General features: G+C 37.2%; 49 protein-coding genes (2 of these 49 only partly in view). 29 read left to right on the top strand and 20 right to left on the bottom strand.

From position 1 onward, the window contains the following. The 11 genes from C1634_RS01580 to C1634_RS01530 all read left to right on the top strand — a co-directional run. Nucleotides 1-782 carry the end of a SusC/RagA family TonB-linked outer membrane protein gene (locus C1634_RS01580; protein ID WP_103231117.1) on the top strand. Its footprint begins 2,182 nt before the window's first position, so the window shows 782 of its 2,964 coding nt (coding positions 2,183-2,964); its start codon lies off the left edge, out of view; its stop codon occupies nt 780-782. A gap of 10 nt (nt 783-792) precedes the next feature. Beyond that, entirely contained in the window at nt 793-2,415 is a 1,623-nt protein-coding gene (locus C1634_RS01575; protein ID WP_103231116.1) for a SusD/RagB family nutrient-binding outer membrane lipoprotein, read from the top strand. 167 nt (nt 2,416-2,582) lie between these two features. After that, nucleotides 2,583-3,881, top strand: a complete 1,299-nt coding sequence (locus C1634_RS01570) for an MFS transporter (protein ID WP_103231115.1) — start codon at nt 2,583-2,585, stop codon at nt 3,879-3,881. Nucleotides 3,882-3,914: 33 nt separating this feature from the next. Then, nucleotides 3,915-4,886, top strand: a complete 972-nt coding sequence (locus C1634_RS01565) for a glycoside hydrolase family 130 protein (RefSeq protein WP_103231114.1) — start codon at nt 3,915-3,917, stop codon at nt 4,884-4,886. A 130-nt stretch (nt 4,887-5,016) separates the two neighbouring features. Then, nucleotides 5,017-7,248: a GH92 family glycosyl hydrolase gene (locus tag C1634_RS01560; RefSeq protein ID WP_109737809.1), complete on the top strand. Its 2,232-nt coding sequence runs from the start codon at nt 5,017-5,019 to the stop codon at nt 7,246-7,248. Between the two features lie 32 nt (nt 7,249-7,280). Then, nucleotides 7,281-8,708 carry a glycoside hydrolase family 125 protein gene (locus C1634_RS01555; RefSeq protein WP_103231112.1) on the top strand — a complete coding sequence of 476 codons (1,428 nt, stop codon included), beginning with the start codon at nt 7,281-7,283 and terminating at the stop codon, nt 8,706-8,708. A 110-nt stretch (nt 8,709-8,818) separates the two neighbouring features. After that, on the top strand, nt 8,819-10,972 hold the full coding sequence (locus C1634_RS01550; protein ID WP_103231111.1) for an endo-beta-N-acetylglucosaminidase H: 2,154 nt from the start codon (nt 8,819-8,821) through the stop codon (nt 10,970-10,972). A gap of 57 nt (nt 10,973-11,029) precedes the next feature. Continuing rightward, a complete protein-coding gene (locus C1634_RS01545; RefSeq protein WP_103231110.1) occupies nt 11,030-13,438 on the top strand; it encodes an endo-beta-N-acetylglucosaminidase H in 2,409 nt (802 codons plus the stop codon). A 132-nt stretch (nt 13,439-13,570) separates the two neighbouring features. Further along, a complete protein-coding gene (locus C1634_RS01540; protein WP_103231109.1) occupies nt 13,571-14,431 on the top strand; it encodes an ROK family protein in 861 nt (286 codons plus the stop codon). Between the two features lie 21 nt (nt 14,432-14,452). Next, on the top strand, nt 14,453-16,735 hold the full coding sequence (locus C1634_RS01535) for a GH92 family glycosyl hydrolase (RefSeq protein WP_103231108.1): 2,283 nt from the start codon (nt 14,453-14,455) through the stop codon (nt 16,733-16,735). A 24-nt stretch (nt 16,736-16,759) separates the two neighbouring features. Then, nucleotides 16,760-17,257 (top strand): cupin domain-containing protein, encoded by a 498-nt coding sequence (locus tag C1634_RS01530; protein WP_103231107.1) that lies wholly within the window; start codon nt 16,760-16,762, stop codon nt 17,255-17,257. Between the two features lie 264 nt (nt 17,258-17,521). Here C1634_RS01530 and C1634_RS01525 read toward each other — a convergent pair whose 3' ends face one another. The 5 genes from C1634_RS01525 to C1634_RS01505 all read right to left on the bottom strand — a co-directional run bounded on the left by C1634_RS01525 (nt 17,522) and on the right by C1634_RS01505 (nt 23,791). Further along, on the bottom strand, nt 17,522-20,227 hold the full coding sequence (locus C1634_RS01525) for a TonB-dependent receptor domain-containing protein (RefSeq protein ID WP_109737808.1): 2,706 nt from the start codon (nt 20,225-20,227) through the stop codon (nt 17,522-17,524). Between the two features lie 68 nt (nt 20,228-20,295). Then, entirely contained in the window at nt 20,296-20,631 is a 336-nt protein-coding gene (locus C1634_RS01520; protein WP_228409964.1) for a hypothetical protein, read from the bottom strand. Nucleotides 20,632-20,677: 46 nt separating this feature from the next. Then, the gene (locus C1634_RS01515) at nt 20,678-21,319 is read right to left on the bottom strand and encodes a hypothetical protein (protein ID WP_103231105.1); all 642 of its coding nucleotides are present in this window, start codon (nt 21,317-21,319) and stop codon (nt 20,678-20,680) included. Between the two features lie 72 nt (nt 21,320-21,391). After that, complete coding sequence (locus tag C1634_RS01510; protein WP_103231104.1) at nt 21,392-22,078, bottom strand: response regulator transcription factor; 687 nt, start codon at nt 22,076-22,078, stop codon at nt 21,392-21,394. 168 nt (nt 22,079-22,246) lie between these two features. After that, nucleotides 22,247-23,791, bottom strand: a complete 1,545-nt coding sequence (locus C1634_RS01505) for a sensor histidine kinase (protein WP_109737807.1) — start codon at nt 23,789-23,791, stop codon at nt 22,247-22,249. Nucleotides 23,792-23,992: 201 nt separating this feature from the next. Between C1634_RS01505 and C1634_RS01500 the strand changes: the two genes are divergently transcribed. Next, a complete protein-coding gene (locus C1634_RS01500) occupies nt 23,993-24,487 on the top strand; it encodes an SRPBCC family protein (RefSeq protein ID WP_103231103.1) in 495 nt (164 codons plus the stop codon). Nucleotides 24,488-24,564: 77 nt separating this feature from the next. Here the strand turns inward: C1634_RS01500 and C1634_RS01495 are convergent, their stop codons facing one another. From C1634_RS01495 to C1634_RS01480, 4 genes are all read right to left on the bottom strand, one after another. Continuing rightward, nucleotides 24,565-24,903, bottom strand: coding sequence for a hypothetical protein (locus C1634_RS01495; RefSeq protein WP_103231102.1), 339 nt, complete (start codon nt 24,901-24,903; stop codon nt 24,565-24,567). Between the two features lie 144 nt (nt 24,904-25,047). Next, nucleotides 25,048-27,090, bottom strand: a complete 2,043-nt coding sequence (locus C1634_RS01490) for a S9 family peptidase (protein WP_103231101.1) — start codon at nt 27,088-27,090, stop codon at nt 25,048-25,050. Nucleotides 27,091-27,260: 170 nt separating this feature from the next. After that, a complete protein-coding gene (locus C1634_RS01485) occupies nt 27,261-28,001 on the bottom strand; it encodes a uroporphyrinogen-III synthase (protein ID WP_109737905.1) in 741 nt (246 codons plus the stop codon). A gap of 12 nt (nt 28,002-28,013) precedes the next feature. After that, the gene (locus C1634_RS01480; RefSeq protein ID WP_103231099.1) at nt 28,014-28,682 is read right to left on the bottom strand and encodes a DUF4271 domain-containing protein; all 669 of its coding nucleotides are present in this window, start codon (nt 28,680-28,682) and stop codon (nt 28,014-28,016) included. 241 nt (nt 28,683-28,923) lie between these two features. Between C1634_RS01480 and C1634_RS01475 the strand changes: the two genes are divergently transcribed. The 4 genes from C1634_RS01475 (at nt 28,924) to C1634_RS01460 (ending at nt 32,322) form a co-directional block, all read left to right on the top strand. Continuing rightward, entirely contained in the window at nt 28,924-29,640 is a 717-nt protein-coding gene (locus C1634_RS01475; protein WP_103231098.1) for a polyprenol monophosphomannose synthase, read from the top strand. Next, nucleotides 29,637-30,005 carry a DUF4296 domain-containing protein gene (locus C1634_RS01470; protein ID WP_103231097.1) on the top strand — a complete coding sequence of 123 codons (369 nt, stop codon included), beginning with the start codon at nt 29,637-29,639 and terminating at the stop codon, nt 30,003-30,005. The genes C1634_RS01475 and C1634_RS01470 overlap by 4 nt, the downstream gene beginning before the upstream one ends. Nucleotides 30,006-30,072: 67 nt before the next feature. Next, the gene (tgt, locus tag C1634_RS01465; protein ID WP_103231096.1) at nt 30,073-31,203 is read left to right on the top strand and encodes a tRNA guanosine(34) transglycosylase Tgt; all 1,131 of its coding nucleotides are present in this window, start codon (nt 30,073-30,075) and stop codon (nt 31,201-31,203) included. A gap of 6 nt (nt 31,204-31,209) precedes the next feature. Further along, the gene (locus C1634_RS01460) at nt 31,210-32,322 is read left to right on the top strand and encodes an LptF/LptG family permease (RefSeq protein ID WP_109737806.1); all 1,113 of its coding nucleotides are present in this window, start codon (nt 31,210-31,212) and stop codon (nt 32,320-32,322) included. Here C1634_RS01460 and C1634_RS01455 read toward each other — a convergent pair whose 3' ends face one another. Further along, a complete protein-coding gene (locus C1634_RS01455; protein WP_103231094.1) occupies nt 32,323-33,036 on the bottom strand; it encodes a biotin--[acetyl-CoA-carboxylase] ligase in 714 nt (237 codons plus the stop codon). It lies immediately after the preceding gene. 87 nt (nt 33,037-33,123) lie between these two features. Between C1634_RS01455 and rsfS the strand changes: the two genes are divergently transcribed. The 9 genes from rsfS (at nt 33,124) to C1634_RS01410 (ending at nt 42,091) form a co-directional block, all read left to right on the top strand. Beyond that, on the top strand, nt 33,124-33,489 hold the full coding sequence (gene rsfS / locus C1634_RS01450; RefSeq protein ID WP_103231093.1) for a ribosome silencing factor: 366 nt from the start codon (nt 33,124-33,126) through the stop codon (nt 33,487-33,489). Between the two features lie 20 nt (nt 33,490-33,509). After that, a complete protein-coding gene (gene ftsH / locus C1634_RS01445; RefSeq protein WP_103231092.1) occupies nt 33,510-35,525 on the top strand; it encodes an ATP-dependent zinc metalloprotease FtsH in 2,016 nt (671 codons plus the stop codon). 137 nt (nt 35,526-35,662) lie between these two features. Then, nucleotides 35,663-36,244 carry an LUD domain-containing protein gene (locus tag C1634_RS01440; RefSeq protein WP_165835248.1) on the top strand — a complete coding sequence of 194 codons (582 nt, stop codon included), beginning with the start codon at nt 35,663-35,665 and terminating at the stop codon, nt 36,242-36,244. A 24-nt stretch (nt 36,245-36,268) separates the two neighbouring features. Continuing rightward, complete coding sequence (locus tag C1634_RS01435; protein ID WP_109737804.1) at nt 36,269-37,141, top strand: phosphatidate cytidylyltransferase; 873 nt, start codon at nt 36,269-36,271, stop codon at nt 37,139-37,141. 4 nt (nt 37,142-37,145) lie between these two features. Next, nucleotides 37,146-37,802: a phosphatidylserine decarboxylase family protein gene (locus C1634_RS01430; protein WP_103235567.1), complete on the top strand. Its 657-nt coding sequence runs from the start codon at nt 37,146-37,148 to the stop codon at nt 37,800-37,802. A gap of 439 nt (nt 37,803-38,241) precedes the next feature. Continuing rightward, nucleotides 38,242-39,234, top strand: a complete 993-nt coding sequence (locus tag C1634_RS01425; protein ID WP_109737803.1) for a helix-turn-helix transcriptional regulator — start codon at nt 38,242-38,244, stop codon at nt 39,232-39,234. 102 nt (nt 39,235-39,336) lie between these two features. Beyond that, on the top strand, nt 39,337-39,750 hold the full coding sequence (locus C1634_RS01420) for a transposase (RefSeq protein WP_109737802.1): 414 nt from the start codon (nt 39,337-39,339) through the stop codon (nt 39,748-39,750). A 1-nt stretch (nt 39,751) separates the two neighbouring features. Further along, nucleotides 39,752-40,072 carry a transposase gene (locus C1634_RS01415; RefSeq protein ID WP_103234063.1) on the top strand — a complete coding sequence of 107 codons (321 nt, stop codon included), beginning with the start codon at nt 39,752-39,754 and terminating at the stop codon, nt 40,070-40,072. Nucleotides 40,073-40,282: 210 nt separating this feature from the next. Next, on the top strand, nt 40,283-42,091 hold the full coding sequence (locus C1634_RS01410) for an autotransporter outer membrane beta-barrel domain-containing protein (RefSeq protein ID WP_165835247.1): 1,809 nt from the start codon (nt 40,283-40,285) through the stop codon (nt 42,089-42,091). Nucleotides 42,092-42,141: 50 nt separating this feature from the next. Here the strand turns inward: C1634_RS01410 and C1634_RS01405 are convergent, their stop codons facing one another. The 4 genes from C1634_RS01405 to C1634_RS01390 form a co-directional block, all read right to left on the bottom strand. Further along, on the bottom strand, nt 42,142-42,489 hold the full coding sequence (locus tag C1634_RS01405) for a DUF1801 domain-containing protein (RefSeq protein ID WP_103234065.1): 348 nt from the start codon (nt 42,487-42,489) through the stop codon (nt 42,142-42,144). A gap of 19 nt (nt 42,490-42,508) precedes the next feature. Beyond that, complete coding sequence (locus C1634_RS01400) at nt 42,509-44,347, bottom strand: ABC transporter ATP-binding protein (protein WP_103234066.1); 1,839 nt, start codon at nt 44,345-44,347, stop codon at nt 42,509-42,511. A 235-nt stretch (nt 44,348-44,582) separates the two neighbouring features. Further along, nucleotides 44,583-45,503 (bottom strand): M28 family peptidase, encoded by a 921-nt coding sequence (locus tag C1634_RS01395; protein WP_103234067.1) that lies wholly within the window; start codon nt 45,501-45,503, stop codon nt 44,583-44,585. Between the two features lie 171 nt (nt 45,504-45,674). Beyond that, nucleotides 45,675-46,064, bottom strand: a complete 390-nt coding sequence (locus tag C1634_RS01390; protein ID WP_103234068.1) for a DUF4293 domain-containing protein — start codon at nt 46,062-46,064, stop codon at nt 45,675-45,677. Between the two features lie 143 nt (nt 46,065-46,207). Here C1634_RS01390 and rho point away from each other — a divergent pair, with 143 nt between their 5' ends. Beyond that, nucleotides 46,208-48,037 carry a transcription termination factor Rho gene (rho, locus tag C1634_RS01385; protein ID WP_109737801.1) on the top strand — a complete coding sequence of 610 codons (1,830 nt, stop codon included), beginning with the start codon at nt 46,208-46,210 and terminating at the stop codon, nt 48,035-48,037. A gap of 195 nt (nt 48,038-48,232) precedes the next feature. Further along, nucleotides 48,233-48,829: a superoxide dismutase gene (locus tag C1634_RS01380; protein ID WP_103234070.1), complete on the top strand. Its 597-nt coding sequence runs from the start codon at nt 48,233-48,235 to the stop codon at nt 48,827-48,829. A gap of 72 nt (nt 48,830-48,901) precedes the next feature. Here C1634_RS01380 and C1634_RS01375 read toward each other — a convergent pair whose 3' ends face one another. Together C1634_RS01375 and C1634_RS01370 are read right to left on the bottom strand one after the other, a co-directional pair. After that, nucleotides 48,902-49,321, bottom strand: a complete 420-nt coding sequence (locus C1634_RS01375) for a DUF6146 family protein (RefSeq protein WP_103234071.1) — start codon at nt 49,319-49,321, stop codon at nt 48,902-48,904. 51 nt (nt 49,322-49,372) lie between these two features. Further along, nucleotides 49,373-50,563 (bottom strand): endonuclease/exonuclease/phosphatase family protein, encoded by a 1,191-nt coding sequence (locus C1634_RS01370; protein WP_109737800.1) that lies wholly within the window; start codon nt 50,561-50,563, stop codon nt 49,373-49,375. Nucleotides 50,564-50,814: 251 nt separating this feature from the next. Here C1634_RS01370 and C1634_RS01365 point away from each other — a divergent pair, with 251 nt between their 5' ends. Together C1634_RS01365 and C1634_RS01360 are read left to right on the top strand one after the other, a co-directional pair. After that, entirely contained in the window at nt 50,815-53,691 is a 2,877-nt protein-coding gene (locus C1634_RS01365) for a carboxypeptidase-like regulatory domain-containing protein (protein WP_103234716.1), read from the top strand. A gap of 26 nt (nt 53,692-53,717) precedes the next feature. Next, nucleotides 53,718-55,124: a DUF5689 domain-containing protein gene (locus C1634_RS01360; RefSeq protein WP_103234715.1), complete on the top strand. Its 1,407-nt coding sequence runs from the start codon at nt 53,718-53,720 to the stop codon at nt 55,122-55,124. Between the two features lie 81 nt (nt 55,125-55,205). On the opposite strand, the gene C1634_RS01355 is transcribed toward C1634_RS01360, so the two are convergent. From C1634_RS01355 to C1634_RS01340, 4 genes are all read right to left on the bottom strand, one after another. Continuing rightward, nucleotides 55,206-55,757 (bottom strand): inclusion body family protein, encoded by a 552-nt coding sequence (locus C1634_RS01355; protein WP_109737799.1) that lies wholly within the window; start codon nt 55,755-55,757, stop codon nt 55,206-55,208. Nucleotides 55,758-56,034: 277 nt separating this feature from the next. After that, nucleotides 56,035-56,505, bottom strand: coding sequence for a DUF6702 family protein (locus tag C1634_RS01350; RefSeq protein WP_228409918.1), 471 nt, complete (start codon nt 56,503-56,505; stop codon nt 56,035-56,037). 58 nt (nt 56,506-56,563) lie between these two features. Then, entirely contained in the window at nt 56,564-57,316 is a 753-nt protein-coding gene (locus C1634_RS01345; protein ID WP_103234712.1) for an LOG family protein, read from the bottom strand. A 9-nt stretch (nt 57,317-57,325) separates the two neighbouring features. Continuing rightward, nucleotides 57,326-57,671 carry the 3' portion of a nucleotidyltransferase family protein gene (locus C1634_RS01340; protein WP_109737798.1) on the bottom strand. The gene runs 368 nt beyond the window's last position, so 346 of the gene's 714 nt are visible here — the last part of the coding sequence; its start codon lies off the right edge, out of view; the stop codon is at nt 57,326-57,328.

Here is a 57,671-nt window from a genome sequence, read left to right as displayed (position 1 = left end):
CTTCAGCCAACAAAAATACAATTGTTGAATTATTTCCATCAAGCTTACCTATATCAGAAAACCAACTTTTCTCATTAACAGGTGGTGGAGATTTTACAAAACTGAGACTGGGAGGATCTTTTGGAGATCTTTATGGAGTTAAATTCAAAAGAGATGACCAGGGACGTGTTTTAGTAGATGAAAATGGAGTTCCATTAGGTACTACAGGTGATCCTCAATATTTGGGTAATCCAAACCCTAAGTTTATTATAGGTTTTAATAACTCTTTTAATATTGGAAAACTGGGAATATCTTTCCTTATCGATGGTAAATTCGGAGGTAAAGTATTGTCTCTTACCGAAAAAGCAAACGATTTATATGGAGTAAGCCAGGCGACTGCTGATGCAAGAGATGCTGGTGGAGTGTCTATTCCAAATGCGGTATATGCTCCGGGGACACCTCTGGCAGGACAGGCTTATAATGGAGTTACTGATGCAAAAGCATATTATAAAAGAACAGGTGGTGCCGGTGGTATCGGGACAGGAATTGATGAGGCTTATCTGTACAGTGCAACAACGGTACGTTTACGTCAGGCATCCATCTCCTATAGCTTTAATATCCAATCAAAATATATGAGAAATGCAACGGTAAGTTTAGTAGGAACTAATTTGTTTTTCTTCTATAAAAAAGCACCATTTGATCCGGAACAAGTATCCGGAAATACACCTGGTGGGGTTGGGGTAGATTCATTTGGACTGCCGGTTACCCGATCAATAGGACTCTCATTAAAGGCTAACTTCTAATTTTACGAAAATGAAATTCAATAATATTAAAACACTGGTATTCGGCGCAGTAGTCTTGATGACTGCTACCGGATGCGGTGATCTAGATCAGTATAATCAGGAAAAACTAGGAAATCCTGAAAACATGTATGCGGATTACAACGCGGTTGTTAACCCTTTAAAATCCCTGCAAAGAGGTCTTCAATCAGATTATCAGCTGTATCCCAATCTAAGTGCGGATATGTTTAGTGGGATGTTCAGCACCGCAAGCCAGTTTAATGGTGGGAAGAACAATACAACCTATTTTATGATGGATGGGTGGAACAATAGGATTATCGCAAGACAACAGGATATTTTCAATTATTCTATCATCATCGATAATGCCGCTAAAAACTTCTATCCGGGAATAGATTTTACAGGAACATTTGCCGTTAAAAAGATCTTAAAGGTAATCACAGCGGCAAGAGTATCAGACAATCACGGTCCGGTAGTATACAGTAAATATGAAACACCCAATGCCAACGGGGTAACCGATTTTGATTCTCAGCAAGAAGCATATCAAAACTTTATCAATGACCTTACTGTGGCTATTACAGATTTGCAAAAAATACAGAATATGCCTGCTACCGGAAATGAAGGTGATAAAGCAGCCTTAAAAAGAGCAGACCTGGTGTACGGTGGAAATATGGCACAATGGGCAAAACTGGCTAATTCATTAAAGTTGAGGTTAGCGATGAGAATGAGCTATGCCGATCCGGTAAAATCAAAACAATATGCAGAAGAGGCATTGGCTTCATCTGCAGGATTGATTACGGATAATGCAGATAACGCTTTGATAAGTGTAGGACAATCAGAATTGAGTTTTATCATTTACTCATGGGGAGACTGTTTGATAGGAGCACCTTTGATGGCTTACATGAACGGATATAATGACCCAAGACTTCCGGCATATGCTATTCCGGCAGCTGACCCAAGTCTTCAGGGAAAATATATAGGAATACGCCAAGGCATTGATTTGTTAAATGGTAAATCAACGTACGGTGGATTCTCTCAGCCACAGGCAAAATCTGCAGCGGGAGATTATTTCTCCGGTACTGATGGTAAAATGAAATTATTTACTGCAGCAGAAACCTGGTTCCTGAAAGCGGAAGCAGCTTTGAGGGGATATGCAGGAGCAGGAGATATTCAAACCAACTATACGACAGGAGTTCAGCAGTCTTTCGGAGAATGGGGGAAAAGTGCCAATGTTGCTACTTATCTTGCTGATACAACTTCTACAGAAGCTCCTTATGTGGATCCAAAAAATGCAGACAATAATGTAGCTTTAGGAAACCCTCAATTAAGTACGATCACTATTGCATGGAATAATGGTGATACCAACGAAAGAAAATTAGAAAGAATTATTACCCAAAAATGGCTTTCCCTGTATCCAAACGGACCGGAAGCGTGGGCTGAGCAGAGAAGAACAGGATATCCGGTTCTTTTCAAAGTAAGAAAAAATGATAGTGGCGGAGCAATCAGTACAGAAGGAATGATCAGAAGAATTCCTTTCACTGTTGATACCAAAACTTCATTATACAATTATCAGCAAGCCGCACAAATGCTTAACGGAGCGGATACCGGAGGCACAAAGCTGTGGTGGGATAAGAAATAATAAATAATCAGAATCACTCATTAATAAAGAGGCATCTCAAAATCAGATTTTTATTTGATATGTTCATGAAGGCAGGAGAGTAAAATCTCCAAAAAATTTATAGTTTCGTTTTTAGCCTGAATGATCTTTTGAGATGTTCTCTTTTATTTAGAATTTTATTTTCAAATATGGGAAAAAACAACTCCGGAACCCGTCGGATTCAGCCAATTCTCTGGATTTCCACATTATACTTTGCAATGGGTGTTCCCTTTGTAACCATTAATGCGGTTTCAGGAATTATGTATAAAGATATGGGAGTTTCGGATTCGAAGATCACATTCTGGACAGCCCTTATCCTGTTCTCCTGGACATTGAAGCCTCTTTGGAGTCCTTTTTTAGAAATCTATAAAACCAAAAAATTCTTTGTCGTTTTTACCCAGTTTGCCATAGGAATTCTGTTTGCTCTGATTGCACTAAGTCTGCCTTTGCATGACTTTTTCAAATACAGTATTGCTCTTTTTGCAGTCGTTGCATTTTGTGGGGCAACGCATGATGTAGTAGCAGACGGAACTTATATTGGTTTTCTTACCAATAAAGAACAGGCGAAATATATTGGCTGGCAAGGTGCTTTTTACAATCTGGCCAAGATTATCAGCAGTGGAGCATTGGTTTACTTTGCGGGATTTTTAGAAAAAACAAAAGGAGTTACCCATGCCTGGATGATTATCATGATCATCTATGCATTATTATTTTTTGTATTGGGTATTTATCATTATTTGATTCTGCCTAAAGAAAACAAAGAAGAACAGAAAAAAGAGAAAACAGCAGGAAATATTCGTAAAGAACTACTGGAAGTTATTACTTCTTTCTTTACCAAAAAGAATATTCTATGGTCTATACTTTTCATTATTCTGTATCGTTTTGCAGAAGGATTCGCAATCAAAATAGCGCCCTTGTTTTTTAAAGCGCCCAGAACTTCTGGAGGATTAGGACTTTCCACATCGGATATAGGACTTGTCTATGGAACGTATGGTTCTGCGGCATTTATCTTAGGCTCTGTGCTGGCAGGATATTTTATCTCAGCCCGTGGATTGAAAAAATCTTTGATATGGCTGTGCTGTGCATTCAATATTCCGTTTGTGGTCTATGCATTGTTGGCTCACTATCAACCAGATACTCTTTTACCGGTAGGAATTGCCGTGGTCGTAGAATATTTCGGCTATGGATTTGGTTTTGTAGGGTTAATGCTCTACATGATGCAGCAGATTGCTCCCGGAAAACACAAAACGGCCCATTACGCATTTGCCACAGGTATTATGAACCTTGGAGTGATGATTCCCGGAATGTTCAGTGGAATGATCAGTGACTGGATCGGATATAAGATGTTCTTTATCTGGGTCCTGGTTGCTACAATTCCGGCATTTTTGGTGACTTTATTCGTCCCTTTCCCTTATTCAGAAAATCAAAAAGAACAACAAATCAGTTAGTAATAATTTAAAATAAAAAGTAAAAAATACTTTATGACAGCTCAATCAGTAATGATCCCTTGGCAGGATCGCCCGGAAGGTTGCAATGATATCATGTGGAGGTTTTCCGAAAACCCGATCATTAACAGATACGCGATACCAACATCCAACAGTATATTCAACAGTGCGGTGATCCCTTTTGAAGATGGTTTTGCCGGAGTGTTCCGTTGTGATAATAAAGCCGTACAGATGAATATTTTTGCTGGATTCAGTAAAGATGGAATCAATTGGGACATCAATCATGACCCTATTGAAATGCAGGCAGGAAATACCGATATGATTGAATCCGATTACAAATATGATCCACGTGTTACTTTTATAGAAGACCGTTATTGGATCACTTGGTGCAACGGATACAATGGACCTACCATCGGAATTGGGTATACATTTGATTTTAAAGAATTTTTTCAGTGTGAAAATGCTTTTCTTCCCTTCAACAGAAACGGAGTTTTGTTCCCTGAAAAAATTAATGGTAAATATGCCATGTTGAGCCGTCCGAGTGATAACGGACATACGCCTTTCGGAGATATTTATATCAGCTACAGCCCTGATATGAAGTATTGGGGAGAACACCGCTGTGTGATGAAAGTAACGCCTTTTGAAGACAGTGCGTGGCAGTGTACAAAGATTGGAGGTGGGCCTGTTCCTATCAAAACAGAAGAAGGATGGCTGCTTTTCTATCATGGAGTGATCAATACCTGCAGAGGATTCAGATATTCAATGGGAGCAGCTTTGCTTGATCTTGAAGATCCTACCAAAGTATTGTACAGAACGAAGCCTTATCTGTTGGCTCCGGCCGAATCGTATGAACTGACAGGAGATGTACCCAATGTAGTCTTCCCTTGTGCAGCATTGACGGAAGGAGATAAAGTAACAGTATATTACGGTGCTGCTGATACCGTGGTTGCTATTGCCTTTGGATATATCTCAGAAATTATTGATTTTATGAAAAAGAATTCAATTTAATACAGTAATATAAAGTTTAGGAAAATAGGTCAACCATCTTAATTTTTTCCCGTTTTCTGGGAATTTTATAATGGTTTTCCTATTTTTAAACCAACTTTTAAACAAAAAAATCTCCGATACCTCTCTTATCATGAAAAAAGAACTGCTTATCTGCCTTTTTACAACCCTGATTTCTGTAGCCAATGCACAGCAAAATAAAAATGACGTCCTATCCTGGGTAGATCCTTTCATAGGCACAGGAGGGCATGGGCATACATTTCCGGGGGCAACTACGCCATTCGGGATGATACAGCTGAGTCCGGATCAGAATACTAAAAGTGGTGACTGGGACTGGTGTTCCGGATATCATTACAGCAGTAAGACGATTATGGGATTCAGTCATAATCACCTTAGCGGAACAGGTTGGGCAGATCTTGGAGATATTCTGGTAATGCCTACGGTGGGACAGGTAAAAATGGTTCCCGGATCAGAGGAAGCCCCTGAAACAGGTTACCGTTCAAAATTCAGTCATGATAAAGAAGTTGCGTCTCCCGGATATTATTCCGTAATGCTGGACAGCTATGGAATCAAAGCAGAGCTTACCACTTCTCCAAGAGTCGGATTTCATAAATATACTTTCCCAAAAAGTGAAGAGGCCAATATCATCATTGACCCAACTAATAAAATCTTCGGAAATATCTACCACACTTTGGTGAGTGTAGAAGGCAATAATAAAATCAAAGGGTACTGCTACAGCAATGGCTGGGGAGGTAAACGGTTTGCTTACTTCGTGATGGAGTTTTCCAAACCGTTTAAGTCTTACGGCGTTTATGCTGACGGGAAAATTAAAAATGATGAAAAAATTGCTCTTGCTAAGGATGCAAAAGCCTTTGTAAGATTCTCAACAGAAGACCAGGAAAGTATTGAAGTAAAAGTATCTTTATCTCCGGTGAGCACAGAAAATGCACAGGAAAATTTTGATACGGAAGCAAAAAATATAGATTTTGCAAAAGCGAAAGAAACAGCACAAAAGACATGGAGAGATCTGATCGGCAGATTCCAGGTGACAGGAGGAACCGACAGTCAGAGAAAAATTTTCTACACAGGAGTTTATCATACTTTCATTGCGCCTAACCTTTATATGGACGTCAATGGAGATTATGTTGCCGCTCAGGAAAACATGAATACTAAATGGTTCACCAACTACAGTACTTATTCTTACTGGGACGGTTTCAGAGCGACTCACCCGCTGTTAACCATAATGGATCAGAAACATACTAAAGAATTTGCCAACTCTCTGATCAGCAGATATACGGATCGTAAAGACCACATGCCAATCTGGGAATTGTGTGGATATGATAATTTCTGTATGCTTGGATATCACAGTGCTTCGGTAATCTGGGATGCCATTTCCAAAGGAGTTCCGGGTATTGATGGAGAAAAAGCATTTGCTGCAATGAAGGATGCTTCTTTAACAGATAAAATGAGCAGCAGCGATGGAGGCGGAGGTCTTAATGATTATATCAAATTAGGCTACACCCCATCAGAAAACGGAGCTTCAGTTTCTGCAACACTGGAATATTCATATGATGACTGGTGTATTCAGCAGCTTGCAGAAAAATTAGGAAAAAAAGAAGAAGCAGAAGTATATAAAAAACGTTCTATGAACTTCCTGAATACCTTCAACAAAGAAAATAACCATTTCTGGCCAAGACAGAAAGACGGAAAATTCTTAGCAGACTTCACCCTTAACGACTGGAAGAAATTGCAGCCACACTGGGTTTCAGGAAATATCTGGGCCTATGATTTCTTTGTGCCACATCAGATCGACGAAATGATGAATCTATACGGTGGGAAAAAAGGATTTGAAGAAAAACTGGATAAAACCTTTACAGAGGCTCTGCATATGGAAGGGGAACAGCACGTAGACATCTCAGGATTTATCGGATCTTTAGGATTTGGAGATGAACCTGGACATCATGTTCCCTACCTGTACAATTATGCAGGAAGCCCATACAAGACTCAAAAAATGGTAAAATATATCCGCGACAATATGTACGCAGCCAAACCTGACGGAATCGTTAATAACGAAGACTGCGGGCAAATGTCAGCATGGTATATTTTCTCTTCATTAGGATTCTATCCTGTGACACCGGGGAAACCAGTTTATGCCATCGGAGCTCCACAATTCCCGAAAGCTTCTTTGCAACTGGAAAACGGAAAAACCTTTACGGTGATCGCAGATAAAATATCCGATAAGAATATCTACGTACAGAAAATGTTCCTGAACGGAAAAGAATACAAAAGCTGGGAACTGAACCACAGCGATATCATGAACGGTGGCGAGCTGAGATTCGTAATGGGAAGCAAACCGGTAAAATAAGACTCATAAAAATAAACGAAACAAAAGTATCAATGGAAAGGAGAAATTTTATTAAAACAAGTGCACTGGCAGGAGCCGGATTGCTGTTTACTCAGAATGTTTTTGCTAAAAATTTAGTGCTGGACGATTTTCCTGTTGTCCGTGTTCCTAAAGATAAAAGACATTTTACCAGCGAATCCGTAGAAAGTGCTATTGCAGCGTTTAAAAAGAAAGTAAAAAACAAAGAGCTAAGCTGGCTCTTTGAAAACTGCTTCCCGAATACATTAGATACTACTGTTTACTATACAGAAACCGGCGGAACACCGGATACATATGTGATCACTGGGGATATTGATGCGATGTGGCTTCGTGACAGTTCCGCACAGGTTTTTCCTTATCTGCAGTTCTCGAAAAAAGATGAAAAACTGCATAAGCTGATCTCAGGAGTGATCCATAAACAGACCACTTTCATTCTAAAAGATCCATATGCTAACGCTTTCTACAACGATGATCAGAAGATCAGTAAATGGAAAGAATACGATCATACCGATATGAAACCGGGAACCCATGAAAGAAAATGGGAAATTGACTCTCTTTGCTATCCTATCCGTCTGGCATACCACTTCTGGAAAACAACAGGAGATACAAAACCTTTCGATGCCAACTGGTTGAAAGGGATTAAACTTACCCTGCAGACTTTTACAGAACAGCAGAGAAAACATGATCTTGGACCTTACAAATTTGAGCGTACAACGGCCTGGGCTACAGATGGTGTTCCTATGGGAGGATATGGTTATCCGACAAAACCGGTGGGATTGATCAGCTCTATGTTCCGCCCAAGTGATGATGCTACCATCTATGGATTCCTGATCCCTTCCAACTTATTTGCGGTAGTAAGCTTACGTCAGGCTGCAGAAATGGTTTCACAAATTAAAAATGAAAAAACATTGGCTCAACAACTGAACAGCCTTGCTGATGAGGTAGAAGCAGCCATCAAAAAATACGGAATTTACAATCATCCTGAATTTGGAAAAATATACGCTTTTGAAGTAAATGGCTTTGGAAGTTATAACCTGATGGATGATGCAAACTGTCCTAGTTTACTGGGATTACCTTATCTGGATGCGGTGAAAGCAGATGACCCTGTTTACTTGAATACAAGAAAATTTGTGTGGTCAGAAAACAACCCGTTCTTCTTCAAAGGTAAGCTGGCAGAGGGGATAGGTGGTCCACATATCGGACTGGACATGATCTGGCCAATGAGTATCATTATGAAGGCTCTCACTACAAAAGACAAAAGTGAGATCAAATGGAGCATAGATACCTTACAGAAAACGCACGGCGGGACAGGCTTTATGCATGAATCCTTCCATAAAGACAATGACAAGAAATTCACCAGAGAATGGTTTGCATGGTCGAATACCTTATTTGGCGAATTGTTATGGAAAACCTTTAACGAAAACCCTGAGCTACTGACATAGCCCTCCCTTTTATATGGTTTATTCATCTGAGGTGCTTTCTCTAAAAAGAAAGTATCAGGGGAATGCTATATCAAAATCAAACACCAAAAACACCTTAAAAAAATTATACAATGAAAAAAAAATCCATCTTTACCGCGCTGATGGCAGTGATGCTTCAGTCAGGTTCTCTGATTAATGCACAACAGCTTAATCCTACAGGAATATGCTATGTGGAAGTGAACAACAACAACCTCCTGAATGCAGGAGCGTACAAACTGCAGACATCGAACAGCTACCTGTTCAGTGTGGTGAATATTTTTGCGGCTAATATTAATTATGATACCAGCCGTGGAAGAGCGTATCTGTATTCCAATAACAACGTTACCAAGGTTCTTACCAATGCAGATACCTACATAAAGCCGCTTCAGCAAAAGGGAATGAAAGTAGTACTGACTATTTTGGGAAATCACCAGGGAGCAGGAATCTGTAACTTTCCTACCCGTGAAGCCGCAAAAGACTTTGCATTACAGCTTGCCAATACAGTGAATACCTATGGTCTTGATGGAATTGATTTTGATGATGAATATTCAGAATATGGAAAGAACGGAACGGGACAGCCTAATGACAGCTCATTTGTCATGCTTGTTCAGGAGCTAAGAGCATTATTACCGAATAAAATTATTTCATTCTATTATTACGGAGATGCCGCTTCAAGACTTTCCTGGAACGGAGCCAGAGTAGGAGATAATGTTAACTACAGCTGGAATGCGATGTACGGAACATTCTCTGCTCCAAATGTTCCCCCTCTTACCAAAGCACAAATCTCTCCGGCAGCCGTATGGATGGGAAATACTTCCAATTCTACAACGACCAGTCTGGCTACTCAGACTAAAAATGGAGGCTATGGCGTGTTCATGTGGTATGATTTGCATGGAACTAATGAAACGTCACAACTTTCTGCAGGAACTCAGACATTGTACGGAGAGCAGACTGTTTTAAGCGGAACTCTACAATCGTGGACACAAGGGACCAATTGTGATGCTCCTATCGGATTATACACTAGCAATCTTACAGGAACAAGTGCAAAACTGAACTGGTCAGCAGTAGGAACCAATACTTATGATATTGATTATAAACCAGCTTCTTCAACAACATGGACGAATGCCGTGTCAGCAACGGGTTCTACTTCTGTTACAGTTTCCGGCTTAACAGCCAATACCGAATACGACTGGAGAATCAGAACCAATTGCAGCGTGAAAAGTGCCTATATGTTTGCCCCAAGATTTAAAAGCACTTCAGGAACAACACCTACAGGATCTTACGCATTATCTCTGGATGGAACCAGTGAATCTGGAGCTGCCGGAAATCTTACACTGAGCGGATCTGCATTGTCTTTTGAAGGATGGATCAAACCTTCGTCATTCAAATCAGCGTCTCCTTATATTTCTTCTATCATGGGAACAGAAGTAAGCGACAGCAATTCTGCATTCTTACGATTGGGAGATGCCGGCCTGGCGAATAATAAATTACAGTTTGTAGTAAGTATTAATAATGTACAGCAAAAACTGGCTTCTGCAACTGCCTTGAATGCCAATACATGGTATCATGTAGCAGCTACCTATGATGGAGCCAATATGAAATTGTACATCAACGGAGCTCTGGATGCAACTAAAGCGCAGACCGGAAGTGTGAATTCAACAGGCGCATTCAATGTAGGATATTTATATAACACGTCAAGAAACTTCAATGGGAAAGTAGATGAGGTAAGAGTTTGGAAACGGGCTTTGAGTCAGACGGAAATCAGTCAGAATATGTGTAATGTATCCGTTCCGGCTACTTCGCTGACTGCTTATTGGAAGTTTAATGAAGGAAGTGGTTCTTCTGTTCAGGATACCTCAGGAAACGGAGTGACTTTAACGTTAACGGGTGTTGATGCTTCCAATTGGGGAACAGATGTACCATGTACAACAGGAAGTTCAGCATCGGCAAGAACCGGGGGAAGTCAAAAAGCTATAGGCGGAGGACAGGTAAGTATTAAAAATCAAATAAAATTATACCCTAATCCGGCAAGCAAATCTTCATCATTGACCGTTTCTGTTCCGGATGAATACAGCAAAGGGAAATTAACGGTTTATGATTTTAATGGAAGAATTATAGACACAAAATCACTGAATTCCGGAGATAATCAATATGAATTGACCAAACTTTCAGCAGGAAATTATATCGTGCAGTTTGAATCTCATGATGGAAGCCTAAAACAATCCGAAAAACTAATTGTAAAATAATAACCTCAGTCATTGGGCTTCGGCCCAATGATTTTTCTACTACAAAATTGATATACTATGAGAAAAAAATCCTTTTTTATTCCCCTTATGGCCCTGATGCTTCAGACGGCTCCGTTGCTTAAAGCACAGCAGCTAAACCCTTTGGGAGTCTGCTATGTGGAAGTGAACAACAACAATATGCTGAATGCAGGTTCTTATACATTACAGAACACCAACAGACAGCTTTTTGATGTTGCCATTATTTTTGCAGCGAATATCAACTATGATGTTTCCAAAAACCGTGCTTATATTTCAAATAATAACAACGTTACCAAAGTCCTGAATGATGTCAATACCTATGTAAAACCTTTACAGCAAAAAGGAATTAAAGTATTGCTGGATCTTTTAGGAAATCACCAGGGAGCCGGAATTTCTAATTTTCCAAACCGTGAAGCGGCAAAAGATTTTGCTCTGCAGGTGGCTCATACCGTTTATACCTATGGTTTGGATGGAGTAGACCTGGATGATGAATATGCAGGATACGGAAATAATGGAACCGGGCAGCCTAATAACAGCTCTTTTGTCATGCTTTTACAGGAATTGAAAGCAGCAATGCCAGATAAACTGATTACATTCTATTATTATGGTCCGGCTACGACAAGACAAACGTATAATGGAGACTTAGCAGGAAATTATATCAACTATACCTGGAATGCCATGTATAGTACCTACAACGCCCCTGTGGTTCCTCCTCTTGATAAAAGCAAAATTTCCGCTGCTGCAACCTGGATTCTTAATTCTAATTCAGGATCTACATCTGCTACAACACTTGCTAGTTTAGCAACCAGCACAAAAAATGATCAATATGGAGTGTTTATGTGGTATGATTTGGGGGGAACCGATGTTGCCAATTATCTGAGTACAGGTTCCAATATTCTTTACAACGAAAATACACTCTTAAGCGGACAATTATATTCATGGTCTCAGGGACAAAGCTGTGATCCGCCATTGGGACTGGATATTTCCAATGTAACAGGAACTTCAGCGAAACTAAACTGGACGTCGAACGCTTCCCAGTCTTATAATATTGATTACAAACCTGCGAATTCAACAGTATGGACGAACGCAGCCAATAATTATTCAGGAAATAATATTGTCATCAACAACCTTACCCTGAATACAGACTATGATTGGAGAATACAGTCTAACTGCTCTCCTACATTAACAAGTACTTATATTTTTGCACCAAGGTTTAACTCCGGAAGTGGCTGCACTACGCCATCAGGATTAACTTCCGGAAGTTTCCTTGGGAATACTGCTCAGTTATCATGGGATGCAGGAAATGCAACTTCATATACCCTGCAATATAAAACGACAGCAGCGACGACATGGTCTGAAATTCCGAATATTACAACCAACTCTTATTCATTGCAAAACCTTACGCCTAATACAGGCTATGTGTGGAAAGTACAGGCTTCATGTGCAGGAGGAACTACAAGTACCTATTCAGGAGAAGGGGCATTCAACAGCGGTTTTGCTCCAGTTACAAGTCCGGGTGCAAGATCTCTTTCTTTTAACGGAAGCACGCACTATCTTAACGCAGGACAATTTAACTTAAGCGGAAATGCGATGACATTCGAAGGATGGGTAAAAGTAAATGCTTTCAAAACAGGCTTCCCTTACATCTCATCAGTGATGGGTATTGAAGTAGGAGATAACAACTCCGCAATGCTGAGATTCGGAGATGGAAACCTGGCGAACAACAAACTTCAGTTTATCTTGAGTTTCGGGTCATCTCAGGTGAAATTGAATACGAATACAGCATTCAATACCAATACATGGTACCATATTGCAGCTACTTATGATGGTGCAGCGATGAAAATTTATGTCAATGGCATCCTTGATGCAAGCTTTGCAGTAACAGGTAACTTTGCAGCAAACGGTATTCTTTATCTGGGAAGAAATTATGATAATTCCCGTACAATCAATGGCTTCCTGGATGAATTCAGAGTTTGGAAAAAAGCATTGACACCACAGGAAATATTGAGCAACAGCTGTAATGTTCCTGCCAACTCTACGGGTCTTGAAGCCAACTGGAAAATGGATGAAGGAAGTGGCTTAGGAGCATTAGATGCTACGGCAAACACTCATTTTGCAACCCTGGTCAACATGACAGATACCAACTGGAGAACAGATGTTGCCTGTGCTTCTTCTCTTGCGGTGAAAGATGTTGAATCCGTAAAAGAGAGCAGCTCCGTTTATCCGAATCCTGTGAAACGAGGAAATGATATTCATTTTGCCATCAGCGACAACTCTGCCAATGAAGTGGCATTGTATGATGCATCAGGAAAACTGTTCAAAAAACAGAACATTAATCAAAATAATAACGCAGTCAATACACAAGATTTAATCAGTGGTACTTATATTTACAAGATTACATCCAAAAACAGTAAAGTGATATCAACAGGTAAAATTATTGTAAAGTAAGATTCAGATAATAAGATCATTATCAGAATTAATAATATAAAGTCTGAAATACAAAACAGACAGACAGGATATGTACTCCTGTTTGTCTGTTTTTTCAGTCACAGGGATGTCTTGAATTTAAAATAAAAAATAATGCAGAATATAGTAGGAATCGATATTGGAGGGTCACACATCACGCTGGCTCAGGTAGATCCGGAAAAACGTGAAATCATTTCTTCAACCTATGTAAGAGAACATGTAGATGCTTTTGAAAATAAAGAGGTTATTTTCACTGCATGGGTTTCAGCCATTGATAAAGTGGCTCATGATCTGGTAAAAGAAGATCTTTTAATCGGTATCGCAATGCCGGGACCTTTCGATTATGAAAAAGGAATATCGTTAATGCAGCAGGGAAAGTTCATTGATATCTATCAGGTGAATATCAAAGAAGAACTGGCAAAAAGATTGTCTGTTTCTCAGGAGCAGATACATTTTGTAAATGATGCGGCGGCCTTTATGGAAGGAGAAGTATTCGGAGGATGTGCTCAGGGATTCGACAGTGCTTTTGGAGTGACTCTCGGTACAGGATTGGGAACGACCTTTTTCAACGGAGAATTTGCTACCGATGAAGATTTATGGGATTCTCCTTTTAAAGATTCTATCAGTGAAGATTATCTGGCAACACGATGGTTTGTAAACCGCTACAAGGATTTGACAGGAGAAGAAATTTCAGGGACCAAAGATTTGTTGGATAAACCTACTGAAATACAGACCAGAATATTTGATGAATATGCAGATTCTTTCTCAGAATTTATCGTGAAATATGTAAATCATTACAAACCGGAAGTTTTAGTTATAGGAGGTAATATTGCGAAAGCCTATCCTCACTTTGAGCAAAGATTTATTCAGAATTTAACAAAGAATAATATTAACTTGCAGGTTAAAATTTCTGCCATATTTGAAGATGCAGCCATTCTTGGAGCTGCCAGCTATGCATTAAAAAAGCGTATATAAATTAACAAACGAAACGATACAATGAAGTTTATATTTTCTACTTGCTTACTGCTATTACAGGCCTGGGCCTTTGGGCAGAACATATCTCCCGTAGATTATGTGAATCCTTTGATGGGAACGCAGTCAAAACCTTCCTTATCCAACGGAAATACCTATCCGGCAGTCGGACTTCCATGGGGAATGAATATCTGGACCCCACAGACGGGTAAGATGGGTGATGGATGGGCGTATAGTTACGATGCAGATAAAATAAAAGGATTTAAACAGACGCATCAGCCTTCTCCATGGATGAATGATTATGGCGCATTTGCCATCATGCCGGGGGTGGGGAAAGTAAAATTTAAAGAAGACGACAGAGCGAGCTGGTTCAGCCATAAAGCTGAGGTTACCACCCCTTATTTCTACAGTGTATACCTTGCAGACATCAATGTAACTACAGAATTTACGCCTACGGAAAGAGCCTCTTATTTTAAATTTGATTTTCCAAAAACAGACAGTGCTTACATCGTTGTGGATGCATTGAACAAAGGTTCTTACATCAAAATTTTACCGAAAGAAAGAAAAATCCTGGGCTATACAACAAAATATTCTACCGGGAAATATGATAATTTTAAAAACTACTTCGTCGTTCAGTTTGATAAAGATTTTGAACTGACAAAAACCTGGAAAGACGATAAACTGGTTAATGATCAGTTAGAAATTACCAGCGATCATACAGGTGCTGTGGTAGGTTTTAAGCTTAAAAATAAAGAAACGGTGTATGCAAAAGTAGCCTCTTCATTCATCAGCTTTGAACAAGCAGAACTGAATCTTAAAAGAGAAATTGGAACCAAAAATTTTGAACAGGTAAAAACAGATGCTAAAAACATCTGGAACAAGACATTAGGAAAAATAGAGGTAAAAGGAGGAACAGATCAGCAGATGAGAACCTTTTACTCCTCTTTATACAGAACTTTGTTCTTCCCGCAAAAATTATATGAGATTGATGCCCAGAACAAAATAAAACACTGGAGCCCTTACAACGGTAAAATTGCAGATGGAAAAATGTTTGCAGGAACCGGTTTCTGGGATACCTTCCGTGCTTTGTACCCTTTCCTGAACCTAGTGTATCCAAGCATCAATGTAGAAATGCAGGAAGGATTGGCGAATGCTTACAAAGAAGGAGGATTCTTACCAGAGTGGAGCAGCCCTGGATATTCTGATATTATGATTGGAAATAATTCTGCATCCGTAGTGGCAGATGCTTATATCAAAGGACTTCGTGGATATGATACGGAAGCTCTTTGGCAGGCCGTAAAACACGGAGCGAATAATGCAGGCCCTATAGAAGCAGTTGGTCGTGCGGGAGTAGAATATTACAATACATTAGGCTATGTGCCTTACGATGTGAAGATCAATGAAAATGCAGCAAGAACATTAGAGTATGCATATGATGACTTTTCAATTTATCAGTTAGGAAAAGCATTAGGAAAACCCGCTTCTGAAATTGATATTTACAAGAAAAGAGCCTACAATTACAAAAATGTATTTGACAAGGAAACAGGCTTAATGCGTGGTAAAAATAAAGACGGTAATTTCCAGAAACCTTTCAATCCTTTCAAATGGGGAGATGCGTTTACAGAAGGAAACAGCTGGCATTACACATGGTCTGTTTTCCAGGATATTGATGGTCTGTCAGAACTCATGGGAGGAAAGAAGAAATTTGAAGCCAAATTAGATGAGGTATTCTCATTGCCACCGGTTTTTGATGACAGCTATTATGGAGGTGTTATTCACGAGATCAGAGAAATGCAGATCATGAATATGGGGCAGTATGCTCACGGAAATCAGCCTATTCAGCATATGATCTATCTGTATAACTATGCGGGATCACCTTACAAAACTCAATATTGGGCAAGACAGGTGATGAATAAACTGTATCACGCGACTCCTGATGGATATTGTGGAGACGAAGATAACGGGCAGACTTCTGCATGGTATATTTTCTCAGCCCTTGGATTTTATCCGGTGACGCCGGCAACAGATCAGTATGTATTAGGTGCACCTTTATTTAAAGAAGCTACCATTCACCTTGAAAATGGTAAGAAAATTGAAATAAAAGCTCCGGAAAACAATGCCGAAAATCTATACGTAAAATCATTGAACGTAAACCAGCAGCCTTACTCCAAAAACTGGTTGAGCCATAAAGAACTGATGAAAGGAGCTGTTTTAGACTTTAAAATGGACAACAAGCCTAATAAAGAAAGAGGGGCACAGGAAAAAGATTTTCCATATTCAATGTCAAAAGAAGAATCAAATAAATAATTTTAATTTAGAAATACAAACTGTATGAGTACAGAAAAAAAAGAAATATTCGACAGAGTAGAGAGCATGCTGCAGACACAAGGTTTTAACATCGCAGCAAAAGATGATACAAGACCATGGGGAGGGTTCTTTGTGATTGATGAAACACAGGCACAGGATTTTGCCAACCAGTATTTTGATGGCATTGATGTTGAAAACCTGAGAATAGGAGGGAAGCTTAGCCCAAAGATTCTTATCGTTGCTCCTGAAGCAAGATTAAGCTGGCAATATCACCACAGAAGAGCCGAAATCTGGCAGGTGGTAGAAGGAACTGTAGGCATCAAAAGAAGTGCAACAGATGAAGAAGGAGAATTAGGAGAATATGGTCCAAAAGATCAGGTGAAACTTCAGCAGGGAGAAAGACACAGGTTGATAGGTCTTGCAGGCTGGGGAATTGTAGCCGAAATCTGGCAGCATACCGATGCATCCAATCCTTCAGACGAAGATGATATCGTAAGAGTACAGGATGACTTTGGAAGATAAATAAAAAAAATCCGCTTCAATAGTGAAGCAGATTTTTTTATTAAGTAAGGAAGCTTGAGGCTGGAAGGAGGAAGCTACTGGAAGTTGTTAAAACTCATTGTTTTCTTCCATTACTCATACTGAATTTACAGGCTGATGCCAAAAAATAAACCTTATAGGTCTCCGAGACCTATAAGGTTTTGTTTATTCAGTTTTTATCTTATTGAAGATAAAAACTTTACTTGGTTGTAAATGCTTCAAGCTTCATTCCTCCAGCTTCCCGCATTAAAACGTCACATCCAATCCCACGTAGAAGTTAGCCTTCATAATTGGTGCATACACCATTCCTCCATCAAAATAATTTCCGAAAGGATTTTTAAAATCTACAATCGCATTTTTCTGATAATAAGAAGTCAGGTTTTCTCCTCCTACATAAGCTCTGATTTTTTTATTGAAATTTCTTGAGATCTGAGCATTAAGCACGGCGTAAGATTCAGAATACGTTGGTAACTGAAACTCTGTCGGATTCGTTGACGTATCAGGAAGTCTCTGCTTTCCGACCCAGTTTAAAGTCGTGTCAAAACTCCAGAATCCACCATTATTATTCTTGTTGGTTGAATACGCTAGGTTTACAAATCCTCTGTGCTTAGCCATAAAAGGAACTTCTCTTCTTCCTCCGATATAATCAGCCTGCACATCATAATACTTATAGGCAAGCCTTACATCAAAATTTTTGAAAGGAGTAAAATCCCACTGTGTTTGGAATGAATTCGCAAATGATTTACCATCCAGATTATAGAATGTCAACTGTTGAGGTGACTTGTCTAAATCTACCAATACCTGATCCTGGAAGTCTGTTCTGAAGAAGTCTGCAATAATGCTGGATTTTCTTCCGAATAGCTTAAATTCCTGTTGTAAGCTGGCACCATAGTTCCACGCGATTTCAGGTCTTAATCCATAAATATTTCCTCCGTTTGATAAAATATTAATCGCTCTGTTCGATGCAAAATACTGCTGGCTTTCCGCAAATACATTCGCTGTTCTGAATCCTCTTCCCGCAGAAAGTCTTAAAATAGTCTGGGGGGTAAAATCATACTTGAAATTTAGCCTTGGCGTAAACTGAGTTCCTGCCAGATTATGAAAATCTACTCTCGTTCCTGCTACCAATGTATATTTTAAGCCTGTTAAAGTATATTCGGCAAAAATTCCCGGTACAATTTCATTCCTTCTCAGGTCGTTCGTTAAATACGTTTCTTTATACCCATCATATAAGAAACTTGCACCAGCCTTATACTTATGATTGGTATTTCCGATGATGCTTTCAAAAATTAAATTGGAATAATAAGTTTGCTGCTGTCCTGCATAATTTCTCAATCCAAAGAAACTATCCTGCTGGTGATACACATATTGGTTCATCCAACCGATACTTTGGTAAGGTTTTCCTTTAAAAACATACCCCGTCTTATTCCAAACCTGGAATCTTGAAATATCAATTCCTACACCGTAAGGAGACTGCTTATCCTGAGCCAGTTTTTTATCGAAACCAACCTGTCCTGCAGTTCTTTCATCTCGGATAAAGTTAATACCGAAGTGAGATCCGAATCCAGACTTTTCAAGATCATTATAATTCAGCAAATAAGCGGCATTGATCTGTGTTCCTTTCGGTCTGTCAAGAAAACCGTCATCATTCATATCCGTGTTTCCGAATGTTCCGTTTCCGTGAAGAAGAAAAGTCTGTGACCATTTATCGTTGATGGGAGAAACATTGGTAATATTCACTTCAGCTCTTCCGTTGAAGTCAGAGAAAAGATTTAATGATGTTTCAGGAGCTTTTGCATTTTTCAAAAGCTCAGTGTTGATCTGTCCTGTGATACTTTCATACCCGTTGGTTACGGTACTTCCACCTTTTGTCAGCTGAATGCTTTCAATCCATCTTCCCGGAATAAAGTTTAGTCCGTACGCAGAAGCCAATCCTCTGATTTCGGGTAATTGCTCTTTCGTTAAGCTTGTGTATTTTTGATCCAGACCAAGCATTTTCAGCTGTTTTGTTCCTGTAACGGCATTGCTGAAAGAAACGTCAACGGTTGCATTGGTTTCGAAGCTTTCAGACAGATTACAACAAGCAGCCTTTAGCAGCTCTTTTTTATCAATATTAAAAACAAGCCCGGCTTCTTTTTTACTTAAAGCTGTTGCAGCCTTAGAACCTGTTACGACAACACCGTCAATGTTTTTTTCATGTTGAGAATGATCCTCTTTAGCGGGTGCAGTTTCATGGCCTTTATGATCTTCATGTTTTGCTCCTTCTTCATAATGTACTTTGGGATTAGCCTCACCAAAAGTAAAGTCTCTGTCATACAGACAACATCCCGGAAGCCCATTGTATACAGTATCTGAAGCCTTATATTTTTCATTATCATGACCCGCATCAGCAATTGCTTTTAAAATCTTATCCGACGAGGTTTTTGATGGATCAAAATTTAAGGTAACTGTTTGTTTCTCTGCATTCCATTCTGCAGTGTTGGCACCGGCATCTTTTGATGCTTTTTCAATTCTGGCTTTACATGAAGCACAGTTTCCTCTTACGTAGAACTCGTTTTCTTTTTTAGCGGAAACATTAGCATCTGCATGGTGCTCATGATGAGGTTCTGCCTGTGAAAGCTGTGCATCTCTGTCGTAATGACAACATCCCGGAAGTCCTTCATAGGTAGTGTCAGAAGCTTTGAATTTTTCGTTATCATGACCTGCTTCAGCTACTTTCTTTAGAATATCATCGGTAGATGCCTTGTCTGTTTCTAACGTTAATGTCTGAAGATCAACAGAGTATACTGCTGTTTTTGCACCTGCTTTTTTAGCTGCACTTTCAATTCTTGTTTTGCACATTTCGCAGTTCCCTTTTACCTTGAACTGGTTTTTTGAAAGTGTTTGAGCAGATATAAATTGTGTAAATAGGAATAATGCACCAAGTATAAACCTGGAAATATGTAATTTCATTTTGTTTAAAGTTTAAATTAATTAAAAAACAGTCCATTAAGTAGTATAATGAACGCGCGATATTTTAATTAACCTATCTTGGGCGGCTGCCAGATTTCCTTTAAACTATCTGAAAGATAAGGATCTGAATATTGAAACTGAGGATTCTTATTCGCTTTGTAATAAGACAGTTCCAGACGTAAGTTTTTTGAGAAAGGAGTTTCAATAAAGGTATAGCAGGCAATACATGATGAACAGCAGTCGTCATTACATGATTTTGTTTTGTCGTCCTTACTTCCTTCTTTTGAAGAATGATTTTTGCAGCAGTCACTTTTTTTCGAAGATTCTGCTTTACAGCATGTTTCCTGCATCCCTTGCGCATAGAAGTTATCCTTGGGAATTAAAAAAACTCCCAAGCAAAACACGATTGCAAGTATGTGAAACAGCTTCATTTCTGCAAAAATACAAAATTTATGGCAAAGGATCACCAACTTTTAGAGAACAGCTGTGCCATGGTGCTCCATGTGCTGGGTTTAATTTCGGTTTTTCGCCCATAGCGAGGTTTTGTGCAGCGGGTGCCGGAGCTGGAGTTGTCTGTATTACATTTTGAGCTGGCTGAGCGGCTGGAGCCGGTTTACTGCTTAATGGCTGTCCTACCGCAATATCACATCGGTGTCCCGGCTGCCCGTGTGGAGGATTCATTCCTGGAGCTGTCTTTACTTGTTTTCCGGAGTTATCAATTGCGACTTTTCCTGGTGACATTGCATTAGGATCAATCTGGATGACCTTATTTCCGCCTGTGTTTATATTTTGTGGCGCAGGAGTGGCTGCAGGAGCACTATTCAAGGGCTGTCCCACCTGAATATCGCATCGGTGTCCGGGTTGTCCATGTGGAGGATTCATACCAGGTGCAGTAGCCATTGGAGCCGGAGCGGGGGTAGATTGAATGCCTGCCTGGTCCATCAGGGCTGTTTTTGAGGTGGTATTAAGAGCTACGTTGGGCTGTCCAGCGTTGGCTTCTTCTTTTAAATAAGTTGCTTTTTCATCTTTTTTACAAGATGCAGCTAATAGTGATACGGTGATCAAACCTATAAATGTATTCTTCATATCCATGGGTATGAAACAAAATTAGCAAAACATTTTCAATTGTTTTGCTAATTTTATATTTATAATTCGATTTTCGGATTAATTTTTCACCAAAAGTCTGAATCCTTCTCCGTGAACGTTGATAATTTCTAATCCTTCGTCATCTTTTAATAATTTACGAAGCTTTGCAATATACACGTCCATACTTCTTGCTGTAAAGTAATTTTCCTTTTTCCAGATCTTTCTTAAAGCAAGATCTCTAGGCATGAAATCATTTCTATGGATGCAAAGAAGCTTCAATAATTCATTTTCTTTAGGAGAAAGCTTGTATTCTTTATCACCTACTTTCAATTGTCTCAACATAGAGTCAAAGAAAATATTGCTGATCTTGAACTGCTCCTGCTCTTCATTTTCCAATGTAGAACTTCTCTGAAGAATAGCCTTTATTTTGTATAAAAGAAGCTCTGTATCAAAAGGCTTGGTGATATAATCATCAGCGCCCAACTGATAGCCTTTCAAAATATCTTCTCTCATATTTCTTGCGGTAAGGAATATGATTGGGGTATTTTTATCAATCTTTTTTACATCTTCAGCCAATGAAAATCCGTCTTTTTTTGGCATCATTACGTCGAATATGCAGATGTCGAATTCATTTTCCGTGAATTCTTTAAGTCCCTGCTCTCCATCAATGGCAAGTGTTACTTCAAAATTATTGATTGTCAAATAATCTTTAAGCACCGCCCCGAAACTCTGATCGTCCTCTACTAATAATATTCTGTTGCTCATAACTTTTAATAATTAATAATTAACAATTAAGAATGAACTTTCTCACTCTATCTTCTATATTTTGATATTTGGTTTAATTTTTCATAATTGATGAATGGAAAATGATAATTGATTTTGAAATCGGCCTTTTATCATTTATGGTTTATCATCGATCATTGATATTCTTTTCTAGCTCATCGGTAGTTTTATCGTGAACGTACTTCCTTTTCCTTTATAAGATTCTACGATAATCTCTCCTTTGTGCAGTTCTACAATTTTCTTGACGTAGGAAAGTCCTAATCCCTGTCCTTTTACATTGTGAATATTTCCGGTTTCCTCTCTGAAGAATTTTTCGAAAATTTTGGTTTTATTTTGCGTATCCATTCCCATTCCTTTGTCGGAAATCTGAATGACATACCAGTGGCCTTCATTTTTGGTTTCCACATGTATTTCCGGTGCTTCTGGAGAATACTTATTGGCATTATCCAGCAGGTTGACCAGCATATTTGAGATATGGAATTCGTCTATTTTAAAAATATAATGAGTGGCATTGAACTTCTGGGTAAGGGTTCCGTTTCTTTGCTGTACAATCAGATTGAAGGATTCCGTTGTTTTTTTAATCAGTTCTCTTACATTGGCTTCTTTTAAAAACAATTCTACTTCATTTCTTTCAAGCTTAGACATATTCAGAATGTTTTCCACCTGCTTTTTCATCCTTAAGTTTTCCTGCTTGATCAGCTCCGAGTAATATTTTACTTTATCTGGATTGGTTGCAATCTTATCATTAGCCAAAGAATCTGTTGCTACAGAAATAGTTGCCAGAGGTGTTTTAAACTCGTGGGACATATTGTTGATGAAATCTGTTTTTACTTCAGCAAGCTTTTTCTGCCTCATCATATAATTGATGGAAATAATATAAATCCCAAGAATAGTAAGAAGAGAAAGGAATGTTCCCAGCAGCATCGGCCAGTTGTTCATCGCCAGAGAATATTCTTTTTTAGGGAAAACCAGTGCGAGACTGTATAGCGTATTTTTTTTATCAGCAAAAAGAGGAAAACTATAGATATTACTGTCTTTTTTCTCTTTGTATGCCTTATTTACAATGCTTGTCAGTTTGTTGCTGCGGTCTAGAACTCCATATCCGAACTTGGCAGTGATACCTCTTATTTTAAGTTCTTTAGCAATGACTGAATCAAGTGTTTTAGGATCTACTCTTTTGGTGATAGGAAGGTTGTTTCCATATACTTTCACAAACTCTTTCATGGAGTAGTCTCCAGTCTCAATCTCCTGATTGATGTCTGTGGTAAGAAGTTCACGATTGGTAGTGTCTCTTTTTATTTTGTAGGCCGCTTCGTCTGTATATAAAGTAGTCAGCTTGATAGAATCTCCTTTTTGAGAAATCGGAAGCTGTGTTTTTTCAATAATATTTTTGGAATAGATAATCTGTCTCTGAGTACCGGAGTCTTCCACCTGTTGAATGGTCGTTAAGGAAGGCTGTTTGCTGTTGGCAATAATATTTTTTCTGAAATCTTTATAATCCTGATTCAGGTATTTGTCTGCCTCAATTTCTTCAATACTTTTTGAAGTACTTTCCAAAACCGCATACACTTTATTTGAAAAATCCTGTTCCAGTACACCGTAATAGCCTTTCAACCAATAAAATTGGAGCGTCACAAAGACAATCAGTGAGATTGTCATAAACACTGAAATTATTGGGATGAATTTGTTATTCATTATTTAATTATATATGTTTTCGAAAGATGAATGTTAAAATTAATTGTTTTAAGACTACATAAACAAAAAACGAGCCAAAAAATTGTTTTATTTTTCTTAAAAGAGTGTTTTTTAACAATTATTTATGAATTATCTTTTACTTGTCATATGAAAAGTCCCACGCAGTAAATAAAATGCTAACTTTATTAAAAATAATTATTTATGGAATCTAATATCATTTTCAACAAAGATTTTGAAGAGCTCAGTATTTATGTCATGAAGATTTATAAAGCTGATCCTTCAACGGTGTGGAACTATTTTACCAAAGCTGAATTATTGGATCAATGGTGGGGCCCAAAACCTTGGAAATGTGAAACGATACATCAGGATTTCAGGGAAGGAGGAACCTGGATGTATACGATGATAGGTCCAAACGGAGAAAAAGGACCTATGTATTCTCAATCTGAATACGGAGAAATTAGAGAACATCGAAGTCTTGACTGGATGAGCGGTTTCTGCGATGAAAAAGGAAACATCAATGAAGATTTTCCAAGGTCAAAATGGCTGATCGGCTTTACCGGAGTGGAAGAGGGTACCAAAGTGACCATTAATATCCATTACCATTCTCAGGAAGTTATGAAAAAGATATTGGATATGGGATTTGAAGGTGGTTTTAGTATGGGCTTAAATCAGCTTGAGGAAATTTTACAATCATAAGATGATGAAGCTAAGAATAGTAAATTTAATCTCAATAGTCTAAAATATAAAAGCTTGGAAATATCCAAGCTTTATTTTTATATCAATTCTTCTTCCTGAAAATACTGAATAATTGCCTTTTTCATAAGCAATGACTGCTCATTGGGCTTCAATTCCGGAAGTCCTTCCAGTTTCTCAAACTGAGGCCATCCGTCTTCATAGTGTGTGAATTTATAATATCCAAAAGGTTCAAGTAATCTGCAGACTGCAATGTGAATCAGGTTCACTTTGTCTTCTTTTGTATATTTCTGCTGGCCGCTTCCCAGTTCCTGTAGCCCGATCAGAAATAAAAGGGTTTCAATGGGAGGGTTCTTTTCAGTCTGGAAGTTGTCTTCGAAAAACTGTTCTATTTTTTTCCAATATTCGGACTCGTTCATAACGTATTAAATAATAAATGATCGTTGATAAATGATAAAGCAACTACTTTAGCATTTTTCTATTAAATAGTAAATAATAGCAATTGAAATAAAAACTACTACTATCTACCCTGTATTTGAAAATTAATGAAGATAATATGAAAGCTATTTTTTATCAATTTTTAACAAAAACGCATACTCTAAAGCATCTTCTTTCAATGATTCAAATCTTCCGCTGGCACCTCCATGCCCGGAGCTCATGTCAGTTTTAAAAACTAAGATGTTATCGTTTGTTTTTAGTTCTCTCAGTTTTGCAGTCCATTTTGCAGGCTCCCAATACTGTACCTGAGAATCATGGAATCCTGTCGTGATCAGCATATGTGGATAATCTTTTGCCTCTACATTATCATAAGGAGAGTAGTCTTTCATATAATGATAATATTCTTTATCATTTGGATTTCCCCATTCGTCATATTCTCCGGTGGTCAAAGGAATAGTGTCATCCAGCATCGTACTCACAACATCCACGAAAGGAACCTGTGCTACAATTCCGTTGAATAACTGAGGCTCATAATTAACTACAGCTCCTACCAACAATCCTCCGGCACTTCCTCCCATCGCATATAGATGCCTTGATGAAGTATAATTTTCTTTGATTAAATATTTTCCTGCATCTATAAAGTCAAAGAACGTATTTTTCTTGAACAACATTTTTCCATCCTCATACCATTCTCTTCCCAAATATTCTCCACCACGGATGTGAGCGATAGCATAAATAAATCCTCTGTCAAGGATAGATAATCTTACATTTGAAAAACTAGCATCTACAGTGTGCCCATAACTTCCATATCCATATAGAAGAAGTGGAGTGTCAGCCGATTTTTTGGTGTCTTTGTGATAGACTAATGAAATTGGGATTTTTGTCTCTCCATCTCTAGAGTCTGCCCATATTCTTTCTGAAATATAATTTTCAGGGAAAAATTGCCCACCCAGTACTTCCTGTTGTTTTAGAAGTTTGGTGGTCTTTTCCTTCATATCGTACTCATAAGTGGAGCTAGGCTGTGTAAGGGAGGTATAACCGTAACGTAAAATCTCAGTATCAAATTCCATGTTGATTCCTATATAAGAAGTATAGGTAGGATCAGAGAAAGGTAAATAATAAGATTCCTGAGTCTTTTCATCAATGATTTTGATCTGAAGCAGTCCTCTTTCTCTTTCCTCTAGTACCAGATAATCTTTGAAAATTTCAAAACCTTCCAATAAAACTTCTGCACGGTGTGGGATAACATCTACCCAGTTTTCCATACCACAGTTGTTGATCTTGGTTTTTACGATCTTGAAATTGATAGCATCATCAGCATTGGTAATAATGTAGAATTCATCTTCGTAATGCTCTACAGAATATTCAAGGTCGTCTATTCTTGGCTGGATCACTTTCCATTCTGCAAATACATTGTCAGAAGGGATGAAATGATGCTCATCAGAAATAGTACTTGAACTTGCAATAAAAATATATTGCATTGATTTTGTTTTGAATACATTGACGTCAAAAGTATCATCCTTTTCATGAAAGATCAGAACATCTTCTGAAGAGTCTGTTCCCAGCTGATGTCTGTATACCTGAAATGCACGAAGACTTTTATCTTTTCTGATATAAAAAACGTGTTGATTATCATTGGCCCAGACAGCTTTTCCTGTGGTATTAGGAATTGTATCCTGAAGTATTTCCCCTGTCTTTAAGCTTTTAAAGTTGAGTGTATAAATTCTTCTTCCTACATTGTCTGAAGAAAAAGAGGCAAGTTCATTATTAGGACTTACGGCCAGACTTCCTACTTCAAAGAAATCCTGACCGTCTGCTAAAATATTAACGTCAAGTACAATTTCCTCTTCGTTGTCTAGGCTTTTATGTTTTCTGCAGAAAATAGGATATTCTTTCCCTTCTTCATAGCGTACAATATACCAGTAACCATTAAAGAAATAGGGAAGAGACTCATCATCCTTTTTATAGCGGGCTTTCATCTCTTCGAAAAGCTCTTCCTGAAGAGTTTCCGTATCTTTCATGATGAATTCTTCGTAGGCATTTTCTTCTTCAATATACTTGATGACTTCGGGGTTTTCCCTTTCGTTCAGCCAAAAGTAATTATCAACTCTTTTATCGCCGTGTATTTCTAATATTTGTTCTATTTTTTTTGCCTGTGGAGCTTTCATCCGTCTATTTTAATTTTTTATTGAGTAGGATCTGTCTTTATACTTTTCTTCTGAAAGTAAGTGATTTACACAGAGATCTCATTCAATGTTAATTTTCGTTCAAATTTAGGTAAAAAAAAACCATCTTTCCTTTATCGAAAAGACGGTTGATAGTATTTTTATAGTAAAGACTATTTGTGAAGTGCTTTAATATACTTTTCCAGAGCCATTGTCATGGAAGGAGTTTCCTTCGTAGGCGCCATTAAATCTACTTTTAATCCTGCTTCTTCTGCAGCGGCCAAAGTCGTGTTTCCAAAAACACCGATCTTTGTTTCCTCTTGCTTGAAGTCAGGGAAGTTTTGTTGTAGCGATTTGATTCCTTGTGGACTGAAGAAGATCAACATGTCATAATCTTTGGCGTTGATATCAGTAAGGTCGCTGCATACAGTACGGTACATAATTGCTCTTGTCCAGTCTACATTAGATGCATCCATGGTTTTTACAGTATCCGAACTTAGAACATCTGAAGATGGCAACAGATATTTTTCAGTTGGGAATTTTTTGAAAAGAGGAAGCAGGTCTGAAAAGTTTTTCTCCCCAAAGCTGATTTTTCTTTTTCTGTATACAATATGTTTTTGAAGGTAGTTGGCAATTGCTTCCGACTGGCAGATATATCTCATTGTATCTGGAACGGCAAAACGCAGTTCTTCTGCTAGTCTGAAGTAATGGTCAATCGCATTTTTACTGGTAAAAATAATACCGGTATACTGCGTCAGATCTATTTTCTGTGTTCTGAGCTCTTTATTGTCAACCCCTTCGACGTGGATAAAAGGACGGAAATCAATCTTTATTTTTTCCTTCTTCGCTATATCCAAGTATGGAGAAGACTCACTAGGCGCTGGTTGAGAAACCAATATAGACTTTATTCTCATCATTGACATTTATTAAAAAAATAACAACTTCCAAAGCAATAATAATGGTGTGATTTGGAGGGTGCAAATATACAAAAATTTATAATACCATTTCTCGGGAAGAATCTTGTTCTTGTGAAATAAGTAGAAAAAAACTTTGAAAATGAATACAAAAGAAAAGAAGCATAAATAATAAAAAAACATTTTATTTCTATCTATGGGAAAGTAATAGTGGGTTACACAAAGAATTATTAGCAAAAAAGAAAGAATGAAATAAAATTTTGTGGAGGTAAAATAAAAAATAGTCCATTTTTTTCCATCCCCTATACTTTGATAAAATAAAAAACCTAATGTTGATTTTATTAAATAAAAAAACAGCACTGCCAGCAAAGTATACCCAAATTTATTAAGCTGATACCCGAAAAGCTGAAGATCGGCAATATACTTCGGAACAATAGGAATATACTGTGAAATTAATATAGACAGCGTAAGTGTAGTTACGCATGAAGTGATAATCCAGCTGGGAAGGTTATTGCTGGCATCAAAATATTTCTGAAGCAGGAAATCTTTGAGACTGGCATCCCTTTCTATGATGTTCATCATAAAAACATATAAAAATATGCAGCCCACGAGGATAAAAATTACCCAGTCATTATTCTCAGGTATTCTTACATGATTGATGAAGTGTTGTGATGATGGCAAAATTTAAGCTTTTTTATTTATTATTTAACTTCAGATAACACAACCCGGCATAGATTTTCCTATCACCTGATCTATGAATTTGCAGCTAAAATACTTACTCTTATCGATTTTACGGAGTGTTCAGATCTGTTCAATACAAGTTTCTGATCCATCCGCTTAATCCTTGGTAAATATTTTTGCAAAATTATAGATTATTTTGTATAAAATAAAAAGGTTAAATAAACTATCTTTGCAAACTGAAATGAAAAAGCTCGTCATTATCCCAACATATAACGAAAAGGAAAATATTGAAAATATTATTTCCGCGGTTTTTGCAATGGATGACGACTTTCATATCTTGGTAGTGGACGATACCTCTCCGGATGGAACAGCAGAGATTGTAAAAGAATTGCAGAAGAAACATCCACACTATCTGCACCTGTCGATAAGACATGTGAAAGATGGATTGGGAAAGGCATATATCCATGGATTTAAATGGGCTCTCGAAAATAAATACGATTATATTTTTGAGATGGATGCAGATTTTTCCCATAATCCAACTGATCTCCCAAAGCTGTTTGAAGCATGCATCAATGCGGACATGGCCATCGGTTCTCGTTACTCAAAAGGAGTAAACGTTGTCAACTGGCCTATGGGAAGAGTATTGCTGTCCTATTTTGCCTCAAAATATGTAAGATTTGTTCTAGGCCTTCCTATTCATGATACTACTGCAGGATTTGTCTGCTTTTCAAGAAAAGTGTTGGAAGAAATAGGACTGGATAATGTGAAGCTGAAGGGCTACGGATTCCAGATAGAAATGAAATTCAGAACTTTTAAAAAAGGGTTCAGAATTGTAGAAGTTCCTATTATATTTACCAATAGAATTTTAGGGGAAAGTAAAATGAACGGTGGAATTATCCATGAAGCCGTTTTTGGAGTATTAAACCTAAAATGGAAATCAATCATCAATAGATTATGAAAAAGCTGATCTTTATTTTTGTTTTGATAAGTCTGTTTTCGTGTACCGATTATATTGATAAGCCTAAAAATCTGATCGATAAAAGCATGATGGCGGAAATTATTGCAGATCTTTCGATCAACGATCAGGCTATCTACGTGTATCCAGACAAAAATATGGAAGCAGGGACGAGAGCTGTTCTCAAGTCATATAAAGTAAAACCTGATGACTTCGTTGGAAGTTTCAAATACTACGTAATTAAAGAAGAAATGGATGGGATCGCCAACGATGCACAGGAAATATTGGTGAAAAAAGACCCTAAAGCAGATAAATATATAAAGGATAAACTGAAACAGAATGGCGTTGTCATACCTTTAGTAAGGTAAAAACGATATGGAGCTGTTATCCGAAAAGAAATCACTGATAAAAACGGTGAATTAAAAAAGTATAGAGATGAAATTTTTTAATATAGAAAAAACCTCTGAAGGGAAAGCAAGAGCAGGGGAAATTACCACAGATCACGGGAAGATTCAAACTCCTATTTTTATGCCTGTGGGAACTGTAGCAAGTGTAAAAACAGTTCATCAGAGAGAATTAAAAGAAGACATTAAAGCTCAGATTATTCTGGGAAATACTTATCACCTTTACCTTCGTCCGGGAATGGAGACGATGCAGGATGCAGGTGGTTTACATAAATTCATGAACTGGGACCTTCCTATCCTTACCGATTCAGGAGGTTTTCAGGTATTTTCACTAGCCAGCAGCAGAAAAATGACAGAAGAAGGTGCGAGATTCAAATCTCATATTGACGGAAGTTATCATATGTTCTCTCCAGAAAGATCAATGGAGATTCAAAGACAGATCGGAGCTGATATTTTCATGGCTTTTGACGAGTGTACTCCTTATCCTTGTGAATATAACCAGGCAAAATCATCTATGGAGCTTACGCACCGTTGGTTGAAAAGATGTATTGAATGGACAAATAATAATCCTGAATTATACGGATACAAGCAAAGACTTTTCCCGATTGTTCAGGGATCAACCTATTCTGACCTTAGAAAAATTTCTGCAGAAGTAATTTCTGAAGCAGGAGCAGAAGGAAATGCGATTGGAGGACTTTCCGTTGGAGAGCCTGAAGAAGAAATGTACAGAATCACGGATGAAGTTACTGATATCCTTCCGAAAGACAAACCAAGATATCTGATGGGAGTAGGAACACCATGGAATATCCTTGAGACTATCGGACTGGGAATTGATATGATGGATTGCGTAATGCCAACAAGAAATGCAAGAAATGCAATGCTTTTCACGTGGCAGGGGGTGATGAATCTTAAAAATGAAAAATGGAAGCGCGACTTTTCGCCTTTGGATGAATTTGGGACCAGTTTTGTAGACCGTGAATATTCAAAAGCGTATCTTCGTCACCTATTTGTATCTAAAGAATATCTCGCAAAACAGATTGCTTCGATTCATAATCTTGCATTCTATCTTGATTTAGTAAAAGTAGCCAGAGAACATATCATTGCAGGAGATTTCTACGAATGGAAAAAATCTGTAGTGCCGGTTCTTAGACAAAGACTATAATAAACTATGCTTAAAATTGTAGACAGATATATCATTAAAAAATACCTTGGAACTTTCAGTTTCATGTTAGTGCTATTGTCTATAGTCGTATTGGTAATCGATGTTCAGCAGAAGATTCCAAGGATAGAAAATGCCAAAGCTATAGATCCGAAGCTGGATCTGATGTATTTCCTGGTTCATTTTTATCCTTTCTGGATTATTAATCTTGTGGTGACCTTCCTTTCTATTCTGGTATTTATTTCTGTGATTTATTTTACCTCCAGGATGGCAAATAATACTGAAATTGTTGCTATTATCAGTAGTGGAGCTAGTTTTCACAGGTTTTCCAAACCCTATCTGCTTACATCCATTTTTATTGGTTTGATTGCTCTTGTGGTGTATCATATGGTGCTGCCATGGGCCAATATCAAGAAAAATGAATTGGAAGCATATACTTATAACGCTGCCAATAAAGAAAAGATCTTAGGAACAGCTCCAGCTTCTTCACAGCTGAGCAAAACAGAATATATCTTTGTCGATTCCTGGAATAAACGAGAAAAAAGAGGGTCGAGCTTTGTCTATCAGAAATTTGATAAAGATAGAAAAATGGTTTATGAGCTGAAAGCAAGTGAAGTATATTGGGATAAGCTTAAAAAACAGTTTGTTTTAAATAATTATTTAGAAAAAACCATCAATAAAGACAATACCGAAAAGCTAAATAACGGAATAGAATTAAGGAAAAATTACGGGCATTCACCCGAAGAGCTTTTTCCTAATGAGCTTTTGGGACAAAATAAAACCACACCCGAACTTCTGAAATTTATTGAAAGAGAAAAGGCAAGAGGAAACAGTAACCTGAACTCCTATCTGAATGAGCTTCACCAAAGAACATCCATGCCTGCTTCCATCATTATTCTGACATTTCTGGCACTTTCCCTGTCATCACAAAAGAAAAGAGGAGGATTGGGAGTCAATCTTGCGATAGGGATCTCATTGGCCTTTATTTTCGTCTTTTCATTTGAAGCCCTAAAAGTGGTTTCGGAAAATAAAAGTTTGTCTCCAGCGGTGGCCATGTGGCTGCCAAATATGGTGTTCTTGCCACTTACGCTCTATCTTTATATCAAAAGAGCCAATCAATAATTAGTAGAGTAATTTTACTTCCTTGTGATAAAAGGAATGCATCCCGTCTTCCAGTTCGATCCAAAGTTTACCTTGCTCATCTACATTTCGGATGATGCCATTTTGTCGTGCTTTTTCAATTTCAAAGACAGAGATCAGATCCTTTCTGAAAAGATTTTCATTGAATCCATCCAGAATTTCCTTGTCGGAAGGAATGCTTTTTAGTTTTTCAGACAAAAACTCATGAAGATTTAATGCAAGATCCTCAAGGTCGAATACGACGCCTGTTTGTGTGAAAAGTGAGCCAGCATTGGATATTTCATCAAAATTTTCCTGAAGAATATTAATTCCTGTCCCTATGATGAAATAATTATTTTGATTAATTTTTTTCTTTTCTATTAAAATTCCAACGATTTTTTTACCTTTAAGGATAATATCATTCGGCCACTTAATTTTTACCTCTGAGTCAGACAATTTGGCAAGGAAATCCCGGACAATCATTGCGGTATAATAATTGAGCATAAAATCAGAGCACAAGATGTCCTGAGTATTCACTGCCAGCGTATAAGCCAGGTTTTTTCCGGCAGTCGGAGTCCAGACATTTCCATACTGACCACGACCTTTAGTTTGATTAAAAGTATGCAATCCTATAAAATTTGCATTTTCATAAAGTAAAAACTTTGATATTTCGTCATTAGTAGAAGAACATTCTTTCAGGTAGAAGAGTTGACTCATTTAAGAAAACTTTAAGACATTAAGAGGGTAAAAGTAAGGTTAAAGTAAAGAAAAAACAATAAATTTGCAGATTATAGTATTTTTTTAATGAATAAGACAGCAGAAAAACAAGCGTTAATAGATAAAATCGTTGAAGCTATCCAGGATGTAAAAGGAGAAGACATTATGATCTTCGATCTTTCAAACATCGAAAACTCCGTGGCAGAAACGTTCGTGATATGTAGTGGAAACTCGAATACACAGGTATCTGCACTCGCAGGAAGTGTTGAGAAGAAAGTAAGAAACGAACTGCAAGACAGACCTTGGCACGTAGAAGGTACTGAAAATGCAATGTGGGTATTGGTAGATTACGTCTCAGTGGTAGTTCATATATTTCAAAAAGAAGTACGAGAGTACTATGATATAGAAGAGCTTTGGGGTGACGCAGTCATTACCAAAATTGAAAATGAATAATAAAAATTTAAAAAGTCTAAATGAATAATAAAGGGTTCAACTGGTTCTTTCCAATTGCAATCATAGCTCTTTTGCTATTTTTTGGCTCCAATTTCCTTGGAGGTGATAGTGCAAAATCTATTGATGAGGATGGTTTTTTTAGAGAAATGCAGGCGGGGAAAGTCCAGAATGTAATTATATACAAAGACATAGAGAAAGCTGATGTTTTCCTAACAAAAGAAGCAAAATCGGCAATGGTTTCCAAAACCGGGAAAGAAAATAACCCTCTTTCTGCCTTTGAAATGGCTCCTAAAGCAGATTTTTCTGTGAAATATGGAGACCTTCAACTTTTCCTTCAGAAATTTGAACAGATTAAAGTCACCAATCCTGCGATTAAAACAAGCAAAGACTACGGAACGGGCAAAAGCGCGTTGATGGACATCTTAGTGCCTGCTTTAGTTTGGATTACGATTTTGGGATTATTCTACTTCCTGCTTTTCAGAAAGATGGGCGGAGGCGGAGGTCCTGGTGGACAAATCTTCTCTATTGGAAAATCTAAGGCTAAGCTTTTTGACGAAAAAGAAAGAATTCAGGTAACATTCAAAGATGTTGCTGGGTTGGAAGGTGCTAAAGAAGAAGTTCAGGAGGTTGTAGATTTCTTGAAAAACTCTGAAAAGTATACCAAACTGGGAGGTAAAATTCCTAAAGGAGTTCTTTTAGTAGGCCCTCCGGGAACAGGTAAGACGTTATTGGCAAAAGCTGTTGCGGGTGAAGCCAAAGTTCCGTTCTTCTCCCTTTCAGGTTCTGATTTCGTTGAAATGTTTGTTGGGGTTGGAGCTTCAAGAGTAAGAGACCTTTTTGCTCAGGCTAAAGCAAAATCTCCGGCGATCATCTTTATCGATGAGATTGATGCTATCGGACGTGCAAGAGGAAAAAATAATTTCTCTGGCGGGAACGATGAAAGAGAAAATACCCTGAACCAGCTTCTTACTGAGATGGATGGTTTTGGAACAGACGTCAATGTAATTGTAATGGCGGCTACCAACAGAGCAGATATTCTTGATAAAGCATTAATGAGAGCAGGGCGTTTCGACCGTTCAATCTATGTAGATCTTCCGGAATTGCATGAAAGAAGAGATATCTTTGATGTTCATTTGAAGAAAATCAAGCTTGATGATAATGTAGACAGAGATTTCTTAGCAAAACAAACTCCTGGATTCAGTGGAGCAGATATTGCTAATGTTTGTAATGAAGCAGCTTTGATTGCAGCCAGATATAATCATAATTCTGTTACAAAACAGGATTTCCTGGATGCAGTAGACAGAATCATTGGAGGTCTTGAAAAGAAAAATATGGCTATCAAACCATCTGAAAAGAAAAGAGTGGCTTATCATGAGGCAGGTCACGCTACGATCTCTTGGTTGGTAGAACATGCATCACCACTTTTAAAGGTAACCATTGTTCCAAGAGGACGTTCTCTAGGGGCAGCATGGTATCTTCCGGAAGAAAGACAGCTTACAACGACTGAGCAGATGCTTGACGAGATGTGTGCCACCTTAGGAGGTAGAGCAGCAGAGCAAGTGATTTTCAACAATATTTCTACAGGAGCACTTTCTGATCTTGAAACAGTAACGAAGAGAGCTCAGGCAATGGTTACAATCTACGGATTGAGCCCGAATATTGGAAATATCTCTTACTATGACAGTTCAGGACAGTCTGAATACTCTTTCGGAAAACCTTATTCTGAAGAAACTGCTACAAAAATTGATGTAGAGATCAAATCGATTATTGAAAATCAGTATGAAAGAGCGGTAAGAATTCTTGAGGAAAATAAAGATAAGCTTGATGCTTTAGCGAATAAATTGCTAGAAAAAGAAGTGATCTTCCGTGAAGACCTGGAAGACATATTCGGAAAGAGAGCTTGGGATCCTGAATTGACAGAGAAACCTGTTACCAATACTATCCCTGAAAAAGAGGTAGTAATGGAAACACCTCAGATTAAAGAAAAAGAAGAAGAAAGCGAAATACAGGCTCCAGAAAGTCCAACACAGCTTTAAGACTCTTAAAAAAAATAGAATTAAATAAACCTGACAACTTCAAAATTGTCAGGTTTTTTCATATTTAAAGAGATATTTAGGACACTATTGTAATTTATTTTCTATTTTTGTATAAAGTTGACTAAAAATAGATTAAGTTGAATTTATTCAAGAGGATTGTAAGCAAACTTACCAACCAGCCTGAAGAAGAGGATAAACAGAGCCTGGAGAAGCTAGGGGATTCGCTGAAAAATGCGGATCTTGACTATAAGTTTGCGCAATTATTTACGCATTCGGGGGGATTTTTTAATTATTGTGCAGATGAAGCGGAGGCTCTACAAACTTTAAATCAAATTATCAAAATAGAAGGTGCTCACAACCTTTTCTGCTGGGACAAAGAACTTCAGAACTTTTTGAACGTTGTGAAGACTTCTTATACTTCAGAGCTGCAGCAATCTAATGATGCTGCATTCATCACCTGTGAATACCTGATTGCCTATGATGGCAGAATCATGCTTTCGCATAATAATATCCTTCATTATCATTCTTCAAGGCTGCCGGATAAGATTATTATCATGGCCAATGTTTCTCAGATTGTAAACAATCTGAACGATGCCATGGGGAAAATAAAAAGAAACGGAAATATCAAGAACCTTACTTCTATCAGCGGAAGCCAGTCAAAAATGGATAGTTCTTCCAACTCCAATACAAAACTGTTTTTATTGCTGCTTGAAGATTAAGCAACCACTTCTAAATTTTAAATTTTGGATAAAAATCTCATTCAAAGAACCGTATCAGGTATCGTCTATATAGCCGTCATTATTCTTTGCTCAACGCCGCTGGGAGCAGAACTGCTGAACAGCATTGCACCCGGACTTATCAAACAGCAGTATCTTTATTATGGATTAATAAGTTTGTTGCTGGTGGTGGGAACCTGGGAATGCGTCAAAATCATGAAGTTTGGGAATGGCTATGAAAAATGGGTTGTATTCCCACTGGTCATTTTTATATTCTATATTTTTTCCAAAAGATATTTTAATCATGATTTCTTTTTCGATTTCAGACTTAGCGAAATATTAGCCCTGGCCCTTATTGGAATAGCTGTGGTTACTTTATTCAAATATCCCAACGAATTATACTTCGATAGCGGGAAACTGATTTTTACCGTTATTTACGTAGCGCTTCCATTCAGTTTTGCACTAGGACTGCCAAAGTTCTCCAGCTATAATGAAAATTTCTCATTAGAGGTTCTTTTCCTGTTTGTCCTGATTTGGAGCAGTGATACCTTTGCTTATTTGGTAGGAAAGTTCTTTGGTAAGCATAAAATGGCCCCTAAAATCTCCCCTAAAAAAACTTGGGAAGGATATGCAGGCGGTGTTGTCTTGACACTGGTTCTATCGTACTTTATTGAACATTATCAGCCAGAGTTAAGAGGAAATTGGATGATCGTAGGATTTTTGGTTGCTGCCTTTGCTCCGTTAGGGGATTTGGTAGAAAGCCAATTGAAAAGAAATTTCGGTGTGAAAGACAGTGGAAACATCATTCCAGGACATGGAGGAGTTTTAGATAGACTGGATAGTTTTATTATCTGCGTTCCTGTCGTATATTTGTACTTTATTTTAGAAAAATTTATTTAGTCTCATGAAATTACATAGAGAATCAAAAGGAACAATTACCGTAGCGACCCTGCTTTTTATCATTCTGGGGGTTTTGGCTATTTATTTCCTTAAAATGTGGTCCCTGTTGATCATTTTACCTTTGTTGGTTATTTACAGTTTAGTTTTCTGGTTTTTCAGAGTTCCGGATCGTAATGTTTTGGATCACCGAGAAAACGTGATAGCTCCGGTAGACGGAAAAGTAGTAATGATCAAAGAAGTGGAAGAAGATGAGTTTATAAAAGGGAAAGCAATTCAGGTTTCTATTTTTATGTCTCCATTGAATGTACACATCTGTAGATATCCTGTTTCAGGAGAAGTGATTTACAAAAAGTACCACCCTGGAAAATATCTGGTAGCATGGCACGAAAAGTCTTCTACGGAAAACGAAAGAACTACTATGGCGGTACAAACGTTAACCAACCATAAAGTAGTTTTCAGACAGATTGCCGGATACGTGGCCAGAAGGATTGTTTTCTACTGTAATGAAGGCGATAAAGCAAAAGCGGGACATGAGTTCGGATTTATCAAATTCGGTTCCAGAATGGATGTATTCCTTCCTTTGGATACAGAAATTATCTGTAAGATCGGAGATATTACAAAAGGAGGTTTGGATGTAATTGCCAAACTGAAAGAAAATTAAAATTCTTATTTTGATATAAAGATAAAAAAGAGAGCCTTAGAGCTCTCTTTTTTTATTTGATGAATTGAAGGCTAATTTGAGCGTTTTGAGTTTCATTACGCATGAGTAATATTGCGTATTTAAAGAGTAATCCTTTTCCGTTTGGATTAATAATTTTGCAGCTTAAAAACACAAGCTCATGCTTTTTAAGTGATGTGAGGTAAATGCTTATTAAATTTTTATCAAAAATGGTATTTTATTTGATAATTTTAATATTGAATTTTAGTAAATTGTAACTAGAAAAACACCTTGATCATATCCTTTTAATGCTGAAAAAAGACTGACATATTTCGTTTTGTAGGTTTTTATTTGCATAAGAAGCTTTTAATATGGGGGAATTTTTGCTTTCAGGAGTACAAATACCAACTTAAGCTTGTGAGAGTATAAAAAAAACAACCAGATGATTTATAAGTTTTTCTTTAAAGTGATCAACAACGAAACGGAGAAATTAGATAATGATTTCGAGCGCAGTTATGTGAGTCTTATCAACCGGTATTTACTATTACTATTCCTCATATTTTTATTCTATTCTATTTTCATTATTATCTTTTTTGGAGATATGCTGGTTTCCACATTTCTTACCGTGATCACATTTTTCTGGTTGCTTTTGATGTCTATAAAAGGAAAAATACAGCGATTCGGAAAGGTTTTAAAGAGCAGTATTATTTCTGTATTTGTTCTGCTTACTTTTATAGTCAGCTTTTTTAATATTTATACTTACAAAAATGCAGGAGTAGAATATTTTTATTTTTGTCTGTTGTTTGCTATTCCCTTCTTTTTAAATTATAAAAAAGATTCTTTTTCTATCTTTTTCATTACTTTCATGATCTGCATTAATTTTATTGTATGTCTGTATTTTGATTTTGATTTCCTGCCTAAAAGCAGATTTATAGAAAAAGAGGATTTTAAAACAATAAGGTTGTTGAATATTTTATTCTCCATCGCTTCTTTTCTGATGGATATTGTTTTTATTACCCAGAAAGACCAGTTGATTCATGGGCTCATTACCGATACACAAGTGAAAGACTCTACAATTAAAGATCTGGTGAAAACAAATACAGAATTGATGAAACACCAGATGCTGATCAATCATCTTTCAGAAGAAAATGTTCAGGAGATTTTAAGTTTGGCAGAAACCAATTCTCCGGTATTTTTTGAGAAATTTCAGGTATTTTTCCCTCTTTTTATTCCGGGTATTTTAAAAATAAACCCTAATCTTATTCATTCTGAGCTCTATTTCTGTGCTTTGATGAAACTTGATTTTGATACCAAAAAAATTGCACAATGTACCAATAACAGCATTCGTGCTGTAGAAAGTAAAAAATACAGGATACGAAAAAAACTGAATATTTCTTCCGAAATAAACATCAACAGCTTTCTTATTAAAATTTAAATATCCACAATACTGAGTTTTACTACTTATGCGTAGCATTAAGTAATGTTGAGTAATGTCTGATAGTATTTATTGTCAATATTTTTACCTAAATATATTTCGATGAATATTAAGAACATTCATATTGGAAGTCTGATCAGGTCCAAAGTGGAAGAATATCAGATTCCAATAGAAAGAATCTCAAGATTTTTAGACAAGACAGAAGATGATATAGAAAAGATGTATCATGAGCAGAGCATTGATACAGATGTTTTGTTGAAGTGGAGTAAGCTTTTAAAATTCGATTTCTTTAGATTTTATTCCGGGCATCTGATTTTGTATGCTCCCCAGTCAAAAATGGATAATAGGGATAGTCAAAAGAAAAGTACGATGGTTTTTAGGAAAAATATCTATACACAAGAAGTAAAGGATTTTATACTTGAGAAAATAGAAAGTGGAGTGATGACAGCAAATGAGGTGGTTTTAAGGTATAATATTCCCAAAACAACCCTCTATAAATGGATGAAAAAAAAATAATATGACTCCTGATTACAAACAGATTTATACTGATATTCTTAAGGAAAAGTTTCCTGAAAAATTAATTGATAACACCATTAAGCATCGGTTGGAAAGATTGCATTCGGCCATAGATGTTCTGAATTTTAATCAATTGGTTTTTGGAGAACCGGGATATGACGTTGGATTTAACAATCAAAGACTTCGGTCTTATGATGAAGAATCTATTTTGAAAATTCTTAGTTATCAGAAAAATAATAAACTTAATAATCTTCAGATTAGCAATCATTTTAAAATAAGCCGGAATACGATTACCAAATGGAAAGCTATTTTTAAAATATGAAAGAATACTGTGCATTTTTGATCGTTCACTTTTTGATTTGTCCTTTTGAAAGAGATGAACTATTGAAATTTTGTGAGTTTTATTACGCGTGAGTAGTATTACGTAGCTGGAATTAATTTGTAATTGTCTGAGGGTGATAATTTTGTAACGGTTAAATGACTTAGTTGAAAATTTTAATCATTAAACAAAAACAATTATAATTTATAAATGATGGAAACAAAATTTACGATGCCCTCAATGAAAGTATTGTTATTCGCAATGCTCTTTGTTTTTGGGAAATCTTATTCACAGGCCAATAATGGTGCAGTAGGGATTAATACTACTACCCCTAATGCTAATTCCGTTTTGGATGTTGTCTCAGCAAATAATAACAAAGGAATTCTTATTCCAAGGCTTACTGAAGCACAACGAAACGCCATTGTAATCAACCAATCCAAAGATGATGGTTTGACAATTTACAATACCACAGAAGATTGTTTTAATTACTGGAGTCTTGCAGATAACGAATGGAAAAGTGTCTGCGGACAGATGGGAAAATCGGTTTTTACAATAGACTGTTCCACATCTAAAGCAATGGGAAGCTATGTAAAAGGGAAAGAACTTACCAATTCGAACTACCTGAGCATCGCTGTGAATGTTACAAAACCGGGTAATTATACCATTTCAGGAACTACTACCAACGGATATAACTTTTATGGAACCGGAGTATTTCTTAATACCGGAGCACAAACAATACAGATTCCGGGTCAGGGAGCTCCTCAGAATATCCAGATCGATAATGTGTCACTAGAAGCCAATGGAACGGCTGTTACTTGTACTCCAGCGATCTCTATCACGGTACTAAGTCCTGCAGGAACCTATACGATGAGCTGTGGAAGTGCAACGGTAAATGGGGTATACAAAGTAGGGACAGCTCTTGCAGCTTCCAATACAATTACTTTGCCCGTGAATGTGGCAACATTGGGAAGTTATACCATTACCACCAATAGTGTTGATGGAATTTCTTTCAGCGGGTCTGGAACATTTACTGCTACAGGAAACCAGAATGTTACGCTGCAAGGAACGGGAATGCCTACTTCCACAACAGTGAAAACAATGACCATTACCTCTGACAGTCAGGGAGGAGTATCTACAACATGTTCTGTAAATGTGATTGTAGTTGTTCCAAAGAAAAAACTTTTAACTATTGGAACGGGAGCAAACGGTTGTGGATATAATGTATCAGGAACATCTCCATCAGGTATGGTAACTAAAGCTGCTGCTAATTTTGGAACATTGGCCAACAGTACTGTAAAATATGAAGGATGGGATCAGATTATTGACGGTACAGACAGTCCGAGTGCTGCACAGCTAACGACCTGGACAACCGGAGCCAATCCTGTAGATATTATTGTAATAGGATATGCATGGGGTATGAATGCTGCAGAAGCACAGGTACTAAGAAATTATCTGGCAAAAGGAGGTGTCATCGTTGCATATTCTGAAAGCAATGGTGGAATGCAGAATCTGTTCAGAAATGTTTTTGACGGATCTGTAAACACGGGAAGTGTAAACAGTGCAGGAGCTATTTATAAACTGCCAATGACCAATGATGAAATCCTGAATGGTCCTTTTGGAGATATAAGAGGATTGCAATGGGGAGAAGATGCTTCTGCTACTACGTATGCAACAGGGCTGCCTTCAAGTGAAATTACAGTATATTCAGGAGATACAAATATCTCTACGGCTGCACCATCAGGAACAGTAGGTCGTGTAACAGCATTTAAGCATAATACGCTAAACTTCATCTGGGTAGGAGATGGTGGATTCAACTCTCAGTGTGGAACAGTGGCTTCTCCAAATACCTCAGATACGATATGCCCATTCTATGCAGATACGAACTATAAGCCAATCGCAAAACCAAATTATGGAAACGGCGTTGCAGCTTATGAAATGAATGTATACAATTCAATATTCTACGCCAACGCTCTTGCCTGGGCGATTAAAAAGGCAGAATTCAGTGGAATAAACACAAAATGATAAAGGGTTTTTAAAGAAGGCTCCGGTACGATTATTCGTACCGGAGTTTTTTATTTTATATATCTTTTAATCTCCTCTGTCAGCTTTAATATAAACTCTACAGGAAGATCTTCTTCCATATCAATGAGAAGGATTTTAAACTTCTTTCTTCCATCCTGGATCAGTTCCGGGTAATCCAGTCTGTCACCATGATAAAAACTCAGATAATGTTTTTCGTACTTTTTGCTGTAGTAGAAATAGCACAGCATTTTCTTTTTGTATTTGATAAACGGAAGCCCAAAGCTAAAGGTCTCTGTAATATTTTCAGGATCTGCAGCTAAGATCGTATCGCGTAAAAATAAAAGAGTACTTCTTTCAGGTTCTTTAATTCTGTAGAAATACTCTTGTATAGGGTTCATTTTTAATTAAATTAAAAAATTAGTCAAAGTTTTGAAGTTCAACAAGCTTGTTATACATTCCTTTTTTAGCAATCAGGTCATGATGAGTTCCTTGTTCTACAATATCACCTTTTTCCATCACTACGATCCAGTCTGCTTTCTGAATGGTGGAAAGACGGTGGGCAATAACTAAAGAAGTTCTGTTTTCCATCATTTTCTCCAGTGCATCCTGTACAAATCTTTCAGATTCTGTATCCAGGGCAGAAGTTGCTTCATCCAGGATCATAATGGGTGGGTTTTTCAATACTGCTCTGGCAATAGAAACCCTTTGTTTCTGACCTCCGGAAAGCTTTCCGCCATCATCTCCGATATTGGAATCATATCCTTCAGGAAGTCTTGTGATAAATGCATCTGCATTGGCAATTTTTGCGGCAGCAATCACTTCTTCTTTTGTAGCATCAGGTTTACCCATCAGGATATTATTGTAAACGGAATCATTGAATAATACAGATTCCTGCGTTACCATACCTAAAAGCTTGCGATATTCCTGTAATTTTAAATTTTTAATATTGGTCCCGTCAATCAGGATTTCTCCTTCAGAAACATCGTAGAATCTTGCTAAAAGATTGGCAATTGTAGTTTTCCCGCTTCCACTTTGCCCAACAAGAGCAACGGTTTTTCCTTTTGGAATAGAAAGTGAGAAGTTTTTAAGAATCGTATGATCTTTATCGTAGAAAAAGCCAATATTATTAAACTCGATTGAACTATTTAATGTTGAGATAGAAACAGGATTTTCTATTTCGTCAATTTTTACATCAGCATCAAGAATTGCCAGAACTCTTTCAAGAGAAGCCTCTCCCTTCTGCACATTCGAAATGGACTGAGACAAACTTTTCACAGGAGGTAAAATCTGGAAGAAAATACCCAGGAAAACCAAGAAATCCGCAGGGGAAATACTTTGTTCTACTATGATTTGTTTTCCACCGTACCAAGCGATAATCAAGAAAGTAACTGAACCTAAAAATTCGCTCATTGGAGATGCCAATTCCTTTTTTCTTCCTAAACTTATAGAGCTGTTAATCCATTTCTGCATAGACTGCATAAAACGGTTGTCCATTATTTTTTCTGCACTGAAAATCTTAATCACCTTTGTAGATTTTAATGTTTCATCTACAATCGAGAAAATATTTCCCATCTCATTTTGAGCTTGGTGAGAGTCTTTTTTCAGGCTTTTTCCTATTAAAGCAATCATTGTTCCCATTACAGGCAATACTAGAAGTGAGAAAAGAGTCATTTCTGTACTTAAAAAGAAAAGAGTCACCAGTGTGCTGATCAGCATAAAAGGGGCATTGATTAATTCAACTAAACTTCCCAAAATATTACCTTCAACTTCACCCACATCATTTGACATACGAGACATCAGATCTCCCTTTCTGCTTTCTGTAAAAAAGGAAACAGGCAAAGCAAGAATCTTTCTGTACATCGCTCCACGGAGGTCTTTAGTAACACCTACACGATAATTGATCAATAAAAATGAACCTAAATATCTGAAAAGGTTTCTCAGTAAAAACATAAAAGCTGTTATCACACAAAGCCAAGCCAACACGTTCAGTGCACCATGCTCCGTTACTAAACTCTGAACATAATAATTGGCATATTCTTTTGCATAAGAGAAAAAATCTAAAATTTCTCCCGAATAAACAGGAGCTTTGCTGTATTTCTTAGACTCAATGGTTCCGAAAAGCATTCCCAAAACAGGTAGAATAGTTCCTAAGGAAGCAATCTGAAAAACAGAGTACATAAGGTTGAAAAACAAACTTCCGTAGATGTATTTTTGGTGAGGTTTTGCGAACTTGAGTATTTTAATATATTGGTTCATTCAATGAAAAAATTGGATAGCAAAATTACGTAAAATTAAAAGATAAGACGTTCTTAATCCTGTTTTACTTTAAAGGATAAGTTTCAAAAAATGTCTTTTTGTTACAACTCAAGGCTATTATACTTTAACTTTAGAATAAATAAGCGAGAGTAAGCCCATAGGATAGGGGATGCGGGCGTATGGCAGGTTAATAAAAAGAACCGCTGAAGCAGCAGTTCTTTTTATGAGGATTTCATTAAAATCTCACCTTATCATTATATTTCGGAGCAAAATTTTTAGGATTCAGTTTATCCAGTGTTTTTCCGAAGTTATTGATGATTTGAGTCATGTTATCAAAATCAACAATATTGATATCGTCATTTTCATGGTGATAATGAGATGCTTTCGTCATATCAACGGTAGAAAAAGAATGTGCAATGATTTTCTTTTTGACAAAGCTCACATTGTCTGAACGATAGAATAGCTGTTGTTTCGCATATGGATCTGCATTGATTTTTAATCCATTGACTGCATTTTGATTGAACAGTTCATCAAGATCTGATAGCCCGTCTCCCGTCATATATAATGCATTTTTCCCCCATTGAGACTCTGTAGCGACCATTTCAAAATTGAAAAGTGCAGTCATCTTATTATAAATAGGATCTAAGTTTTTATCTGTTGAAATAGCTCTTGAACCCAGCATTCCTTTTTCTTCTCCATTAAAAGCCATAAAAACCATAGAGAATTCAGGTTTTTTGTTTTTAAAATAATCGGCAATACCTACCAGAGTGGTAATTCCGCTGGCATCATCATCAGCTCCGTTATAAATATTGTCTCCACTTTTATCACTGGTTCCAATGTGGTCGAAATGCCCGGAGAAGCCCAGATATTGATCTGCTTTTCCTTTTTTGACTCCACAAACATTGTACACGGTTTTCCCATTATAGTCAAATGGTACGAGATAAGAGGTTCCGGTACAATATTCCAGATTATTTTCTTTAAAAAGCTTAGCAATATAATTGGCTGCATTTTCATTTTCCTGAGTTCCTATTTCGCGGCCTTTCATTTCATCAGATGCTAATGTAGAAAGCACCGTTTGGATTCTTTCTTTTGAAACCTGCTGAGCAAAAATGGATATTGAAAAAAGTGATAAAGTAAGATAAGTTAGCTTTTTCATTGTCTTTAATTAAAAATTATATAATCTGTCGTGCTTTCGACCGAAAAGTTGCAATGAATTTACATAAATTAATTGATGTAACAGAGTAGGGAGTATAAATCAGGAGTATATGCTCAATAAAAAACAGCTCCTTAAAAAGAAGCTGTTCTCACTCAAAAAATCGTTGTAAGGCTATCGAAGTCTGTCTACAGATTTTACGAGCCTCTCATCTTTGCGGATGTAAACGTTTGCAATAAGCAGACAGATTACAGCAATCAATGGGAAAACCGGCTCAATACCCTTCTCAGGAAAATGAATTCCTCCGGATAAGTTTAGTAGCCAATACGCCAATACACCAATCAACAAAACGTTTATAATGATGCTGATGGTATTCAGCAAAATTTGTCTTTTTCTGTTTTTGAAACTAAAAATACTTAATGCGCCGACAATAACAAGCGCTATACACCCGATATTAAGTAAAGGAATACTGTCGGAAATGACAACATCCTGTCCTGTTATAAAAAGGAAAACAGCAGCTAAAACTGCTAATAATGTCCATATGGTTTGTATTCTCTGTAGCATTGAATATTAAATTCTTGGCAAAAATAACATAAATTTTGCACAATTCAAAAATAAGTGTAGATTTGCATTATACAATGTACTTGAAAACCAAAGTCACCGGACTTACTTTTCTTACTCACAATTAATTACATTTTTACATAAATATGTTTAACATAGAAACGTTAAGGTCAAAATCCGTAACGGAACTGACTAAAATCTTAAAAGATTTGGGCGTTAAAGTTGCAAGAACCAGCAATGAAAATGACAAGATCTTTGCTATTCTTGACTTTCAGGCTTCTAACCCTAAAGTTGCAAAAGATTATTTCAACGCCACAGAACCCGCCAGTGTAAATACTGAAGAGGCCTCAGCAGAAAAACCTGCTAAAGCCCCGGTAAGAAAAGCTGCTCCCAAAAAACCAGCAGCCAAGCCAAAAGCAAATACAAATGCAAATGCAAAAGCTCCGGAAGAACCTAAAGTAGAAGAAAAGGTTCCCGCTGCTGAAGAAATAAAGCAAGAAGAGCCCAAAGCTGAACCCGTTGTAACAGCAACAGCAACTGAAGACACATCAGCCGCCGCTCAAGCTAAAAAGAAAAGAAAAAGAGTTTCTCCCAATACAGGTAATACAGAAGTAGCCCAGGAAAAACCAGAAACTCCCAAAAACACAGAATCCCAAGAGCCTGCTCAGGCAGAAGAAAAGCCTAACACTCCCCCTCAACAATCACAGGCTAACAGACCTCAAAAAGGAAACAACCATCCACAGAACAGTGGAAACCAACATAAAAATCAAAACCAGAACCAACATCAGCACCAAAACCAAAATCAGAACAGACATTCTGAAAAGGCAGAGGAGCAGCACGACCATAAAAAAGAATTTAATTTCGATGGATTGGTAAGCATTGAAGGTGTTTTGGAGATCTTACCAGATAACTACGGATTTTTACGTTCCTCAGATTTTAGCTATATCTCTTCTCCGGATGATGTGTATGTGTCTACAGCACAGATCAGGAATTATGGTTTGAAAACCGGAGATACCGTTAAAGGAATTGTAAGACTTCCAAAAGAAGGTGAGAAATATTTTTCATTATTAAAACCTACAGAAGTTAACGGACGTGACCTTGCATTCATCAAGGACCGTGTTGCTTTTGAGTATCTTACTCCACTTTTCCCGGAAGAAAAATTCAATTTAGCAGGAAACGGATCTACGCTTTCTACGAGAATTGTAGATTTATTCGCTCCTATTGGAAAAGGACAAAGAGCCATGATCGTTGCTCAGCCTAAAACGGGTAAGACTATGTTGCTTAAAGATATTGCCAACTCTATTGCATCCAATCACCCGGAAGTATATATGATGGTTCTTTTGATTGATGAGCGTCCGGAAGAGGTTACAGATATGGAAAGAAGTGTAAATGCAGAAGTTATTGCATCTACATTTGATGAAGCAGCAGAAAAACATGTGAAAGTAGCCAACCTTGTTCTTGCAAAAGCACAGAGAATGGTGGAATGTGGTCATGATGTAGTTATTTTACTGGACTCTATTACAAGATTAGCAAGAGCATACAATACCGTGACTCCTGCATCAGGTAAAGTTCTTTCCGGTGGGGTAGATGCTAATGCACTTCACAAACCGAAAAGATTCTTTGGAGCAGCAAGAAAGATTGAAGGAGGAGGTTCTCTTACGATCATTGCAACAGCATTGATTGATACAGGATCTAAAATGGATGAAGTAATCTTTGAAGAATTCAAAGGTACAGGTAATATGGAGCTTCAGTTAGATAGAAAAATTGCTAACAGAAGAATTTATCCAGCTATCGACTTGATTTCTTCCAGTACTCGTAGAGATGACCTTCTATTAGATGAAGTGACTTCTCAGAGAATGTGGATTTTCAGAAAATATCTTTCTGAAATGAATCCTGTAGAAGCTATGGAATTTGTAAATAAGAACATCAAAGGAACTCTTAATAATGAAGAATTCCTGATGTCTATGAATAAATAAATTAATTTAATTATTGTTAAATAGAAAGCACGGACCTTAGGTTCGTGCTTTTTCTTGCTCTGTAGATAAGTATTTTAAAATTTAAATCATTCTAAATCAATATATCAATGTTAAAGATTTATTAAAGTAATCCCCAATCTTTGATAGTACCTTAAATATTGGCTATTTTTGGGTATAACATTAAAAATAAAGATTATGTCATTTGAATTACCAAAACTAGGATATGCATACGATGCATTAGAGCCGACTATCGATGCAAAAACTATGGAAATCCACCATACAAAACACCACCAAGCATATATTGACAATTTAAATAAAGCAATCGAAGGAACTGAGCTAGCAGGAAAAACGATCGAAGAAATCTGCCAGACAGGAACTGACAAACCAGCGGTAAGAAATAATGGAGGAGGTCACTTCAACCACTCTTTATTCTGGGTAATTTTAACTCCTGGAGGAAGCAAAGAGCCTGTAGGAAATGTAAAAGCTGCTATCGAAAATTATGGAGGTCTTGAGAAATTCAAAACTGATTTCTCTGATGCTGCTAAAACAAGATTCGGTTCAGGATGGGCTTGGTTAGTAAAAAATGCTGACGGTTCTGTATCTGTTTCATCTACACCTAATCAGGACAACCCACTAATGCCTGTTGCAGACGTTAAAGGAACTCCAGTTTTAGGATTGGACGTTTGGGAGCACGCTTATTATTTAAACTACCAAAACAGAAGACCTGATTATGTTTCTGCATTCTTTGATGTAGTAAACTGGGATAAAGTAGAGGAATTATTCAATAAATAATTTTCAGCTATTATAAAAATGAAAAGGTTCAGAATTGCTCTGAACCTTTTTTTATTGGATGTTATTGTAAAGTTATCTTATCGCGTCACTTCCGGATAATCCGCTCATTCTTAGTTTATACTTCCAATTCACATACGCGAAAACCTGGTATAATTTATATTCAAACTTGATCCCGTAATTTTCCTGAGGGTCATAATCTATTCCGGATTCTATTATATTTCTATATCGGCCGGAATTATAATAACTGTTCCATTCGTTGACCAAAAACGTGTTTTTTGTCTTCAGATAAGACTCTGTATACTGGCTGATAGGTTTGGCAACAGCACTCAGAAAATAATCGAACTGAGTATCAATAACCGTAAGGTCCCATTCCCCATCTTCATTTTTAGAAGGCTTCATCTCAGATTGCTCTTTATCTTTCTTTGTGGTTTCCTGAGAAAAACAGCTGAAAGGGATCAATGCAATCAATACGAGTAAAACAATATTTTTCATGATTGAGGTATTTACATAAAAAAAGCACTCCAATAAGAGTGCCTAACTTTTTTATGGTTCTTTCTGAAGAACTACAAATGCCGGGAAGTGGTCACTGTAGCCTCCTGTAAACTGGTCTCCGTTCCAGGATCTGAAAGGATACCCTTTATAATTTCCTTCTTTATTCACAAGGTAAGCCGGGGCAAAGATTTCTGCTTTATATACAGAATATTCTTTAGCGACCTGATCTGAAATTAAGTTTTTAGAAACAATGATCTGGTCAAACAGGTTTGGAGCATCCTGATAAGCAAGAGATGCCACTCCTTTCTTATATAAAGGATACATCAGATTAAGATAAGGCGTTTCCTCGCTTAAATCTTTTGGGCTTGCCTGAGCTTTCAGATGATTTTTTAAACTTGGACTTACAGGATCATCGTTAAAGTCACCCATTGCAAAAAGTTTTGTCGTTGGGTCTGCCGCTCTTACGCTGTCCATCTGTTTTTTTAATAAGGCAGCTGCTGCATTTCTTTTAGGTAAAGAAATAGCCTCACCCCCTCTTCTTGAAGGCCAGTGATTCATAAAAAATGCTACTTTTTCATTATCTAAAAATCCTGTTACCACAAGGATATCTCTCGTATATTCTCTTCTTCCGTTGTCACCGTAGATTACCAATTCTTTTTTCAATGAATTGGTAGGGGTGAATCTTCTTTTCTGATAGATCAATGCAACGTCAATTCCTCTGTAGTCATAAGAATTGTAATGAATGATTCCGTAATCATATTTCTTTAAAGCAGGTTCGTTCACAAGATCCTGGATGACCTGTCTGTTTTCAACCTCAATTAAGCCTACTATCGCAGGAGCTGTCTTGGTATACTGTGCTCCCATTTCAGAAATTACTTTGGCTTCGTTGGCTAGTTTTGCTTTATAAATTTTACTTCCGTAGTTTTTTGCACTTTTTGGAGTAAATTCCTCAGAACCACTTTGTTCTCTTACTGCTTTTTTCCCTTTTAAAGCACCATCGCTCCATGGGCCGTCGTATTTTTCGGCTTCAAGAAACTTGATAGAATCTATAGGAATACTTCTGTGGAAAGCAGGGTTTTTGATGTCTTTGGTTCCGTCGATATAATCTGCTGAACGAATAGTGTCCCATAGGTTTTCTACGTTCAAGAAACCTACCGTGGCAACTTTTCTCAGTTTTCCTTGTTGTTGTGAGAATGCCATGATCGAAATAATGATGGCAAACAGAGTCGAAAATCTTTTCATCTCTTTAGAGTTATTGTTAATACTATTTAATTTGCAAATTTACTTTTTTTTAATTCACTGCATTTTAAATATTTGTAAATTTAAAAGCAGTAATCCGACATTTTTTATATAATGATTCTTAAAAGTTTGCAATGTTAAGAAAAAATAATGTTAAAAAAGTTGGGAATTACAAAATTTGACTAAATTTGTGCCCCCAACTTTTAAACTGTTGAGAATTAACAAGAAAAGTATTTAAAAAAATAAATATACTCATGATTAAAAAACTATCATTGATCTCTTTATTTACTTTGCTGCCTGCGTCATATTATTATGCGCAGACAACAGTGTTTGCGTATCTTAAGGATGCAGACGGTAAGCCTGTTGAGCAAGCAAGTGTAGATTTAAAAGGAGCAGGAAATGATGCAAAGGCAGACAAAATCGGATATTTCCAATTTGCGGATTTGATGCCTGGACATTATCAGATTATGGTTACAAAACCAAATTTTGAAACTAAAATTTTTGAATTTGACGTAGCTAGTGATGAGAAAAGAAAAGATCTTGGAGTAATTACTCTTTATTCTGCATTGAACGGTGCAGATCAGGGTTTGGCTATTGTAGAAGATTCCGGAGAAAGTGACAGCGGTGGTGCACAGCAAACTGCAACAGTAGGATTACTACAGTCTTCTCAGGATGTTTTCAACAGAATTGCAAGTTTCGATTTAGGACCATACTGGTTCCGCCCAAGAGGAATTGATAGCAGAACAGGTGAGAATATGATCAACGGGGTTTCTATGGCCGCTGCAGATAATGGAGACGTAGACTTCAGTACCTGGGGAGGATTGAACGAAATTACCCGTTACCCGGAAATTTCCGCTAATCATGCGCCTTCCGAATATGCTTTCGGAGGAACTACGGGTGTATTTTATAAGAATACAAAAGCAAGTGAGTACAGAAAGGGAAGTCAGTTGACATACTCTCTGACCAACAGGAATTATACGAACAGATTGTCTTACAGATTCTCTTCCGGAATGAATAAGAACGGATGGGCATTTACAGGAATGATCGCGAGAAGATGGGCACAGGAAGGGATCCAGGATGGTACTGCTTATGATGCATACAGTGGATATGTTGGTATTGAGAAGAAATTCAGCGATAGCCATACGATGACTTTAAATGCTATCGGATCTAAATATGCAAGAAGTTCTTCAAGCCCAAGTACCCAGGAAGTATATGACTTCAGAGGAGTTCATTACAACTCTTATTGGGGATGGCAGAACGGAGACAAAAGAAATGAAAGAGTAAAAAGAGGTTTCCAGCCGATGATTCAATTACAGGACTTCTGGAAAATCAATAAAAACTCTCAATTATGGACGTCTGTTTCTTACCAGTTCGGTAAAGAATACAGTTCAAGATTAGATTGGTACAGAGCGAATAACCCTTCGCCAACGTATTACCGTAATTTACCAAGTTATTGGTTAAACTATAAAAACCCAGCTCCGGAACAAGCAGCCAACGTTGGAATCACAAGAGACTGGTGGACAAATGATGACCAATCACACACACAGATCAACTGGGATAATCTTTATAATGCCAACAGGAACATAGAATATAATGCTACGCTTGGTGGAAGAAGAGCGGCTTATTATCTTGTGGATGATGTGAAAGATGATAAAGTATGGAATTTTGCTACGCACTATACGTATAACTTTAATGATACTTCCCGTTTCATTTTAAACTTATCTTACCAGAACTACAGATCTGAGCAGTACAGAGAAGTGAATGATCTTTTAGGTGCTGATTTTGCCCTGAATATGGATGCATTTGCATCTAATACAACTGCAGGAAGCGCTTGGGGGAAATTCAATACAAGAGAAAGTGACACCGATGTTGCCAAAAGAGAAGGTGACAAAATCGGATACAGCTATATTTTCAGAAGACAGGAATTTAAAATAAACCCTGCTTTCAAATTCGCAACAGGGAAATTTGATGTTTTTATTTCCGGATTATTCGGTTATACAACAAACAGCAGAGAAGGATTGTTCCAGCACTATTTGTATGAGTCATCTTACGGAAAAGGAGGAGATCAAAACTTCTGGAATGTAGGTGTTAAAGGTCAGGTTACGTATAAAATCAATGGTAGAAACTTCTTGGTTTATAACGGAGCTTACTTTTCTCAGTCTCCTTTCTTAAATGATATTTATTTTAATACAAGAGTAAGTGGTGTTACGACTCCGGGTATCAAGAACGTTGTTGTTGATGCAAACGATTTGAGCTACGTAATCTCTACTCCGATTGTTAAACTTAGATTGACAGGTTATCTTGTTAATACTCAAAATGAAACAAGTGTACAGAGATATTTCGCACAGGGAGTTAAGTTGACTACTCTTACTGAAAGCGGAGATCAGGCTCCTATTCAGGACGGTGCTTTCATTACGCAGGTATTGGCAGGCGCAGACAAGAGAAATATGGGTATTGAACTTGGTGCACAGGTGAAAGTTACTCCTACTTTGACAGCAAGTGGATTATTAAGCTTAGGACAGTATACTTATACGAATAACCCTACTGTTTATTTTGCATCTGACGCTGTTGGAACATTCAGAGAACTTGATGGAAATGGAAATGTAGTATCAAGATCTTATACCAACATGGGTGAAGCTACTCTTAAAAACTACAGACAGGGTGGAACTCCTCAGGAGGCATATACTTTAGGTCTTCGTTACAGCAGCCCTAAATACTGGTGGTTAGGAGCTACATGGAATTACTTCGGACATTCTTTCTTAGATCCGTCTCCGGTAACCAGAACTGCTAGATTCTACACAAACCCTAATACACCGGGAGTACCTTATGACAACGTAAATGAGGAAGAGCTTGCAAGAGTTCTTACGCCTACAAAGCTACCTTCAGCATTCTTCTTCAATGTGAACGCAGGTAAGTCTTGGATGATTGGTAAGTATTATGTATTGGTGTCTGCATCTGTAAATAACATCCTTAATAACAGAAACTTTATTACAGGTGGATTTGAGCAGACAAGAAACGTTAACTATACTGACTATGCTAATGATTATGACAGCGGAAACATGGTATTCGCTCCTAAATATTGGTATAACCAGGGTAGATCTTATTTTGTGAACCTTCAATTCAGATTCTAAAAAATTTAAATTAAAAATCGAAAACAATGAAAAATATATATTTTAAAGCGGCGATCTTTACTGCCATTTCAATGCTGGCGTTCTCGTCTTGTGTAAAAACCGATGATTATGATGTGCCGGAAATCAAATGTACCAACAAATTTGCAGCAGCTAATCATAAATTATCAGACCTTGCTACCATTGCAAAAGTAAAACCGCTTGAAGCTGATATCATTAAGGAAGATTACATCGTTGAAGCGTACGTATCTTCAAGTGATGAGTCTGGAAACATCTACAAAATGATGTTCCTTCAGGATAAGCCTGAAAACCCAACACAAGGTATCGAAATTGATATCGATGGAGGAAACCAATATCTTGATTTCCCAACTGGATCTTTAGTTAGAATCAACCTAAAAGGATTGATCGTTCAGGGTGTTAACGGGAATATTAAAGTAGGTTCTTTTGACCCTAACTATCCTATCGGTAGAATCAACCCAAATAAGGTTTCAAATTACATGGCAAGAGTTTGTGATGGACAAAAGGCTGTAGTCACTGCAATCAAACCATTAGAATTCAACTCTATCGCTGATGCTCTTAAAAATGGGGCTCACATCAACCAGCTTGTAAAAATTAAGAATGTTCAGTATGAAGATCCTGAATTGACAAAAACTTTTGCTGACGAATCAGCTACAGGTGACCGTTATATTACAGATAAAAAAGCAGGTAGATTAGACCTTCGTTTCAGCAACTATGCAACATTTGCGAAGTCTCCGATCTCTCCTAAATATGCAAAAAGTGGTGATATCGTTCTTCTTTTAAGCCGTTATACAGGTACAAGCAACACGACAACTTATACAGAGCAGGCTTATATCAGAACTCTTGATGATATGAACTTCCCTAACGACAGATTCAACCCAGGTGAGCCGGAAGCTCCTTCTGCAAGTGCTGTAAATCTTTTCGCAGGATCTGATTTTGAAAACTGGGCAACGTTCTTAACCAGTGTAAACACTTTCGGACTTAAGCCTTATGCAACTCAAGGTGTTGGGTTAGGATACAACAATACAAACTCACTTCAGATCAAAGGAACACCTACAGCTAACGATTATGTATTTACATCTATCGCTACTACAGGAATCCCTGCTACTCCGAAGAGAATCACTATGTATATCAAAGGTACTGCAACAGGAAAAACACTTTCTTTCAACGTGTATAAAGCGGGTGGAGGTTTCTATGTATTTAACTTAGGTACATTCTCTACTGGTGCTACTTTAGGAGTAGAAAGTGCTAACTCTTACACAGGATCTATCAATACAAACGGTCAGTGGAGATTAGTTGAGCTTACTCTTACAGGTATTGCAGATATTAACACAACAGCTGGAAAAGATATGTTCGCTATCAAAACCGGAACAAGTGGAAATTACGATCTTCAGATTGACAACATCAAAATTGAATAATACATTAGGATAGAATATCTTTCTAATATATTTTATAAATAAAAAACCACTGCACCGGCAGTGGTTTTTTTTTATTTTCTTTTATTTAACTGTAATTGTTGGATCCCAGTAAAAGTAACCGTACAGAATCTGTTTGTTACTGTCATTTGGATCTAAAATATAAAGTCCGAACTGTACATAGAAGTTCTCTTTCCCTGTTGATCTTACCTTAGAGTCGATACTGGCGAAAGTGATATCTGCAGAGGTGGCAGGGAGGCCGTTTAAGGAATTTACATCCGGTACAGCAGCTTGCTTTCTTCTAACAGAATTGTATACGAAATTATTAAAAACCTGATCTCCAGACCAGTATTTAATATTATAAATAATAACTGCGTCATCCGAATTCTGATAGATTGAAGTTCCTCTGAAAGAAACCGTATCTCCGGCTCTTGCGCTGAAGTTCAGATCAGCTGAACCCTGCCCGGAAATAGCGTTGGCATTCGAAACGATCATATGCTGGCTGTTATGATCAATTCCTACAGGTTTATTAGGATCTGTACTAGGATTTTTATAATTTGCTCGTACATAATCCGTGTCTATTACAATCAGGACATCTATTGCCTGGCTGGATGATTTAAGTTCTATGTCTTCCATGATACTTAGTTTTAGTTTGGTGTTTTCTTACTCATTTGGCTTTTCAGATTTCGCCCCGTTATTAAAGTGATACGGCTTCACGTATTTGGTTGTAATTACAATACAAATGTACATTGCTGAAAATGAAAATATTAGAGTGGAAATGCTGAAATTTGAGATTAGGTATTTGTACTTAACTTACCTTTTGGATGTGATTTTTTTGGAATGCAAAAAAAATACCCTGAAAAGTTCAACTTTCCAGGGTACCCATTTTATAATGGTTAAATCTAATTCACGTTTAAAAAGAAACCTCGTTCACTTCTTTTCCTCTTTGAAAATTCATTGTTTTCTGGCTGCCTTTATAGGCAATGTTCACCAGGTTGATCTGCTTAGGAAAAGCGCTCAAAAGGATCGTATTTTTAATCTTTAAGGTGTTGATATCCGAAACGCCTCCGGTTTCAAAATACACCCATACAGTTTCTCCACTGACCTGACTTCCTGTGAAGGTAATCGTTTTAGGAGACCCATTGACAAATACATCAAAATTATTGTTCACATATTTTTTTACCTCTGCTTCAAATCCTGCCGTACTAGGGTTAATTTTAATAGCATCAGAGATATGGCTTGTATTCATTTTTGTGGTAAACTTCAATGTTTTGCTTCCATCAATATAGTCAACTTTGGTCATTGAAGAGAAAAAGTCTACATACATAAAACTCGTTAACACAAAAAATGTTAAAATACCTGATATATATAAAAGTTTTTTCATCTTAATTAATAGATTTACAATCATACTTGTTAGTTATAAGTCACAAATAATATGCCAATTAAAAATTTACATTCACAGAATACTTATCATAAAAAGCTTTAATATGTGCTACAGCCTCATCAGCAGTGTCTACCACACGATAAAGATCCAAATCATCTTCAGCAATCATCCCTTCTTTTAAGAGCGTTGCCTTGAACCAATCTAATAATCCTCCCCAGAATTCACTTCCTACCAAAACGATAGGAAATTTTCCTATTTTGTTGGTCTGGATCAGGGTCATCGCTTCAGTCAGCTCATCCAATGTCCCGAAACCTCCCGGCATGACCACGAATCCCTGAGAATATTTTACAAACATTACTTTTCTTACGAAAAAGTAATCAAAATTCATAGAATAGGATTTATTGATGTAAGGATTAAAATGCTGTTCAAAAGGAAGGTCAATATTAAGTCCGATAGATCTCCCTTTACCATTGAATGCTCCTTTATTTCCAGCTTCCATCACTCCCGGACCGCCTCCGGTGATGATTCCGAAACCTAATTTGGTGATCTTTTCAGCAATATCTACAGCCATTTCATAGTATTTGTTCTCCGGCTTCAGTCGTGCTGAACCAAATATAGAAACACATGGGCCAATTTTGGCCAGTTTTTCATAGCCATCTACAAATTCAGCCATCACCTTGAAAACCATCCAGCTGTCTTTAGCGATGGTTTCGTCCCAGGTTTTTTGTCTGAAGCTATTATGCAGTTTTGTTTCGTTGATGTCAAGTTCTGGATTTACTAAACTTTCATCCCTGGTTCCATCAATTTCCATTGCAAAATTTTATTTAAAATGTTTTTCGGCTTCTGTTACGGATGCCGGTCTTCCGACATCGATAAGGATGCTGTCATGTACAAAGCCGTGTATATGCTCGGTTTGCATCAGATCCAGATATTCTTCCATAACAGAAAATTTGCCTGTTCTTTTTATTTTTTCAAAGATGATAGGATTGATACAATGAATTCCACTGAAAGCAAGAGCTTTAAAACCTTTGTTGAATTCTGCCAGTCTCTGTTCTCCTGATTGTACATTCAGCCAGCCTCTTAAAACCATATCATCGTTGAAAAGGAGTTTTCTCGAACTTTCTCTGTCCGAAACCGCTAAAGTAGCAAAATCTTTTATCTTTTTG

Origin of the sequence: Chryseobacterium viscerum, from assembly GCF_002899945.2 — a bacterium.
In the GTDB taxonomy this organism is placed as follows: domain Bacteria; phylum Bacteroidota; class Bacteroidia; order Flavobacteriales; family Weeksellaceae; genus Chryseobacterium; species Chryseobacterium viscerum.
This window is presented reverse-complemented; position numbering and strand designations above follow the sequence as displayed.

Excerpts from the sequence above, each read along its gene's own strand:
- C1634_RS01575 (WP_103231116.1), top strand. The coding sequence starts at position 793 with ATGAAATTCAATAATATTAAAACACTGGTATTCGGCGCAGTAGTCTTG.
- C1634_RS01370 (WP_109737800.1), bottom strand. The coding sequence starts at position 50,563 with ATGAAAAGATTTTCGACTCTGTTTGCCATCATTATTTCGATCATGGCA.
- C1634_RS01345 (WP_103234712.1), bottom strand. The coding sequence starts at position 57,316 with ATGGAAATTGATGGAACCAGGGATGAAAGTTTAGTAAATCCAGAACTT.
- C1634_RS01355 (WP_109737799.1), bottom strand. The coding sequence starts at position 55,757 with ATGGAAGACATAGAACTTAAATCATCCAGCCAGGCAATAGATGTCCTG.
- C1634_RS01420 (WP_109737802.1), top strand. The coding sequence starts at position 39,337 with ATGAATATTAAGAACATTCATATTGGAAGTCTGATCAGGTCCAAAGTG.
- C1634_RS01495 (WP_103231102.1), bottom strand. The coding sequence starts at position 24,903 with ATGAACGAGTCCGAATATTGGAAAAAAATAGAACAGTTTTTCGAAGAC.
- C1634_RS01525 (WP_109737808.1), bottom strand. The coding sequence starts at position 20,227 with ATGAAATTACATATTTCCAGGTTTATACTTGGTGCATTATTCCTATTT.
- C1634_RS01455 (WP_103231094.1), bottom strand. The coding sequence starts at position 33,036 with ATGAGTCAACTCTTCTACCTGAAAGAATGTTCTTCTACTAATGACGAA.
- rho (WP_109737801.1), top strand. The coding sequence starts at position 46,208 with ATGTTTAACATAGAAACGTTAAGGTCAAAATCCGTAACGGAACTGACT.
- C1634_RS01485 (WP_109737905.1), bottom strand. The coding sequence starts at position 28,001 with ATGAGAATAAAGTCTATATTGGTTTCTCAACCAGCGCCTAGTGAGTCT.
- C1634_RS01565 (WP_103231114.1), top strand. The coding sequence starts at position 3,915 with ATGACAGCTCAATCAGTAATGATCCCTTGGCAGGATCGCCCGGAAGGT.
- C1634_RS01510 (WP_103231104.1), bottom strand. The coding sequence starts at position 22,078 with ATGAGCAACAGAATATTATTAGTAGAGGACGATCAGAGTTTCGGGGCG.
- C1634_RS01390 (WP_103234068.1), bottom strand. The coding sequence starts at position 46,064 with ATGCTACAGAGAATACAAACCATATGGACATTATTAGCAGTTTTAGCT.
- C1634_RS01540 (WP_103231109.1), top strand. The coding sequence starts at position 13,571 with ATGCAGAATATAGTAGGAATCGATATTGGAGGGTCACACATCACGCTG.
- C1634_RS01555 (WP_103231112.1), top strand. The coding sequence starts at position 7,281 with ATGGAAAGGAGAAATTTTATTAAAACAAGTGCACTGGCAGGAGCCGGA.
- C1634_RS01405 (WP_103234065.1), bottom strand. The coding sequence starts at position 42,489 with ATGAACCCTATACAAGAGTATTTCTACAGAATTAAAGAACCTGAAAGA.
- C1634_RS01500 (WP_103231103.1), top strand. The coding sequence starts at position 23,993 with ATGGAATCTAATATCATTTTCAACAAAGATTTTGAAGAGCTCAGTATT.
- C1634_RS01430 (WP_103235567.1), top strand. The coding sequence starts at position 37,146 with ATGAAATTACATAGAGAATCAAAAGGAACAATTACCGTAGCGACCCTG.
- C1634_RS01515 (WP_103231105.1), bottom strand. The coding sequence starts at position 21,319 with ATGGATATGAAGAATACATTTATAGGTTTGATCACCGTATCACTATTA.
- C1634_RS01360 (WP_103234715.1), top strand. The coding sequence starts at position 53,718 with ATGAAAAATATATATTTTAAAGCGGCGATCTTTACTGCCATTTCAATG.
- C1634_RS01545 (WP_103231110.1), top strand. The coding sequence starts at position 11,030 with ATGAGAAAAAAATCCTTTTTTATTCCCCTTATGGCCCTGATGCTTCAG.
- C1634_RS01400 (WP_103234066.1), bottom strand. The coding sequence starts at position 44,347 with ATGAACCAATATATTAAAATACTCAAGTTCGCAAAACCTCACCAAAAA.
- C1634_RS01490 (WP_103231101.1), bottom strand. The coding sequence starts at position 27,090 with ATGAAAGCTCCACAGGCAAAAAAAATAGAACAAATATTAGAAATACAC.
- C1634_RS01535 (WP_103231108.1), top strand. The coding sequence starts at position 14,453 with ATGAAGTTTATATTTTCTACTTGCTTACTGCTATTACAGGCCTGGGCC.
- C1634_RS01505 (WP_109737807.1), bottom strand. The coding sequence starts at position 23,791 with ATGAATAACAAATTCATCCCAATAATTTCAGTGTTTATGACAATCTCA.
- C1634_RS01410 (WP_165835247.1), top strand. The coding sequence starts at position 40,283 with ATGGAAACAAAATTTACGATGCCCTCAATGAAAGTATTGTTATTCGCA.
- C1634_RS01530 (WP_103231107.1), top strand. The coding sequence starts at position 16,760 with ATGAGTACAGAAAAAAAAGAAATATTCGACAGAGTAGAGAGCATGCTG.
- C1634_RS01375 (WP_103234071.1), bottom strand. The coding sequence starts at position 49,321 with ATGAAAAATATTGTTTTACTCGTATTGATTGCATTGATCCCTTTCAGC.
- C1634_RS01380 (WP_103234070.1), top strand. The coding sequence starts at position 48,233 with ATGTCATTTGAATTACCAAAACTAGGATATGCATACGATGCATTAGAG.
- C1634_RS01475 (WP_103231098.1), top strand. The coding sequence starts at position 28,924 with ATGAAAAAGCTCGTCATTATCCCAACATATAACGAAAAGGAAAATATT.
- ftsH (WP_103231092.1), top strand. The coding sequence starts at position 33,510 with ATGAATAATAAAGGGTTCAACTGGTTCTTTCCAATTGCAATCATAGCT.
- C1634_RS01425 (WP_109737803.1), top strand. The coding sequence starts at position 38,242 with ATGATTTATAAGTTTTTCTTTAAAGTGATCAACAACGAAACGGAGAAA.
- C1634_RS01570 (WP_103231115.1), top strand. The coding sequence starts at position 2,583 with ATGGGAAAAAACAACTCCGGAACCCGTCGGATTCAGCCAATTCTCTGG.
- C1634_RS01560 (WP_109737809.1), top strand. The coding sequence starts at position 5,017 with ATGAAAAAAGAACTGCTTATCTGCCTTTTTACAACCCTGATTTCTGTA.
- C1634_RS01415 (WP_103234063.1), top strand. The coding sequence starts at position 39,752 with ATGACTCCTGATTACAAACAGATTTATACTGATATTCTTAAGGAAAAG.
- C1634_RS01550 (WP_103231111.1), top strand. The coding sequence starts at position 8,819 with ATGAAAAAAAAATCCATCTTTACCGCGCTGATGGCAGTGATGCTTCAG.
- C1634_RS01460 (WP_109737806.1), top strand. The coding sequence starts at position 31,210 with ATGCTTAAAATTGTAGACAGATATATCATTAAAAAATACCTTGGAACT.
- rsfS (WP_103231093.1), top strand. The coding sequence starts at position 33,124 with ATGAATAAGACAGCAGAAAAACAAGCGTTAATAGATAAAATCGTTGAA.
- C1634_RS01470 (WP_103231097.1), top strand. The coding sequence starts at position 29,637 with ATGAAAAAGCTGATCTTTATTTTTGTTTTGATAAGTCTGTTTTCGTGT.
- C1634_RS01350 (WP_228409918.1), bottom strand. The coding sequence starts at position 56,505 with ATGAAAAAACTTTTATATATATCAGGTATTTTAACATTTTTTGTGTTA.
- C1634_RS01365 (WP_103234716.1), top strand. The coding sequence starts at position 50,815 with ATGATTAAAAAACTATCATTGATCTCTTTATTTACTTTGCTGCCTGCG.
- C1634_RS01395 (WP_103234067.1), bottom strand. The coding sequence starts at position 45,503 with ATGAAAAAGCTAACTTATCTTACTTTATCACTTTTTTCAATATCCATT.
- tgt (WP_103231096.1), top strand. The coding sequence starts at position 30,073 with ATGAAATTTTTTAATATAGAAAAAACCTCTGAAGGGAAAGCAAGAGCA.